This is a genomic window from Actinomadura sp. 9N215 (assembly GCF_044326345.1).
In the GTDB taxonomy this organism is placed as follows: Bacteria; Actinomycetota; Actinomycetes; order Streptosporangiales; family Streptosporangiaceae; genus Spirillospora.
This window is the reverse complement of the sequence record NZ_JBIRBA010000002.1, coordinates 287,230-342,867: the sequence shown is the minus strand read 5'-3', so window position 1 is coordinate 342,867 and position 55,638 is coordinate 287,230. Positions and strand designations below refer to the sequence as shown.

The following is a 55,638-nucleotide window of genomic DNA, read 5'->3' as shown; positions in this document are numbered from 1 at the left end:
GGGCTCGTGTCCAGGATGGGGACGAGCTCCCTGACGTCGCCGGGCTCCAGCCACTCGGCGTCGACGCCGTTCAACCGGTTGGCGTTGACGCGCCGGACGCCCTCACGCACGTCAGCGGGGCTGTGCGCCAGGTTCAGGACGCCGCGGCGGCTGAACTTCAGGTCGCGGCCGAGGTCGTCCTCCAGTCCCTCCCAGAGCCGCAGGGAGTGCTCGTAGACGGCCGCGCTCTCGTCCCAGAGGTAGTTGGAGCGGATGATCGTGGTGTTGCGGGCCAGGTTGCCGCCGGCGAGCCAGCCGCGTTCGAGGACGGCCACATCGGTGATCCCGTGGTTTCGGGCCAGGTAGTGGGCGGTGGCGAGGCCGTGCCCGCCCGCGCCGACGATGACGACGTCGTACGCGCTTCGGGGGTCGGGGTCGTCCCAGAGCTTCGCGTCAGGCATTCCGGATATTTCCCCGGGTCGCACCCGTCACAAGCCCGCCTCACACGCCCGGCGAGGCCCTTTCCCTCGACCCGGAATGGGCACCGCACAGCGGACCGGACCGGACCGGCGGCGTCCCTGCCCGCGGGGCTCTCCCCGCACGCCGCCGGGTCCGGCCGGTCCCGCGGTCGGAAGGAGCTCGCGCCGCGGATCCCCGGTTCCGCGGCGGCGAGGTGGATGCCGTGGCCGCCTTCCGGTTCGCCTTCCCGCCCGTCCGGGCGGCCTTCCTCCGACTGCGGGACGCGCCTTTCAGCGCCTCACCCCACAGCACGGACGGGCACACCCGGATGGTTCAGCGAATCCGGACGAATTTTCGCCGTGTCCCGAACCGGTCAGGAGAGGAGCTTGGCGAGGAACTGGCCGGTGTGGCTGGCGTCCACCGCGGCGACGTCCTCGGGGGTGCCGGTCGCGACGATGGTGCCGCCGCGCGAGCCGCCCTCGGGGCCCATGTCGACGATCCAGTCGGCGGTCTTGATGACGTCGAGGTTGTGCTCGATGACGATCACCGTGTTGCCCTTGTCGACGAGGCCGTTCAGGACGCCGAGGAGCCTGCGGATGTCCTCGAAGTGCAGGCCGGTGGTGGGCTCGTCCAGCACGTAGATCGTGCGCCCGGTGGAGCGTTTCTGCAGCTCGGACGCCAGCTTGACGCGCTGCGCCTCGCCGCCCGACAGCGTCGGCGCGGGCTGCCCGAGCCGGACGTACCCGAGCCCCACGTCGTTCAGCGTCTTCAGATGCCGGTGGATCGCCGTGACGGGCTCGAAGAACACGGTGGCCTGCTCGATCGGCATGTCGAGCACCTCGGAGATCGTCTTGCCCTTGTAGTGGACTTCGAGCGTCTCCCGGTTGTAGCGGGCGCCGTGGCACACCTCGCAGGGGACGTAGACGTCCGGCAGGAAGTTCATCTCGATCTTGATGGTGCCGTCGCCTGAGCAGTTCTCGCAGCGCCCGCCCTTGACGTTGAAGGAGAACCGGCCCGGCTGGTAGCCGCGCACCTTCGCCTCGGTCGTCTGCGCGAACAGCTTGCGGATGTGGTCGAACACGCCCGTGTACGTCGCCGGGTTGGAGCGGGGCGTCCGCCCGATCGGCGACTGGTCGACGTGCACGACCTTGTCGAGCTGGTCGACCCCGTTGACACGCTTGTGCTTGCCCGGGACGGTCTTCGCGCCGTTCAGCTTCTTGGCCAGCGCGTTGTAGAGGATGTCGTTGACCAGCGTCGACTTGCCGGAGCCCGACACGCCCGTCACGGCGGTGAGGACGCCGAGCGGGAACGACACGTCCACGTCGCGCAGGTTGTTCTGCTGGGCGCCCTTGACGGAGACCTCGCGCCCCCGCGTCCGCGGGCGGCGGATCTCCGGGACGGCGATCTCGCGGCGCCCGGCCAGGTACGCGCCGGTCAGCGAGCGCTCGGACCTCTTCAGGTCGTCGAGCGTGCCGGACACGACGATCTCGCCGCCGTGCTCCCCGGCGCGGGGGCCGATGTCGACGATCCAGTCGGCGGCCTCGATGGTGTCCTCGTCGTGCTCGACGACGATCAGCGTGTTGCCCATGTCGCGGAGCCGGAGCAGCGTCTCCAGCAGCCGGTGGTTGTCGCGCTGGTGCAGGCCGATGGACGGCTCGTCCAGCACGTACAGGACGCCGACCAGCCCGGACCCGATCTGCGTCGCCAGCCGGATCCGCTGCGCCTCGCCGCCCGCCAGCGTCGCGGACGCCCGGTCGAGGGTGAGGTAGTCGAGGCCGACGTCCAGCAGGAACCCGAGCCGCGCGTTGATCTCCTTGAGGACGCGTTCGGCGATGTGCGTCTCGCGCTCGTTCAGCTCCATCGCGAGCAGGAACTTCGCGGCCTCGCCGATCGGCATCGAGGCGACCTCGGCGATCGACATCCCGCCCATGGTGACGGCGAGCACGACCGGCTTGAGGCGGGCGCCCTCGCACGTCGGGCACGGGATCTCCCGCATGTAGCCTTCGAGCTTCTCGCGGCTGGAGTCGCTCTCGGACTCGGCGTGCCGCCGGTGGATGTACGGGATCACGCCCTCGTAGGCCGTGTAGTACGACCTCGTCCGGCCGTAGCGGTTCTTGTAGCGGACGTGGACCTGGGTCTCGTGCCCGTTCAGGATCGCCTTGCGCGCCTTGGCGGGCAGCCGGTCCCACGGCGTGTTGAGGTCGAAGCCCATCGCGTCGCCGAGCGCGGACAGCAGCCGCAGGAAGTAGTCGCTGACGTGCCCGTTCGACCACGGCTGGATCGCGCCCTCGCCGAGGGTGAGCTCCACGTCCGGGATGATGAGCTCGGGGTCGACCTCCATGCGCGTGCCGAGTCCGGTGCAGTCGGGGCAGGCGCCGTAGGGCGAGTTGAACGAGAACGACCGCGGCTCCAGCTCCTCGAACGACAGGTCGTCGTAGGGGCAGTAGAGGTGCTCGGAGTACATCCGGGTGCGGTGCTCATCGTCTTCGGGCAGGTCGACGAAGTCGAGGACGATCGTGCCGCCCGCGAGGCCCAGCGCGGTCTCCACCGAGTCGGCGAGCCGCTGCCGGGCGGAGTCCTTCACGGAGAGCCGGTCGACCACGACGGAGATGTCGTGTTTCTCTTGCTTCTTCAGCTTGGGGGGCTCGTCGAGCCGGGCCATCTGGCCGTCGACCAGGGCACGCGAGTAGCCCTTCGACTGCAGCTCCCGGAACAGCTCCAGGTATTCGCCCTTGCGCCCGCGGATCACGGGCGCGAGCACCTGGAACCGCGTCCCGGGCTCAAGTTCCAGCACCCGGTCGACGATCTGCTGCGGCGCCTGCCTGCTGATCGGACGGCCGCAGTCGGGACAGTGCGGGTGCCCGATCCGCGCGTAGAGCAGCCGCAGGTAGTCGTACACCTCGGTGATCGTGCCGACCGTCGACCGCGGGTTCTTGCTGGTCGACTTCTGGTCGATCGACACCGCCGGGGACAGGCCCTCGATGAAGTCGACGTCGGGCTTGTCCATCTGCCCGAGGAACTGGCGGGCGTAGGCCGACAGCGACTCCACGTACCGGCGCTGGCCCTCCGCGAAGATCGTGTCGAACGCCAGGCTCGACTTCCCGGAACCCGACAGACCGGTGAACACGATCAGGGAGTCCCGCGGGAGGTCGAGCGAGACGTCCTTCAGGTTGTGCTCGCGTGCTCCACGCACGATGAGTCGGTCATGCACGGCGTTCTTCCGGTTCCTGTTCTGGGGCGCGGCGATGGGGAGAGACACGTCGGTCTCAAGGCTAGCCAGGGGGTACGACAGAATCCCCCGAGGCCATAACAGCAGCGGCCGCCGCGGCATTTCACGGTGCTCCCCGCACGTCCGGGCGGCACTACCGCACCGTACACGTGTTCGAACACCCCCCGCCACCAGAACCCCGGGTGTGAGCTATTCGTCGTCGAGGGCGTAGGCGAGGTAGCGGTCGGCGGAGCGGCGGACGGCCTCCTTCCCGTCGGTGTAGACGATCTTCTTCCACCAGGCGCCGTAGACGCGGTCGAAGTCGTAGGGCTCCAGCAGGCGCAGGGCCCGGCGGACGGTGCGGGGCCGCTCCGGGATGTAGTTCGGATACGAGTACATGAAGCTCACCCAGTCGCGGTCGTTGACGACCTGGAGGATGTCGCCGGAGAACACCGCGCGGGCGTCGCGCCAGTGCAGGACCTGGCCGCCGTCGAAGTGCACGCCCGCGTTGACGAGGGTGAGGCCGTCGGCCAGTTCGTGGGTGTCGCCCGACCAGTGGACGACGGCGTCGTCGGGGCGGGCGACCCAGCGGCGGTCGGCCTCGTGGATGTAGACGGGCGCGTCGAACGCGTGCGCCCACTCGATCATGCTGCCGTAGAAGTGCGGGTGGCTGACCGCGATGGCCGAGACGCCGCCCAGCTCGTTGACCTGGCGGATCAGGTCGTCGTCGATATAGGTGATCGAGTCCCAGAGGACGTTGCCGGACGGCGCGCGCACCAGCAGGGCCCGCTGGCCGATGGCGGTGGACGGCTCGCAGCCGATCCCGACGACGCCCTGGCCTTCTTCGGCGACCTTGCCGCGGTGGTCGGTGCGCAGCTCGTCCAGGGTCGTCCAGCGCTGGCCGTCCCAGCCGACGTACTGGCGCTCGTCCTCGCAGATCGGGCAGTCGGGGCGGGGCCCGGAATACTGGACGCCGCAGGTCAGGCAGATCGGAAGCTCCATGATCGCCATTGTGTGGCACGGGGGCAGGCGCGTGCGACAGGATGGAGGCCCCTTTTCTGGGTTAGGGAGGGTTCATGGCTTGGCGCGAGGTCATCGACGAGCTGGGTCCGGGCGTGGAGCGGATCATCGGGACGCTGTCGAAGCTCGGCGACCAGGATCTGCGCGGCCCGTCGGCGCTGCCCGGGTGGAGCCGCGGCCATGTCGCCACCCACATCGCCCGCAACGCCGACTCGCTGTGGAACCTCCTGGAATCGGCGCGGACGGGCGTGGAGATCCCGCAGTACCCGAGCATGGACGCCCGCAACGCCGACCTGGACGCGGGCGCCGGACGGGGCCGCGACGAGCTCATCGAGGACGTCCGCGCGACGGCGGAGCGGTTCGCCGCGCAGGCGGCGACGATGCCCGACGACGCGTGGAACGTGCCGGTGAAGGCGATGATGGGCTGGCCCCATCCGGCCTGGTACGCGCTGTACCGGCGCTGGCACGAGGTGGAGGCGCACCACGTGGACCTCGCCGCCGGGTACGGGCCCGCCGACTGGCCGGAGCCCTACGTCCGGTGGGCGCTCGGCAGCACGCTGACCGACATCGCCGCGCTGCCGGACAAGCGGCGCGGCGAGCTCGCCGGGCACCGGATCACCGCGACGGACTCCGGCGAGTCCGCCGACCTCGGCTGGGCGCCGGGCGGGCCTGAGGCGTCCGGGTCGGGGCGGGCGCTGCTCGGCTGGCTGAGCGGCCGCTCCGACGGCGCGGGCGTGAGCCTCCGTCCGGACGGCCCGCTGCCTGCGCCGCCGCCGTGGCCGCACGAGCCGTCCGGTTTCTGACCCTCAGCCGGTATCGGTGGCCCGCTAGGCGCTCAGCCGGTATCGGTGGCCCGCCGGGCGCTCAGTCGGTGTCGTGGCCCGCCAGGCGGTGCAGGGCGTCCACGGAGCGGACGACGATCGAGCTCCGGGCCACGGTGAGCCCGCCGCGGACCGGCTCCGCGGCCAGGATCTGCGCGACCTTCCGGCGGCCCATGCCCGCCCAGCGGCCGAGGTCCTGCTGCGAGACGGGGACACGGACCTGGACGCCGCCCTCGTCCACGACGGCGTCGGGCGCGTCGGCGGGCCCGTCCGGGCGTTCCTCCTTGTCCAGGCGTTCCTCCTTGTCCAGGCGTTCCTCCTTGACCGGGGAGCCGAAGCGCGACACCAGGCGCAGCAGCCGGGTCGCGAGGCGCCGTTCGGGGTCGTCGGGGAAGTGCGCGACGCGCATGTCGTTGGAGTCGCGCAGCCGCTCGGACAGCACGGCGGCGACCGCCCACACCGAGCCGGGGTGCGCGTCGAGGACGCCCCGGAACCGCGCGGCGGGCAGCACGAGCGCGTCCACCCGCGTCATCGCCTCGACGTTGGCGTGCCGGACGCCGCCGTCCACGGCCTCCATCTCCCCGGCCAGGTCGCCGGGGCCGAGGACGTCGAGGATGGCCATGTCACCGTCGCGGTCCACCCACACCTTCACGGCGCCGGCGCGCAGCACGAAGACCTGGGACGCGCGGGTGTGCTCGCGCATCAGGAACGCGCCCGGCCTGATCACCACCGGGGCGCCCGCCCGCAGCAGCGCCTCGCGGGCGCGGGCGGGCAGCGCGTCCCAGAACCGGGTGGTCTCCATCTCGCCTCCTCCGCCGAACCCGGGCCGGTCTCCTGTGGGGGCGCCCCACACCCCCCGGCGAGGGCGGTCCGGCACGGTCCCGCGGGTCCGTCACGGTCCAGTGAACGCGGCGCTGCGCCGATGGACTAGGTCTTATGTCACATGTCGAGTGATCGATCCGATTCGAGCCAGCTGTCGAGGGCGCGGACGCGGCGGACGCAGTCGGCCGCCGCGGCCTGGTCGCCGAGCGCGAGGTGGGAGTCGCGGAGCAGTTCCAGCGCCCGCCGCAGGCCGCGCTGGTCGTCCATGTCGCGGCGGATGACGATCTCGGCGTTGACGTGCTCGACGGCGCGGGCGTGCTTGCCGAGCAGCTGCGACGCGCGGGCCATGGTGTGCAGCGCGTACGCCTGCTCGCGGGTGTCGCCGAGCTCGGCGGCCAGGTCGAGGGCGCGCCGCCCGGTCTCCAGGGCCTCGTCGGCGTGGCCGAGGTCGAGGTGGATGACGGCGAGGTGGACCAGCGCGGTCCCCTCGGAGTGCCGGTCGCCGACCTCGCTGAGGTACTGCACCGCCTCCAGCTCCCGCTCCAGGGCCTCCTCGGGACGGCCCGCGCGGCGCAGCACGGCGGCGAGGGTGTCCATGCCGACGCCCAGGCCGTACCAGTCGCCGCCGTCCTCGCGGATCTTCAGCGCCTGCCGCGCGGCGCGCTCGGCGTCCGCGGGCAGGCCGAGGTGGGAGTAGGTGCGGGCGAGGCTGCCGAGCGTCCCGGCGAGCCCGCCCCGCGCGCCGAGCTGGTGCCACAGGTCCAAGGCCTCCAACCCCAGGACGAATGCCTCCTGGTGGCGGCTCAGCCGACGCATCACGACCGACAGGTGCTCCAGGTCATGGGCCTCGCCGTGCTGGTCGCCGATCTCGCGGCGGATCTCCACGGCGCGCAGCAGGTGCTCGCGCGCCTCCCGGTACCGGCCCAGCCGCCAGTGCACGATCCCGATCTGCGCGAGCGCCTCCGCCTCGCCGTGCCGGTCGCTGGTGTCGCGGTGCAGGCGCAGCGCCTGCCCGCAGTAGGTGAACGCCTCGGCGAACCTGGTGGCGTCGCACATCAGCATGCCGAGGGTGGTCAGCGTGCGGGCCTCGCCGTGCCGCGCGCCCAGCGCCCGGTAGGTGCGCAGGGCCTGCTCGGCGTCCTGCTGCGCCATGTCGCGCAGGCCGAGTGCGGCGTTCATCCGCGCCAGCTCCGTCAGCGCCTGCGCGGCGCCGTGCATGTCGGCGAGTTCCTGCCGGATGTAGAGGGCCTCCAGCGCGTGCGACACCGCCTCGTGGACGTTCCCCTGCCGCCGGTGGACCTGCGCCACGGTCAGCAGCGTCTCCGCCACGCCCGGCTGGTCGTCGACCCGGCGCCGCACGCGCAACGCCTTGCCCGCGTGGTCGAGGGCCTTCTCGTAGTCGCCGAGGCCCAGGTGGGCGCGGGCGAGCGTGTCGTGGCCCTTGGCGACTCCGCCGTCCCCCGGGTCTCCCGCCTCGTCGCGCAGCTTCTCGTGGATGGTCAGGGAGCGGCGCGCGTGCTCGATCGCCGTCAGGTAGCGGCCCAGCGCGACGTGCACGTCGGCGAGGGTCGCGAGGGTGACGGCCTCCCCGTACCGGTCGGGCGGGTCGACGGCCCGGAACCCGCGGCGCGCGTCCTCCCCGTACCCGATGGCCTGGACGGACCCGCCCAGCTCGAAGTGCGCCATCGCCAGGTTGTGCAGCATGACGGCCGCGGCCGCCCAGTCCTCCTCCGTACGCGCCGCGTGCAGCCCCGCCTGGTGGACGGTGACGTTGTCCTCGCTGTAGCGCCGGAACTCCTGAAAGTCGAACAGGGCGTCGGCCAGCTCCCAGCACGTCCGGTGCAGGCCGAGCCGGGCGGCCTGGTGGACGGCCGCGACCAGGTTGCGCCGCTCGGACTCGAACCAGGCGAGCCCGGCGGCCCGTTCGGCGGCGGTCGCCGGACGGCTCCGCGCCTCCCCCCGATGCACGGCCGGACGGGGCCGCAGCGCCAGCGCCGCCCCCGCCCCGCGCGCCTCGGCGAGGTACCCGGCCAGCAGCCGCCGCTGCGCCGCCATCAGTTCGCCGTCGGAGTCCTCCCGCAGGCCGCGGTCGCGGGCGAACTCGCGCAGCAGGTCGTGCATCCGGTAGCGGCCCGGCCCGACGTCGTGCACGAGATACGCCTGCCGCAGCCCCTCCAGACACTCGCGGGCCTCCTCGACCGTCCGGTCCTGCAGGGCGGCGAGCGCGGCGGGGGTGAAGTCGGGGCCGGTGATGAGGCCGAGCCTGCGGAACGCCTCCCGCTGGTCGCCGCGCAGGCTGCGGTAGGCGACGTCGAACGTCGGGCTGAGCACGGCCTGCAATCCGGGCCCCGACGCGCCGTGCGACGCGCCCTCGCTCAGCCCGGCCCCCGCCAGGCCCGGCCCGTACGGCGGCGCGTCCTGCGCGTCCCGTTCCGCCAGCTGCCGGACGGTCGCCGCGATGGACTCGCCGGGGTTCTCGGCCAGCCGCCCCGCCATGACGCCGAGCGCCAGCGGCAGGTACCCGCATTCGCGCGCGAGCCGCTCGACCGCCCTGTGCTCGTCCCGGACGCGGGCGTCGCCCGGCCCGAGGGCGTTGGAGATCAGGTCGACGGCCTCCTGCGTGGCCATCTCGCGCAGCTCCAGCGTCCGGATGTCGGCGCCTTCGAGCAGGTCGGGCAGCCGCCGCCGGCTCGTCACGACCACCAGCCCGGACGTCGCCGCCGCCAGCAGCGGCCTGACCTGCTCGGGCCGCGACGCGTTGTCCAGGATCAGCAGCATCCGCCGGTCGGCCAGCAGCGAGCGGCACTGCGCCGCCAGCTCCGCCTCCGTCCGCGGGAGCTGATCGCCCGGCACGCCCGCCGCGCGCAGCACCTGCCCCATCGCCTCCGCCGGGGTGACGGGGTTGCGCCGCGTCCCGCGCAGGTCGGCGAACAGGACACCGTCCGGGAACCGGTCGACGACACGGTGCGCCCAGTGCAGCGCCAGCGTCGTCTTGCCGACCCCGGCCATCCCCTGCACGAGCACGGCGCGCGGCCACTCCGACTGGGCGACCAGCAGGTCGAGCTTCCCGAGGCTGACCGCGCGGCCCGCGAAGAACGGGTTGTCGGCGGGCAGGAGCACCTGCGGCGCCCCGCCGCCCTCCAGGCGCACGGGCTCGCGCGCCGCGATCCCGGCGGCCTCGGCCCCGGGCTCCCGCGCCGGCTCGCGCTCCGCGGCGGGCCACTCGTCGCCCCACGGGCTCGCGGCCCGGCGCAGCCGCTCGGTGTCGAGGACGGTCAGCGGCCGCGGCCTGCGGTCGAGGATCCCCTTGGCCCGCCAGAGCCGGAACCACCGCACCAGCGTCTCGCGCGAGATGCCCGCCCAGTTCGCCAGCTCCGCCTGGCTGAGCTTCAGCGGGATCCGCGTGCCCTGCCCTGGGGCGGGCTCGCCGAACCGGTGGGCCAGCTCCAGCAGGTGGTAGGCGAGCCGCTGCGGATGGTCGGCCGCCCGCACGGCGTGCCGGCGGCCCCCGTAGGTGACGCTCTCGGACACCGCGTGCATCATCGCCTCGGCGACCTGCGGGCTGGCCGCGAGGAGGCTGCGGAACTTGCGGCGGTCCACGCGCAGGGCCGCGACCTGGTCGAGCGCGGCGACCGTGCCGCGCTGCGGATGCCCCCACGGGCCGAGGACGCCGACCAGGTCCCCGGACCCGAACAGATCGATGATCGACTCGTCGCCGTCGCTGGAGTCGACGAACTCCTTGGCCACCGCGTTGCTCGCGGCGCGCGGGGACGCCTTGAACACCACGTACACGGCGGGCGCGACCGACCCCTGGTGGCACAGCATCCCGCCGGGCGGGATGTCGGTGCGGCGGCCCATGGCGCGCAGGGCCTGCCGGTCGGTCGGGGCCAGCCGCTCCCAGAAGCTGCCCGGCCGTACGTCCAGGCTGAAACGCGGGGCCGCGGGCCTCGTCTCCCCGGAGAGGGCGTCGGTCCGCGGGGCCGCCCCGCCGACGGGAACGTCGTCGATCACGCGGTCACCCTCCCGCCATCGCCGCCGCCAGCGTCCAGAACAGGAACAGCACCGAGGTCGTCACCGCCCACACGACGGCCTGCCAGGACAGCTCGCCGCAGCGGTGCGCCGCCGACAGCAGCCGCCGCAGCTGCTCGTCGCGGACGCCGTCGTCGAGCGCGACCGCCGACCCGAACGGCGTCCACGGCACGCGCGGCTCCACCGGCGCGCCGGTGCGGACCCGGATCTCGGCGAGCGCCGACACCATCGTCAGCCGCGACCGGACCGCGTACGAGGCCGAGACCGCGAACGCCACGGCCAGCACCGGCAGCAGCGCGAGCGCCACGGGCCCCGGCAGCCCGGCCGCCAGCCGGGACAGGGCGCCGGCCAGCACCAGGGCGAGGAACACCGCCGCGATGACGGAGTCCCGGGCGCAGAGCCGGACCAGAGTGCAGGCATGGCCGAGGAGGTCCTCCGGCGTCTCCTGGCCGTCCGGTCCGGGACGGAATTCGGTAACCAACCTTCACCGTCCTCACCAGTGGACACGATCTTCCACTGACCATCATGCGGCCGCAAGACGGAAACTTCCGTCCGTGAGCGCACGGTTCGGCTGAGTCTGGCGACTCAATCACACCTCGGCCGGGTTCGGGGAGATCGCGGCGGCCGATGATGGAAGATGGTCACCGCACCCACCCACGGGAGGACCCCATGACCTACTCCGGGAACGTCGACGTCGGCGGCCGTCCCGACGTGCGCGAGCTGCCCGGGCTGACGGTCACGAAGGTGGCGGTCGGCCCGTACGACAACAACGCCTACATCCTGCGCTGCACCGCCACCGGCGAGCAGCTGCTCATCGACGCGGCGAACGAGGCGTCCCGGCTGCTGGAGCTGATCGGCGACGGCCCCCTCGCGCGGATCGTCACCACGCACCGCCACCAGGACCACTGGATGGCGCTGAGCGAGGTGGTGCGCGCCACGAGCGCCCCCGTCGTCGCCCACCCCCGCGACGCCGAGCCGCTGCCCGAGCCCGTCGCCGAGCCCGTCGAGCAGGGCGACACCGTCCGCGTGGGACGCGCGTCGCTCGACGTCATCCACCTGCGCGGCCACACGCCCGGCTCGATCGCGCTGCTGTACGACGCGGGCGGCGAGCTGGCCGAGCGCCCGCACCTGTTCACCGGCGACAGCCTGTTCCCCGGCGGCGTCGGCAACACCTGGGGCGACCCGACGCGGTTCAAGCAGCTGCTGTCCGACGTCGAGGAGCGCGTCTTCGACCGCCTCCCTGACGCCACCTGGTTCTACCCCGGCCACGGCAAGGACTCGACGCTCGGCCGGGAACGTCCATCGCTGTCCGAATGGCGCTCCCGCGGCTGGTGATCCCCGCGCCCACGGCCCCGGACGCGTGATCTCCGGGGCCGGTGATCCCCGTGTACCGCGCGGAACAAGCGGTCACGGGAGTTCGTTGCTCCAACCACACTTCGGGCGACCCCAGGAGACGACCATCCACGAACTCCCAGCGGTGGACCCGGGACCCGTGCTGTGCTATCCGGCGGGCTCCCTGGTGCTCGTCGCCGGCCTTCCGGGAGCCGGCAAGACGACCCTGCTCGACCGCCTGTACGGCCTGCGGGGAGACGAGACGGCCCCCGTCCCCGCCGGCGACGTCCGCGTGATCGACTCCCGCCAGGCCCGCAACTGGTGGGCCCGGTTCCTGCGGCCCCTGCCCGCCCGGCTGCGGACCCCGCTCGTCCAGGCCACCCACGTGTGGCGGATCGGCCGCGCGATCCTCGCGGGCCACGGCGTCGTCGCGCACACGCGCGGCACCTGGCCGCACATCCTGCACCTCTTCGCGTGGCTGGCCCGCAGGCGCGGCCACCGGCTGCATCTCATCCTGCTCGACGTCGACCCCGACACGGCCCGCGCCGGGCAGGTCGCCCGCGGCCGCGTCGTCACCGCCGCCACGTTCGCCCGGCACTGCCGCCGCTGGTACCCCCTCGTCGACCGCGCCCGAGGCGGCGGCCCGCTGCCGCCCGCGACGGGCGTGACCGTCCTCGACCGGGGCACCGCGGACAGGCTCAAGACCATCCACTTCACCTGACGCGCCTCAGGCGACCTCGATGGCCCCGTCCTCCCACTCGATCACCTGAGCGGGCGCTCTATCCTCCGGTCCCGACATCGTCACCCCGGGGAGGTGCTGGTCACGCCGCCGCGCCAGATTGACCGGTCGGTCAGTCAGGGAACGAACAGGGCGAGAGAGAACCACTGACCCGACCCCGCGGAGGTGGCCGAATGCAGAAGTTCGCGTGGCAGGACGGGGTGGCCTTCCTGGCCGGCCTCGTCGCGCTCCTGGCCCCGGAGCTGTGGGGCGACAACGCAGGTCAGCAGCCGCTCATGGTGCTCGGCGCGCTGCTGGCCATGGCCGGTCTCTACGCGCTGCTCGGCAGCGCGGGCCCCACGGCCTGGACGGCGACCGCGTTCGCACTGCTGATCTTCGTCTCGCCCTGGGCGTTCGGCTTCGACGGCGCGGACGCCGCCGCCTGGACGGCGTGGATCGCGGGCGGTGTCGCTACTATCGTCGGCGTGTGGGGAGCCACCCAGGCGCGCGGCGGCGAGGCCGCGGCCTGATCGAGACTCCGGGACGGTCCCGGGCGCGGACGCGCCCGGGACCGCTCGGGCGTGCGGGGGGACGGTGCCGATGAGCGAGCGGGCGGCCGACTCCCGGACCCGCATCCTGGACGCGGCCGAGGCGCTGTTCGCCGACCGCGGCTACGAGGCCAGCTCCACCGCGCGGATCGCCGGGCGCGCGAACGTCCCGAAGGGCCTGGTGTTCCACTACTTCCCGCAGAAGATCGACGTCCTGGTGGCGCTGGTCGACGAGCGGACGTTCGTCGAGGAGCTGCCGGACGGTCCCGACGCCCCGGGCGCGCTGGTCGAGGCCGTCCCCGGCGACCCGGCGGGCACGCTGTCGCGGCTGGCCCGCCGTCTGCCCCTGCACGCCTCCCCCGCGATGCGGCGGATCCTGTTCCGCGAGGCGGACACGCACAAGTCGGTGCGGGAGCGGCTCGGGCGGCTCAACTCCGAGGTGTTCCTGCGGGCCCGCCGCGCGCTGGAGCTGGCGCATCCCGGCGCCCGCGGCGACCAGGCGCGGCTGGAGGCGGCCGCCGCGACGTTCACCGCCGTCCTGATCTACCAGGAGAACCTCGCGGGCCTCACCGGCCAGCACATCGATCCGGACGCCGTCGCCGACCTGATCGCCCGCGCGCTCGGCGCCTAGCCCCGGCCGCGTCCGACGGATCCGGACGCTAGGTGCGGATCGGGTCGAGGAGGCGGTGCGGCGAGCGCAGGATCACGCTGACCGGGTCGGTGCGGCGGCGCACTCCGGGGCCCGCGTGGATCTCCAGGTCTTCGGGCGGGACGTAGCGCTCGCAGGTGGCGCACGTCCCGTCGGGGCCGATGCGGTCGCCGCACGCGACGTGGACGAAGTGGCGGGTCGGCTCGGACGACAGATGGTTCTCGGCCCAGCGGGCGAGCGTGTGGACGACGGGCCACAGGTCCTTGCCCATGTCCGTCAGGACGTAGTCGTGGCCGTCCTTGGCGAGCAGGCCGGTGTCGACGAGCGACTGGAGCCGCGCGGACAGCACGGCGCGCGGGATGTCCAGGTGGACCTGGAAGTCGCTGAAGCGGCGCACGCCGTAGAAGGCGTCGCGGACGATCAGGAGCGTCCAGCGCTCGCCGACGACCTCAAGGGCGCGGGCGAGCGAGCAGTCCTGCGCCGCGTAGTCCTTGCCGAGTGCCATGGGCACCAGACTACCGCTCCCCCGGTTCAATGACCGAACCAAAGCGTGCTACCGTCGCCCCGACTGGTTCATTCACTGAACTGTAGGGGATCGGATGACGACTCTGGCGACCCAGCGGACCGCGCGCCGCGCGCCCGGCTCCACCGCCGCGCTGGCCGTGCCCGCCGCCGCCACACTGCTGGCGCTGATGAACTACACGGCGCCGATGGCCGTGCTGGCGGACACGGCGCGCGGGCTCCACGCGGGCGCGACGGCCCAGATCTGGCTGATCAGCTCGATCAGCCTCGGCCTCGCCGCGGCGCTGCTGGCCGTGGGCAGCCTCGCCGACGACCACGGCCGCAAGCGGGTGTTCCTGATCGGCGCCGGGCTGCTCGCAGCGTCCAGCGTCGCCTGCGCGGTGGCGCCGAACGCGGCCGTCTTCGTCGCCGGACGGATCGTGCAGGGCGCGGCCAGCGCCGCACTGCTGGCGACCGGGCTCGGCATCGTCGCCGCGTCGTTCGCCCCAGGCCCGCGACGTGCGCACGCCACCGGAGTCTGGGGCGCGATGCTCGGCCTCGGCATCGCGCTCGGCCCGATCGCCGCCGCCGGGCTCGCCGAGGCGGCTGACTGGCGGCTGTGGTACTGGGCGTCGGCGGTGGCGTCGGCCCTGCTCGGCGCGGCCGCGCTCGCCCTGGACGAGTCCCGCGCCGCCGAGGCGCGCGGCCTGGACCTGCCCGGCCTCGCCACCATGAGCCTGGGCGTGGGCGCGCTCGTCGCGGCGATCACGTGGGGACGGACGGGCTGGACGCGCCCGGCCGTCCTGGCCCTGTTCGCGGCGGCGGCCGTGCTGCTCGCGGCGTTCACCGCGATCGAGGCGCGGCGGCGTGAGCCGATGCTCGACCTCGGGCTGTTCCGGCGTCCCGCGTTCCTGCTGTCGATCAGCGGGGCGCTCGTCACCGGGCTCGCCGTGATCGGGATCATGAGCTATCTGGCGGCGGTCATGGCGGTGGTGCTGGGGCTGTCGCCGGTCGCGGCGGCGCTGGTGCTGGCGGTGTGGTCGGGGCTGTCTTTCGTCGCCGCGCTGCAGGCCCGCAGGCTCCCCGCCCGGCTGTCCGCCGGACGCCTGCTCGGCGCCGGGCTCGCGTTCAGCGCGGCCGGGGAGCTCGCGATGCTGGGGCTGGCCCCGGACGGCCACTGGTGGCGGCTCGTCCCCGGCCTGGCCGTGGCCGGGATCGGCAGCGGCCTCGCCAACGCGATGCTCGCCCGCCTCGCCGTGGAGAGCGTCCCCGCCGACCGCGCGAGCATGGGCACGGGCGCCAACAACACGGCCCGCTACATCGGCGCGTCGGTGGGCGTGGCGATCGTCGGCGCCATCGCCACCGGGTCGGGTTCCGGCGCGTCCGGCCTGGCCCACGGCACGAACGTCGCGATGCTCGTCTCCGCCGTCGTCGCGCTCGCGGGCGCCGCCCTCGCCATGGCGATCGGGCCTAGGCGAGTTCCTCGATGAAGGCGGCGAGCTGGGTCAGGTTGCGGCACTCGTACATGGGGACGATCTCGCCGTAGCGGGACGCGGCGGAGTCGCCGGTGTCCCAGTGGGCGCGCGGCTCGGGATTGAGCCAGTAGGCGTGCCGGGCGCGGCCGGCCATGGAGCGCAGGACCGGCAGCGCCAGGTCGCCGTAGTTCGAGCGGGCGTCGCCGAGGATCAGCAGGGACGTCCTGGGCGTGATCGCGTCGCGGTACCTCTCGTCGAACACCGTGATCGCGTGGCCGTAGTTGGAGCGGCCGGTGATCCAGACGAGGTCGGCCTCGGCGGCGAGGCGGGTCATCGCGTCCGCGACGTCGGCGCCGGGCGCGAAGAACCGGGTGATCTCGTCGGTGGCGTCGATGAACGCGAACGCGCGGACCTTGCTGAACTGCTCCCGCAGCGCGAACGTCAGCAGCAGCGTGAAGTGCGCGAACGCCGACACCGAGTCGCTCGCGTCGCACAGCACCACCAGCTCGGGACGGTGCGGGCGGCGCGGCCGGTGGTGCGTGGTGAGCGGCACTCCCCCGCTGGCCAGGGACGCGCGGACCGTCCGGCGGAAGTCCAGCCGCCCGCGCCTGCCGTGCCGCTGCCGCTGGACGAGCCGCGACGCCAGCCTGCGCGCCAGCGGATACACCTCGCGGCGCAGCGCGGCCAGCTCGTCCCGCCGGGCGGCGGCGAAGTCGAGCCGCTCCAGCGGCGGCCGGACGGCGAGGCGCGCGGTGCGCTCCGCGCCGGTGTCCTCGGCGATGCGGCGCCGCGCCTCGCCCGCGACGAGGTCCTCGAACCGGGCGATGCGGTCGCGGAACGTCCGGCGGGCGACGCGCTCGGCCATGCCGCCCCGCTCCCGCCCCGCGAGGACGGCGTCGAGCAGGCGCGCCATGAGCGTCTCCGGCGACAGGGCGCGCAGCACGCCGGACGAGAACCACGACTCCTGCCCCGGGGTCCGCCCGTACTCGGCGACGGCCTGGCGCGCGAACCGCCGCAGCCCGGCGTCGTCGCCGGACAGGAGGAGGTCCGCCAGCTCGTCGCGGCGGGCCTGCACCCGGGGGTCGAGGGGCGGCGGAACGGGGCGTCCTTTGTGGTCGAGCGTCCGGGCCGGGCGGTCCGGGTCCGGCGCTCCCCCGGCGCCGTCGCCGACCGCCGCCGGGAACCATAGGTCGAAGAGGGCGTCGAACGTCGCACGGTGCTGCGGCCGCTTGACGACCGTCGCGGCGTACGCGGCGCGCAGCGACTCCCGGTCGAGCAGGTCGACGGCCCGCATGGCGCGGACGGCGTCCAGCCCCTCGGCGACCGACACCGGCAGCCCCGCCCGCCGCAGCTCCGCGACGAACCCGGCGTGCCGGTCGATCAGGGAGGCCATCAGGTCAGGCCGAGTTCCTTGACGGCGCGCTCCTGGTCGGAGACGTGCTTCAGGACGACGCCGAGCGTGCGGGCGACGGCGGCCTCGTCCAGGTCGTCCAGGCCGAGCGCGAGGAGGGTGCGCGCCCAGTCGACCGTCTCGGCGATCGACGGGGCCTTCTTGATCTCCAGGTCGCGCAGCGTCCCGACGGTGCGGACGAGCCGTTCGGCCAGCTCCGCCTCGATCCCCGGCACCCGCGCGAGGACGATGTCGCGCTCCCGCTCCGGCGGCGGATAGTCCAGGTGCAGGTAGAGGCAGCGGCGCTTGAGCGCCTCCGACAGCTCCCGCGCCGCGTTCGAGGTGATCACCACGAACGGGCGGCGGACGGCGCCGACCGTGCCGAGCTCGGGGATCGTGATCTGGAACTCCGACAGGACCTCCAGCAGCAGGCCCTCCACCTCGATGTCGGCCTTGTCCGCCTCGTCGATCAGGAGGACGGTCGGGCCGGTGCGCCGGATCGCCGCCAGCAGCGGCCGCTCCAGCAGGAACTCCTCGGAGAAGATGTCGTCGTGGGTCTCCTGCCAGGCCCGGTCGGCCGGCGCGGCCTGGATCGCCAGGAGCTGCTTCTTGTAGTTGAACTCGTAGAGGGCGCGGGCCTCGTCCAGGCCCTCGTAGCACTGCAGCCGGATCAGCTCGGCGCCCGTCGCCGCCGCGACGGCCTTGCCCAGCTCGGTCTTGCCGACCCCGGCGGGCCCCTCGACGAGCAGCGGCTTGCCGAGCTCCTGCGCGAGGTACACGGTCGTGGCGATCGCGTCGTCCGCGAGGTAGCGGACCCCGGCCAGCCTGCGGCCCGCGTCGGCGGGCGAGGCGAACGTTCCGTCGGTCATTCCCAGCCCTCCAGCGGGTGCTTGCTACCTGCGGGGTACGCGATGTTTCGGTCCGGGGGGTGAGGCAGCGGGGGCCCGCCCTTGCCTATAACCGAATCATGACGATCCCACGACTGCCCCGCGACGACCTGAAGGCGGCGATGGCGGCCCGGCGGGAGCTCGGCCCCGACTACGACGACGCCTTCATCGAGACGGTCGTGGACCGCATCGAGCAGGCCCTCGACGCCCGCCCGCTCGCCGCCGCCGAACCGCGGCCCCGGCCCGGGTTCCGCCCGGCGGCCGACCGGCCGCGCGGCGACCGCGATCACAGCCTGGCCATGGCGGTGCTGTCGCTGCTGGCCGCGATCCCGCTGAGCGCCATAGCCGCCATCAACGCCGGCCTCCCCGGCCTGCTCTTCGCCCTGACCGCGATCGTCCTGATCAACGTCACCTACACCTTCCGGCCGCGTTAGCCCAGGGGGGCGACCCCCTGGAACCCCCGTCGCGAGCCGGTCGATCCTCACGCCACGGTGCAGGTCGCCGTGACCGTGCGGGTTTGTGACGTGGCGCTGCGGTCGCCCGGCTCGTCGGGCCGTGCGACCTCCGGCGCGGGGCGCCTCCGGCCGCACGACCCGTGACTGCGCCGGCCCAGGGGGGCCACCCCCTGGAACCCCCGTCAGCGGGCGGTGAGCCGTTTCCCGAGCCGCTGGCGCGTCTCGTGAAACGGCCCTCCGCCCGGCGGGTCGTGCGACCTCCGGCGCGGGGCGCCTCCGGCCGCACGACCCGTGACTGCGCCGGCCCAGGGGGGCGACCCCCTGAGCCCCGGGCGGCCTTCGGGCGCACGAACCGTGTTTCCGGTTGAGGGGCATGGGCGGCGGGGCTAGTTGCCCGGCTCGGGGTCGCGGGGGAGGCCGAGGAGGCGTTCGCCGATGATGTTGAGCTGGACCTCGGTGGTGCCGCCGTAGATCGTCATCGCGCGGCTGAACAGCATCGCGCGGGCCATGATGCCGCTCTCGGCGAGGGGCGTCTCGGTGGCCGCGGCGGCGCCCTGCGCGGCCCAGCAGTGGTCGGCGACGTCCTGGTTGAACTGGACGCCGAGGAGCTTGCGGACGCTGGCCTCCGCGCCCGGCTCCACGCCGTTCAGCTGCTTGAGGGTGCTGCGCAGGCCCAGCAGGTCGATCGACTGGCCCTGCGCGACGAGCGCGCCGACCTCCGGCGCGGCGACCGCGTCGAGGTCGCGTCCGCGGAAGAAGTCCAGCAGCTCGGGGACGCCCATGCCGAGGCCGCCGCCCGTCGACAGGGAGACGCGCTCGTTGGACAGGGTGTTCCGCGCGACCTGCCAGCCCCGGTTCACCTCGCCGACGACGCGGTCGTCGGGGACGAACACGCCGTCGAGGAACACCTCGCTGAACAGGGCCTCGCCGGTCAGTTCGCGCAGCGGCCGGACGTCCACGCCGTCGGACTTCATGTCCACGAGGAAGTACGTGATGCCGTCGTGCTTGGGCGCGGCGGGGTCGGTGCGGGCGATGCAGAAGCCCCATTCGGCGTGCTGGGCGAGCGACGTCCAGATCTTCTGGCCGGTGAGCCGCCAGCCGCCCTCGACGCGCTCGGCCCGCATCGACAGCGACGCCAGGTCGGAGCCGGCGCCGGGCTCGGAGAACAGCTGGCACCACACGATCCGGCCGTGCAGCGTCGGGCGGAGGAAGCGCTCCTTCTGCTCGTCCGTCCCGTACCGGACGATGGACGGCACCAGCCACGCGCCGATCCCGATGTTCGGGCCCCTGACCTTGGCGGCCCTCAGCTCCTGCTGGATGAGAATCTGCTCGGCGGGCCCGGCCTCGCGGCCCCAGGGCTTCGGGAGGTGCGGAGCGGTCCACCCCTCGTCGCCCAGCCTCGCGTGCAGCTCGGCCTTGTCCGTGACGGCGGCGAGCCCGGCGATCTCTTCGCGGATCCGCTCGCGCAGCGGCTGGGCGTCCGCGTCCAGTTCGAGGACGACCTCGCGGCGGCCGCCGTCCAGCGCGAGCGCCGCGACCTTGGCGGCCCACGTCCTGGACGGCCCGAGCAGCGCCCGCAGGGTCGAGGCGCGGCGCAGGTAGACGTGCGCGTCGTGCTCCCAGGTGAAGCCGATGCCGCCGAGGATCTGGACGGCGTCGCGGGCCGTCCGCACGCCCGCGTCGGCGGCGATGACGGCGGCGACCGCGGCGGCGAACCCGGCGCCGGGGGCGTCCTCGTCCAGGGCGCGGGCGGCGTCCCAGGCGGCGGCGCGGGCCTGTTCCAGCGCGATCAGGGCGCGGGCGGCCTTGTGCTTGACGCCCTGGAACTGGCCGATCGGGCGGCCGAACTGCTCGCGGACCTTCGCGTACTCGGCGGCGGTGGACACCAGCCACCCGGCGAGGCCCGCGGCCTCGGCGCCGAACAGGGCCGCGGCAAGGTCCCTGACGCGGTCGGCGGTGACGCCGTCGAGCACGCGGTCGGCGGCGACGGCGAGGGCGGTGACCTCGACGTCGGCGACGCGGCGGGTCCTGTCGAGGCTGGCGGCGGGCGTGACCGTGACGTCGGCGGCGTCGACGGCGATCCACCGCTCGCCGCCGTCCACCGGGAGGACGAGCACGTCCGCGAGCGCGGCGCCCAGGACCGTCCGGGACGTCCCGGACACGGCGAGCGAATCGCCGTCGCGGCGGCCGGTCAGGGCGCCGTCCAGCGCGACGGCGCCGGTCTTCGACCCGTCGGCGAGGGCGGGCAGCAGCTCGGCGCGCACCTTGGCGTTCCCGGACGCGTCGATCGCGGCGCTCGCGAGGACGGTCGGCAGGAACGGTCCGGGCGCGGCGGCGCGGCCCAGCTCCTCCAGCACGACCGCCAGTTCCAGCAGGCCGTAGCCCTGGCCGCCGTGCTCCTCGCCGAGATGCAGGCCGAGCAGGCCCTGCTCGGCCAGGGGCCGCCAGAACCCGGGCCTGGTCTCGTCGCCGGCGTCCAGCGCGGCCCGGACCGCCGCCGCCGGGATGTTGCGCTCGGCGAAGCCGCGCACCGAATCGGCGAGCGCCTCGTGCTCCTCGGTCAGCCCGATCGCCATGCGACGAACCCTCTCTCCCGCCACTGTTGACTATGATTCTAGAACAGGGTTCGGTCGAGTGGGGTGTCCGCTATGCGTCGCGTGTCGCGGAGGCGTCGGCCTCCCCGGCGGCCAGGGGCCCGCCCGCCTCCTTGCCGGACGTCCCGCGCCCCACGGCGAGGCTGGCGACGGTCGTGGCGGCGAGCGTCCCGGCGATCACCGCGAGGGACAGCCAGATCGGGATCTCCGGCGCCCACGACACGCCGTACTCGTGCATCGCGTGGAAGATCAGCTTCACGCCGATGAAGCCGAGGATGAACGCCAGCCCGTGCCCGAGGTAGACGAGCCGGTCGGTCAGCCCGCCGAGCAGGAAGTACAGCTGGACGAGCCCCATCAGCGCGAACGCGTTGGCGGTGAACACCAGGTACGGCTCGGTCGTCAGCCCGAAGATCGCGGGGATGGAGTCCAGCGCGAACAGCACGTCGGTGGAGCCGATCGCGATCATGACGACGGCCATCGGGGTCAGGTACCGGCGGCCGCCGTGCCGGGTGACGAACCGGGACCCGTCGTACTCGTCGGACGTCGGGATGACCCGCTTCGCCCACCGCAGCAACCTGTTCTCCTCGAACTCGTCGTCGTCCCCGCGGACGAGCCCGATCGCCGTCCAGATGAGGAACGCGCCGAAGATGAAGAACACCCAGGTGAACGTGGAGATCGCCGCGGCGCCGACGGCGATGAAGACGCCCCGCAGCACCAGCGCGATCACGATGCCCGCCATCAGCACGGTGTGCTGGGCGTGCTTCGGCACGGCGAACCGGGTGAGGATCACCATGAACACGAACAGGTTGTCGACGCTGAGGCTCTTCTCGGTGACGAACCCGCCGTAGTACTCGGCCGCGTACCGCCCGCCGGAGAACAGCCAGACGCCGAGGCCGAACAGCACGGCGAGGCCGATGTAGACCACCGACCAGAACGCGGCGCGCCGGGTGGTGAACTCGCGGGTGTCGTTGCGGTGGATCAGGAAGAGGTCGGCGGCGATGACGGCGAGGATCCCCGCGATGGTGAGTCCCCACACCAGGGGTGAGACGGACAAAGGTGAAGCACCTCCAGCGGACACGAACGAGCGCCGGAGGTCTCTCCCGCCCAGGAACAACCGGGTTCTCGGGGCCGCGGAACCCGGGCCGATATGGACCGACCGTATTGACGGGAACCGTGCGCGGGGATACTCCCCTCCACGTCCCCCTACAACGCGACCTCGCGCGCCGGAGTTCCCTCTCTCGTCACATTTGTCTACTTGCGGGCACCCGCAAGTTCCAGATAGAGGGCGGCGAGCTGGTCGACGGCGTCGTCCTCGCCGGGCAGCTTGGCCGAGCGCTGCGCGGCGGCCGAGGCGAGCCGGGCGGCGAGCGCCGGGTCGTCCAGGACGCGGCTCACCGCGCGTTCCAGGGCGTCCGCGTCGCCCGGCGGGACGAGCAGCGCCGCCTCGCTCTCCGGGCCGTGCAGCAGCGGGCCGGCGCCGTCCGCGGGACGCTCACCCGCGCCGACCATGCCGGGGATGCCGCCGACCCGGGTCGCGACGAGCGGCCGTCCCGCCCGCAGGATCTCCTGGACGACCAGCGGCTGCCCCTCCCACACGCTCGGGACGACCGTCACGTCGGACGCGGCGAGCAGGCCCGCGACGTCCGGGCGGCGGCCGAGCAGCCGGACGGGCAGGTCCTCGGCGTCGATCCTGGCGCGCAGCTCGTCCTCCAGCGGGCCGTCCCCGACGATCGCGACGAACGGCGGCGGGGTGCGGCCGGCCCAGGCGCGCGCCGCGTCCAGCAGCGTCGGCAGGCCCTTCTGCTCGGCGAGCCGGGCCACCGTGACGATCAGCGGCCGCTCCCCCACGTCCAGCTCGGCCCGCAGGTCGGCGCGGACCGCCGGGCCCGGCGGCGCCTGCGGCGCGGGCGCGGGGACGATCGCGTGCCCGACCGACCGGGCGCCCAGCGACCGCATCCGCTCCTCCAGGTCGGGCGACACCCCGAGGACGCACGTCGCGCCGCGCGCCACGATCCGCTCCAGCGTCCCGTAGACGGCGGCCGTCCGCCCGCCCGCGATGACGGCGTTGTGGAGCGTGACGACCAGCGGCGGCCCGCCCCGCGAGACGCGCAGCGGGCCCGGCGCGAGCCGCGCGCACGCGCCCACCGCGAGCGCGCCGGCGCGCAGCCCGTGCGCGTGGACGACGTCCGCGCCGCGCAGCAGCGACCGCAGCCGCCGCACGGCCCTGGCGTCGCTCAGCGGGCGCGGCCGGTCCGCGACGTCGATCTCGGCGAAGCGGACGCCGCCGCCCGCGAACCCGAACAGCTCCTCGGTCGACGCGGGCCCGCACACCAGCACGCGCGCGCCGCGCCCCGCCAGGCGCCGGGCGACGGACCGGACGTGCTTCCCGACGCCGCCCGCGGCGGTCCCGAGGACGACGGCGACGCGCAGCCCGTCCAGCTCCCTCGTGTCAGACATGACGGGTGATCCTCCGGCTCAGGACGGCCCGCAGGTCACGGCCGTCGATCACGAATGCGACGATCAGGAAGGCGGCGGCGGCCACGAGCGCGGCGAGCATACCGGTCCCGACGTTGCGGAGTTCGCCGCCCGGGCCGGTTCCGCCCGTCCCGAGCAGCGCGGCGGTCGCGTAACCGGCCGCGCCCCCCGCGGCGGCGCCCGCCAGCCCGGCCGCCAGCGCGCGCGGTATCCCGGCCACGGACGCGGCGCCCCTGGCGCGCAGGAGCGTTCCCAGCAGCAGCGCGCCCGCGACGGTCATCCCGGCCGCGTTGCCCGCGCCGAGCGCCGCCACCACCCACTGCCGGTCGGCCGACAGGACGAGCGCGACGTCCGCGACCATCACCACCAGCCAGCCCGAGACGACCGCCGCCGCGCCCATCCGTCCCCGGTGGCACGCGAACAGGACGCGCCCGAGATGCGCGACGAGCCCGTAGCCGAGAAGGCCCGGCGCGAACGCCAGCACCGCGCGGGACAGCACGTCCTGCTGGTCGGGGTGGCCGGGGTTGAACACCGCGCCGATCGGGACTGCGACGGCCGCCAGCGCCGCCGCCCCCGCGCACGACACCAGGATCACCGCGCGGGTCGTGGACGCGGTGACCTGGTCGAACCGCTCCTGCTCGCCCGCGCTCATCCGCGCCGACAGCATCGGGAACGCGCTCGTCGCGATCGGCACGGCCAGGATCGCCCACGGCAGCAGGTAGATCGCCCACGCGTACTGGTAGTTGGCGAGCGCGCCGCCCGTCCCCTCGTAGCTGAGCCGGACGACGAGCAGCGCCGACAGCTGCTGCGCCGCGACGGTCGCGAGCCCGGCGAGCGCGAGCCGCCGCACGCGCCGCGCGACGCCGTCCGGGAACCGCAGCGTCGGGCGCAGCCCGAGTCGCAGCCGCCACGCCGCGATCCCGGCGGTGACGGCCATCGCGACGCCGCCGAGCGCGGTCCCGATCGACAAGGTCAGCTCCGCGTCCAGCGGGAGACCCGCCAGGTCGTTCTCGTAGCCGCGGCCGAGCGGCGCGTACGCCACGTACGCGGCGATCACCACGAGGCTCGACATCAGCGGCGCCAGCGCGGGCGCGACGAACCGGCGGTGCGACTGCAACAGCCCGTACAGGACGACCGCCATCCCGTACATCACCATCTGCGCCGACATGATCGCGAGCATGGTGGAGCCGACGTCCACGATCTCGCCGCGCGAGCAGCCCTTCAGGTCGTCGCCGACCAGCAGCTCCATGATCGGACCGGAGCCGAGCGCCAGCAGCGCCGACAGCGGCACCATCAGCACGACGATCCAGGTCAGCAGCGCCGACCCGATCCGGCGGACCTGCTCGCGGTCGCCGCGTTCCGCGGGCCCCGCGAGGACCGGCACGACCATGCTGGCCAGCGCGCCGCCCGCGACGATCTCGTAGACGATGCTGGGGAACTGCGTCGAGGTGAAGTACGCCTGGCTGAGGCACGACGTGGTGACCGTCTGCGAGAACGCGTAGGTGCGCCCGAACCCGGCCAGCCGCGACAGGACGGTGATGACGGCGATCACCACGGCCGCGCCGGCGAGCCCGCCGGTCAGGCGGCGCAGCACAGGGGACACGGTCGTCGGAGGCTCACTCGTCGATGTCGGGGGGCGGCGCGGCTAGGCGGGGTCGGCGGTGACGCCGTTCCCGGCCGGCCCGGGCTGGGGCGGGACGGACGCGCGGAACGCGTCGTCCATGTCTGGCTTCTCCGCCTCGCCGGAGGGGGCCGGGGACGGCACGGCGGCGGGCCTGCGGCCGAGCAGGTCGATGCGGTTCAGCACCGGGTTCCCCGCGATGACCTTGGTGAAGCTGACGAACTCGCTGGCCGCGTTCAGCCCGGCGAGCCCGGCCAGGACGGCGAGCCGCGGCCCGCGCCCGAGCCGCGTGGCGGACAGGCCGAGCAGCGCGCCGAGCGCGTTCGCGCCGGTGTCGCCGAGCATCGCGCGCTCGCCGAGGTCCTCGGGCAGGAGCGCGGCGGCGGCGCCGAGCGGCGCGGCCACGACCGCCGACCCGGACTTGGTCAGCGCCAGCGGCGCGCCGGCGATCAGGCCGACCTTGACGGCCCGCCCGGGGCGCAGGTCGAACAGGTTCATCAGGTTCGCGGCCCCGGCGATGATCGCGCCGTTGAGGAGGGCGTCGAAGGCGCGTCCCGTCCGGGACGGGGCGGGCGACCCGGCGATCGCGGCGGCGGCGAGGCCGGTCGCCCCGATGCCGAGGATCTTGACCGCGCCGCTGGTGACCTCGCCGCGGGCGAGCGCGGCCAGATGGCCCTTGAAGCCGCGGGACGACGCGGACCCCGCGAGGTCGTCGTAGCCGCCGAGCAGCGCCGACCCGGTCCCCGCGAGGAGCGCGGCGGCGCGCATCCGGCCGGGGGTGCCGGGCGCGAGGAGCCCGGCCGCGGCGGCGCCCGCGACGAAGGCGGGCCCCTCCAGCAGCGTCACCGGCTCGCCGCGATGGTTCGTGCGGCCCCATACCTCCTCGCCCGGCAGGCCGTTCAGCCCGGGCGGGCGCCGCGTCAGCGCGCCGTAGGCGGCACGCGCGGCGACCGCGCCGAGGCCCGCCCCGGCCAGCAGCCTGGCCGCCCTCGCCGTCCCCGAGGCCCGGCCGGTCGCCCGGCCGCCGGCAATGCGTCGCTTCATCAGGTCACCCGTTCTTCCCCGGCGTGGGCGCGGGCGACGGCGCGTAGCCGCTCGCGCCGGGGCCCGTGCCGTACTGCCCGGACTTGCCGCTCATCTCGTCCTGCAGCGCCAGGATCGTCACGACCTGCCCGGACGCGGTGTCCACCACGTCGACGGCGGAGACCGAGTCCTCGGCGTCGGAGTCACGCAGCGCCGCGATCAGCCCGCCCTCCTGCGCGGAGGTCGGCGGGCCACCGACGACGGTACCGCGCCCGGCGCCGTCGAGTGCGGACGCCAGCGAGATCAGCGCCTTGTTGTGGTCACCGCCGCCGTCGTAGGCGTACGGGGTGGCGGGCCCGACCATGACGGCCATCGTCGCGTGCTGCCCCGGCTTGCCGCTCTCGGTGATGTATCCGGCCTGCTTGAAGGCGTTCATGACGGCGCCGCCCGCGGCGTCCTCCCGGCCCGACTTCGCGGGGTCCTTGGTGACGAGGGCGCTCGCGAGGACGGTGCCCGCCTTCTCGTACGCGGACGCGTTGTCGGGGAACTCGACGCCGTCGGGCTTCAACTGCGTGGCGAGCTCGTCGACCGTGGTGCGCTGGTCGTCGTCCAGGAACTTCTTCTGGACGGTGACGCGCCCGGTGACGGCGGCGCCCGCGCTCTTGGCGAGCTCGCCGATCCGCTCAAGGCCGTCGTCGCCGGCGCCCGGCGCCTCGATGAACACCACGGACTGGCCCCTGAGCCGGTTGACGACGATCTGCGACGACAGCAGCTGGGCGAACTGCTCCTGCCCGTTCACCTGGTGCTGCAGCTGCCGCTGCTGCAGGCGGGCCTGCTGGGCGGTCTTGGCCGCCGAGTTCGCCCGCTGGCGCAGCGTGTCGCTCACCGAGTCCGACAGCGTGGTGGAGCCGAGCACGATGCCGAGCGCCAGCGCGAGGAAGATCGCGACGATGGAGACGAGGTGGTAGCGGAAATCGATCACGTGAAGAGTCCGGTCAGCCAGAAGACGAAGGCGTGCCAGCGGTCGGCGAGCAGGGGGCTGATGACGCCCCCCGCCGGGGACATGGCGACGGCGGTGACGATGGCGACGACCGCGCCGAGGACGAGGAACAGCAGCGACCAGGTGGAGATCCGGCTGCGGTAGAGCCGGCTGACGCCCTTGGCGTCCACCAGCTTGCTGCCGACCCGCAGCCGGGTGAGGAACGTGCTGGCCATGCCGGCGCGGCCCTTGTCGAGGAACTCGACCATGTTGGCGTGCGTGCCGACCGCGACGATGAGCGTGGCGCCCTTGTCGTCGGCGAGCAGCATCGCGATGTCCTCGCTGGTGGCGGTGGCGGGGAACGTCACCGCCTCCTGGCCCAGCTCGTGGACGCGCTTCAGGCCCGGCGCGCGGCCGTCCCGGTAGGCGTGCACGACGATCTCGGCGCCGCAGGTCAGCGCGTCGTCGGAGACCGAGTCCATGTCGCCGACGATCATGTCGGGGCGGTACCCGGCCTCCAGCAGCGCGTCGGCGCCGCCGTCCACCCCGATGAGGACGGGACGGTACTCGCGGATGTACGGCCGCAGGGTCGCGATGTCCTCGCGGTAGTGGTAGCCGCGGACGACGATCAGCGCGTGCCGCCCCGCGAGCTTCGTGCTGACCTCCGGGACGCCGACGCCGTCGATGAGCAGGTCGCGCTCGCGCTTGACGTACTCCATCGTGTTGGCGACGAACGCCTCCAGCTGCGTCGCGAGGCCCGCCTTCGCCTCGACCAGCGCCGTCAGGACGCTCTCGGGCGTCTGCTCGGTGCCCTTGGCGACGACGTCCTCGCCCTTCTGGCCGACACGGTGGACGGCGCAGCCCGCGACGCGGACCTGGTCGCCCTCGTGCAGCTTGCTGAAGATCTCGGGGCCTACGTCGTCCACCAGCGGGATGTCGGCGTCCAGCAGGATCTGCGGGCCGAGGTTCGGGTAGCGTCCCGAGATGCTCGGCGCGACGTTCACGACCGCGCCGGCCCCGCACGCCACCAGCGCCTCGGCGCTGACGCGGTCGAGATCGACGTGGTCGATCACCGCGACCTCGCCGGGCTGCAGGCGCTTGGTCAGGTCCTTGGTGCGGCGGTCGAGCCGCACCGTGGCGCTGACGCCGGGCAGGCCGTCGTCGCGGGCCAGGCCGAGCGTCAGCACGCGCCGCGGCAGCATCTGCGCCAGCCGGACGCGCCGCTCTGTGGTGGGTGACGGCTCGTTCATCAATTGCCATCCTGCCAGAGCACGGAACCGAACACGGGAAACGGCGAGTGTCCAGGCGTGTCCATTCGCGCACCGTCTGTAGTTTTTCGGGAGGGGTGGGCGGTCGTCCCCCTCAATGACGCGCGGTTTTCGGGGAGTTGTTGCCGGATACCGGTTACCGTTCGGCGGACGCCATTTCGAGGAGTTCCTCGGCGTGGGCGCGGCCGAGTTCGGAGTCCTCAAGCCCGGCGAGCATCCGCGACAGTTCCCGCACGCGGCCCTCCTGGTCCAGGGCGGTGACGCCGCTGCTGGTGACCGTGCCGTCGTCGGACTTCTCCACCAGCAGGTGCCGGTCGGCGAACGCCGCGACCTGCGGCAGGTGCGTGACGACGATCACCTGCGCGTTGCGGGCCAGCCGCGCCAGCCGCCGCCCGATCTCCACCGCCGCCTTGCCGCCGACGCCCGCGTCGACCTCGTCGAACACGAACGTCGGCACCGGGTCGGCGCCGGCGAACACGACCTCGATGGCCAGCATCACGCGCGACAGCTCGCCGCCGGACGCGCCCTTGTGCAGCGGCAGCGGCTTCGACCCGGGATGCGGCGCGAGCCGCACCTCGACCTCGTCGACGCCGTGCGGGCCGTACTCCCCGGTCGGGGCGACGGTGACGCTGACGCGGGCGTGCGGCATCGCCAGCGCGGTCAGCTCCCCGGTGACCGCGTCGGAGAACCGCTCGGCGGCGCGGGTGCGGACCTCGGTCAGCTCGCCCGCCTCCGCCGCGAGCCGCTCGGTCAGCTCGGCGTGCTCGGCCCGGAGCTCCTCGATGCGGTCGTCGTCGCCCTCCAGCTCGGTGAGCCGCGCCGCCGACCGCCGCGCCCACTCCAGGACCTCCGTCGTGGTCGCCTCTGCGCCGCCGTACTTGCGGATCAGCGCGGTCACGTCGGCGCGCCTCTCCTGGACGACCGCGAGCCGCGCCGGGTCGGCGTCCACCGACTCGGCGTAGGCGGCGAGGTCGGTGCCGACGTCGTTGACGAGGTACCCGGCCTCGGCGAGCCGGTCGGCGAGCCCGGCCAGCTCGGCATCGTGGTCGCGGACGGCGTCCAGCGCGTTGCGGGCCTGGCCGAGCAGGCTCGTCACGTTCGCGGCCTCGATCGCGGCGGACGGGTCGCCGAGCAGCGCCTCATGGGCCGTGTCCGCGGCGCCGCGCAGCGCGTCGGCGTGCCCGAGCCGCTCCTCCTCGGCGGCGAGGTCGGCGTCCTCGCCGTCCTTCGGGTCGACCTTCTCGATCTCCTCCAGGCCGAAGCGGAGCATCTCCGCCTCCTGGGCGCGCTCTCGGGCGCGGGTGGTCAGCTCGTCCAGCAGCGCGGTGACCTGCCGGTGCCGCTGGTACGCCGCCGTGTAGGCGCGCATCGGCTTGGTCAGCGCGGCGCCCGCGTACCGGTCGAGCGCGCCGCGCTGCCGGGACGCCTGCAACAGCCGCTGCTGGTCGGACTGCCCGTGCACGGCGACGAGATCGTCCGCCAAATTGATCAGCACGTTCACCGGGACGGACCGGCCGCCGAGGAACGCGCGGGAGCGGCCCTCCGCCGACACCGACCGGGTCACGATCAGCGCGCCGTCGTCCAGCTCGCCGCCGGCCTCCTCCACGCGCTCGACGACGCGTCCGCCGGGGTCGACGACGATCCGGCCCTCGACGGTGGCGCGGTCGGCGCCGGGCCTGACCCGCTGCGGGTCCGCGCGCCCGCCGAACATCAGCCCGAGGCTGGTGACGACCATCGTCTTGCCCGCCCCGGTCTCACCGGTCACGACGTTGAAACCCGGGGACAGGTCGAGCACGGCCTCATCGATCACTCCGAGGCCCTCGATCCGCACCTCATCGACCATCGGGCGCACCAGCGTCACAACCCTCCGCGAACAGATCCGGGATCAGCGCCTGTCGGAGATTATCCCCTCTGATCGCGTGGCGCGTCCCCGCCGATCCCCGGGGCGTCCGCGACCTGCGAGTCCTCCAGCGGAGGTGACGGATGGGACGGCTGCCTGACCCGCCCGCGCCACCCCGTCACGGGCAGCCCGAACTTCGTGACGAGCCGGTCGGTGAACGGGGTCAGGTGCAGCCGCGCCAGCCGCACCGGCTCCGCGCCCCGCCGGACCTCCACCCGCACGCCGGGCGGCAGGTCGAGCGTGCGGCGCCCGTCGCACCACAGGACGGCGCGCGGCGTGCCCGGCAGCACCTCCACCGCGACCAGCGAGCGCGGCGACACCACCAGCGGCCGCGCGAACAGCGAGTGCGCGCTGATCGGCACGACCAGCATCGCCTCGACCTCCGGCCACACCACCGGGCCGCCGGCGGAGAACGCGTACGCGGTCGAGCCGGTCGGCGTCGCGCACACCACCCCGTCGCAGCCCCAGTTCGACAGCGGGCGGCCGTCGATCTCGGCGACGACCTCCAGCATCCGCTCCCGCTCGGCCTTCTCGATGCTCGCCTCGTTCAGCGCCCACGTCGTGCCCATGACCGAGCCGTTGAGGCGGGCGGTGACGTCGACGGTCATCCGCTCCTCGACGTCGTAGCGGCGGGTCACCACCCGGTCGACGGTGGCGGCGAGGTCGTCGCGCTCCGCCTCGGCGAGGAACCCGACGTGGCCGAGGTTGACGCCGAGGATCGGCGTCCCCGCGCTGCGGGTCAGGTCGGCGGCGCGCAGGAGCGTCCCGTCCCCACCGAGGACCATGACGACCTCGGCGTCCTCGGCGGCCGCGGCGCTGCTCGGCATGACGTCGACGCCCGCGGCGCCGATCGCCGCGGCCTCGCCGTCCAGGACCCGCACGCTGATCCCGGCCTCGCTGAGCCGCTCGATGACCAGCTGTGCGCTGCGGACCGCCTCCGGCCGCCCGGTGTGCGTCACGACCAGCACCGACCTCTTGCTCATGCTCTCGCCCCACTCCCCGGCGCGCTCGCGCGCGCTTCCCTGTGGGGAGCGGCCCCCCACGCCCCCCGCCTCGCTTCGCTCGCTCTTTCGGACGTCTGGACGAACGTCCCCCGAAGGGTCGTTCCCGGTTCGGACGCCTTCTGTACGCGCCGCGGGCCGAAGCCGATCACTGAATCGCCCTCCTCCGACGTTTCCGCAGAGTGCGGCGCCGTCCGGCCGGGCCGGTGAAGGAGGTGGCTCATTGCGGGCCGTCCGCAATGGCCTTGGCGAGGCCGGCCTCGTCGAGCGGCGGGGCCTCCGCGCGCAGCCACAGGAAGTACTCGACGTTCCCCGACGGGCCGGGCAGCGGGCTCGCCGCCACCCCGAGCACGCCGAGGCCGAGCGTCGCCGCGTGCTCGGCCACGCCCCGCACCGCGGCGGCGCGCAGCTCCGGGTCGCGGACGACGCCGCCCGCGCCGACCCGGTCCTTGCCGACCTCGAACTGCGGCTTCACCATCATCGCGAAGTCGGCGCCGGGCGCCGTGCACGCGCGCACCGGCCCGAGGACGAGCCGCAGCGAGATGAACGACAGGTCGCCGACGACGAGATCCGGCGGCGTGCCGCCGAGCATGTCGGGGCGGAGGTCGCGGACGTTCGTCCGCTCCAGGACGGTGACGCGGTCGTCGGTGCGCAGCGACCAGGCGATCTGGCCGTAGCCGACGTCCACCGCGTACACCTGCGCGGCGCCCGCCCGCAGGAGGACGTCGGTGAACCCGCCGGTGGACGCGCCCGCGTCCAGGCACACGCGGCCTTTCACGTCCAGGCCCTCGAAGGCCTGGAGGGCGCCGGCGAGCTTGTGCCCGCCGCGCGAGACGTAGTCGGGACCCGCGCCCGCGTCGGCCACGACGATCGCGGCGGCGGCCTCCACCTGCGTCGCGGCCTTCTCCGCCGTCCGCCCGCCGACCCGGACCAGCCCGTCGCCGATCAGCCGGGCCGCGTGCTCGCGCGACCGCGCCAGGCCGCGCCGGACCAGCTCCGCGTCCAGCCGGCGCCTAGTGCTCATCGGCCCGGTTCATGGACGCGGCCGGAGCGCGTCGGGAAAGGCGGGACGGGACGCCCCCGCCTGCTGGCCGGGCTGCGCGGGCTCGGCCGGACGCGGCACGCGCGGAGGCTCCGGCACCTGCGGAGCGTGCGGCGCCTGCGGAGCGTGCGGCACGTGCGGGGGCTGCGGGTCGTCCTGGTCGGCGGCGGCGAGGAGCTCCTGCAGCCGCTGGTGGACGTCCTCGAAGATCTCCACATGCTCGGGGACGGGCCGCGCGCCGAGCTCGCCGAGGCGGGCGACGGCGGCGTCCACGCGCGGATCGCCGGTCGGGTCGGGCGGCGGGACGGCCGGGAACTCCGGCTCCGCCGGGGCCTCGCCGGCCTCGGGGACCTGGACCTCCCGTCCTTCCGCGGCCTCGTCGGACATCACGTTTACCTCCCAGTAGACCCTCCGCGCCCGCGGCCGAGTCGCTTCCGGCTCATCCCGAACGCTACCGTCCCTGAACGACATCGCTGCCGAGGGAACGGGGAACGGCCTGACCATGGCGAACGAGGAGGAGTGCCGCGCGGCGCTGGGCCGCGTCGCGGCACGGCTGGCGGAGGTGGACGCCGACCGGCTCGCCGAGCACGTCGTCGAGCGGACGATCAGCTGCCACGTCCCGGACCTCGGGCTGGTCTACCGCACCCGGCTCCACCCCGGCGGTCTCGACCCGTTCGAGCTCGACGGCGACCCGGGGGACGCGCAGGTCCGCCTCACGGTGAACAGCGACGACCTCGTCGCCATGGCCGCCGACGAGCTGAGCCCCACCAGGGCGTGGGCCGAGGGCAGGCTCAAGATCGAGGCGAGCATCTTCGACCTCCTCCGCCTCAGGAAGATGCTCTGATCTAGAGCCCGAGGACCTTCAGCGCCGCCGCGACCGCCTGTGCAGGAGGGGGCGTGGGCGTTTGCCAGGCGGCGGAGGCGAGGGCGCGGAGGCCGTCGTAGGGGGCGCCTGAGCCGTCGATCGTGAACGCGCCGCCGTCGCGGCGGGCCGTCCAGCCGCCGCAGCGGTGGCCGTCGCCCTCCCGGACGGTCTCCGGGTGCGGGACGAGGAGCCCGCCCAAGTCGGCGGCCAGGTACGTGGGCCGCTGGTGCGGCGGGGCGGTGAGGGCGTGCGCCGGGTCGGTGACGCCGGTGAACACGAGGAGGCTGTCGGCGTCCCCGTTGCGGGCGCCCTCGATGTCGGTGTCGAGTCGGTCGCCGACCACGAGCGGCCGCCGGGCGCCGGTGCGCCGGACCGACTCCTGGTGCAGCGGCCGCTCCGGCTTGCCCGCGACGATCGGCTCGACGCCGGTCGCGGAGCTGATCACGCGGAGCAGGGAGCCGTTGCCCGGGTTCGGGGGGCCGTCGCCGCCGGGGATGGTCAGGTCGCCGTTGGAGCCGACGAACAGCGCGCCCTCGCTGACGGCCCGCGCGCCTTCGGACAGCAGCCCGTACCCGACGTCCGGGTGGAAGCCCTGGACGACGGCGGCGGGCCGTCCGGCCGCGGTGGACACGGGCCGCAGCCCCTGCGCGTAGAGGGCGTGCCGCAGGCCCATGCCGCCGACCACGAGCACCTCGGACCCGGCGGGGAGCCGCTCGGCGAGCAGGCGGGCGGCGGCCTGCGCGGAGGTCACCACGTCGTCCGCGTCCGCCGGGACGCCGACGTCGGTGAGCAGCGCCGCGACCGCGGACGGCGTCCGGGAGGCGTTGTTGGTCACGAACGCGAGCCGCTGCCCCGCCGCGCGGGCCTTGGCGAGCGACTCGGCCGCCGCCGGGACGGGCCTGCGGCCGACGTAGACGACCCCGTCGAGGTCGAGCAGCGCGACGTCGTACGCCTCGCACAGTGGACGGTCGCTGCCTCGCATGAAGCTCCTCATCAGCGGCGGTACTTCAGGGTGGCCCTGGCGTGCTGGAGCGCCTTCGCGTAGTCGCCGTTCTCGGGGCGCATGGCCGCGGCGAGCGCCAGATGCTCCACCGCGCCCTCGAAGTCGCCCATCCGGCTGAGCGCGAGCCCGAGGCCGAAGCGGGCGTAGTCCTCGGCGGGCTCCTCCTCGACGATCCACCGGAAGCTCTCCGCCGCCGCGCCGAACTGCCGCGCCCCGAACTGGGCGCGGGCGAGCGCCTCCCGGATGCTGTGCGACCTGGGCTCGGCGTCGGCGGCCCTCGCCAGCAGCTGCAGCGCCGCCCCGGCGCTGCCCGACCTGAGCAGCTCCAGCCCCCGCGTGTACCACTCGTACACGCCGCCGCCGGGGGAGGCGGCATGCTCGCCTTTATCGCCCCCTGGGGAATCCTCAGGCCTCCCAGATCCTTGACGCTCCATGTGGACCTCCCCTCGGAATTCGACCGTACCCGCCGGGCCTCCGGACGCCCTCCGGCCATTAGCATGCCCAGGATGGACGACGATCTCCCCTCCGGCCTCGACGATCTCGACGGTCTCGGCCCGGAGGAGTTCAGCGCCCGCGTCTTCGGGACGTCCGGTCCGCGGACGGGCGGCGGCCTGGAGCTGACGCCGTTCCGCGGTGTCCGCTTCGTCCCCGAGGTGGCCGGTGACCTGGCGTCGGTGACCATGCCGCCGTACGACCTGATCGACGACGCGGCGGCGATGCGGCTGCTGGCGGGCGGCGGTCACAACATCGTCCGGCTGAACCTGCCGCGCGCGGCCGGGGAGAGCTACGACGCGGCGGGACGGCGGCTGCGCCGGTGGCTGGACGAGGGCGCCCTCACCATCGACGCCGACCCGGCCCTGTACGTCTACGAGGCGGCCCGCGGCGGGACGGTCCGGCAGCGCGGCCTCATCGGCGCCCTGGGGCTGCGCGCGGAGTCGGACGGCGTGGTGCTGCCGCACGAGAACGTCTTCCCGGGACCCGTCCGCGACCGGCTGGCGCTGATGACCGCCGCGAACGCCAACCTGGAGCCGATCTTCCTGGTGTACGAGGGCGGCGGCGACGCGGCGCGGATCGTCGACGGCGCGGCCGCGGAGGCGCCGCTGGTGGAGTTCGACGCCGACGACGGGCTCACGCACCGGCTCTGGCGCATCGACGACCCCGCCGTGCACGCGCGCGTCGCCGCGGACCTGCGCGGCAGGCAGGCGCTCATCGCCGACGGCCACCACAGGTACGCGACCTACCGCGCGCTCCAGGCGCGCCGGCACGGCGCGGGCGACGGCCCCGGCCCATGGGACGCGGGCCTGGCCATGCTCGTCGACTCCACGCGCTACCCGCCGGACCTGGACGCGATCCACCGCGTTTTGCCCGGCCTTCGTCCCGGTGACGCGGTGGAACGTGCTCGCAAGGTGTTCCGCGTCACCGACTTCCAGGACGAGACAGCCGCGCTCGAAGCGCTCGCCGGCGCGCCCCGTCCCGCCTTCCTCCTCGGGGGCGGCGATACCCTGCACCTGCTCACCGACCCCGATCCGGACGCGCTGAGCCGCTCCATGCCGTCCGAGCACTCCGCGCGCTGGCGCGAGCTCGACACGGCCGTCCTCGACCACCTGCTCATGGGGAACGTGTGGGACGTCCCGGAGAACGAGAACGCCATCGACATCGTGCACCACGACGCGTCGGCCGCCATCGCCCGCGCGCGGCGGACCGGCGGCACGGCCGTCGTCCTGAACCCGCTCAGGGTCGAGGACGTCCTGGCCGTCGCGGGCGAGGGCGAGCGCGTGCCGCGCAAGTCCACCTCGTTCGGGCCGAAGCCCCGCACCGGCCTCGTCCTGCGCCTCCTCGACCCGTGAGGGGCGGGGTGGCCCGCGCGACCCGCCCGAGGCGATGATCGGACGATGGACACCACGACCACGATCAAGCCGCTCGGCGGGGACGTCTACGAGATCGACACGCGGATGGCCGGCTACACCGGGATCACCGCCGGATACCTGATCCTCTCCGACCGGCCGTGCCTGGTGGAGCCCGGAACGTCCGGGTCCGCCCCCGTCGTGCGGCGCGCGCTGGAGGAGATGGGCGTCGGTCCCGACGATCTCGCGAGCGTGGTCGTGACGCACATCCACCTCGACCACGCGGGCGGCGTCGGGGACATCGCCCGCATGTACCCGCGCGCGGAGGTCGTCGTCCACGAGAAGGGCGCCCGGCACCTGGTGGACCCGGAGCGGCTCATGCGCAGCGCCCGCATGGTGTACGGCGACAGCCTCGACACGCTGTTCGGCGAGCTGAAGCCGACGGACGCGGCACGGATCCGGGCCGTCGAGGACACCGGCGCCGTCGACCTCGGCGGCGGGCGCCGCCTGGAGTCGCACTACTCCCCCGGCCACGCCAAGCACCACGTCGGCCTGATGGACTCACAGACCGGCGACCTGTACGTCGGCGACGCCGCCGGCATCTACATCCCCGAGACCGCGGACGTGCGGCCCGCGACACCGCCGCCGGACTTCGACCTCGACACCGCGCTGAAGTCGCTCGGCAGGTTCCAGGCGCTCGGCCCGCAGCGGCTGCTGTTCGCGCACTACGGGCCCGTGACGGAGGTCGGCGAGACGCTGGAGCGGTCCGCGGAGGAGCTGCGGATCTGGGTGGACGCCGTCAAGGACGCCCGCGACCAGGGCCTCGACCTAGACCATGCGGTCGCGATGGTCGTCGACCGCACCAAGGACCGCTACGCCGTCACGGGCGACGGCGTCGACCCGGAGCTGGCCGCCAAGTACGAGGTGCTGAGCAGCGCCGAGAGCAACGTCGCCGGCATCATGCACGCCCTGAACAGGCACGCCTGACACCGGCGCCGCGCACGGCGCGTCACTCCCCCGGCGAAGGCCGCTCCGCGCCGCCCAGCTTCGGCTCCAGGAACAGCGCCGGGGCCTCCGGCGCCTCCTCGTCCGGCGTCTCCACCACCTCGGGCTCGGGCGGCCTGAACGCGATGTCGACCGGCGACGCGTCCCCTCCCGCTTCGCCTTCCCCGTCGCCGCCCTGATCGTCGACCTCGTCGACCTCGTCGACCTCGGCCTCGTCGGCCTCGTCGGCCTCGTCGGATTCGGCGTCTTCGGCGTCTGTTTCCCCGGCCTCGTCGGCTGCCCTGGCCTCGGCGTCTCCGGCACCGGTCTCTTCGATGTCGGCTTCCTCGCCGACTTCCTCGGTCTCGGCGTCTTCGGTGTCGACGATGTGGAGGCCTTCGAGCTCGGCGTACCGTTCCGCGGCGTCGGTGTCGCCGTCCCGGTCGGCCGCCGCGGCCCGCGCGAACCAGTCGGTCGCCTCGTCGTCGCGTCCGGCCTCCGCCAGCGCGTCCGCGTAGGCGTAGAACAGCCGCATCGACCAGGGCCGGAGCCGCCGGTCGCGGAGCTCGGGGATCTGCAGCGTCACGACGGCCGCGTCATGCTGCCCGAGGTCGCGGCGCACGCCCGACTCCACGATGCGGAGCTCGACGCGTCCCATGGGGTCGAGCTTCGCGGCCTCCGGCGACTTGATCAGGTCAAGGGCGCGCTCGGGACGGCCGAGCCCGCGCTCGCAGTCGGCCATCACCGGAAGGTACGAGGCGTCGCCCGCGCTCAGCCGCCGCGCCGCGCGCAGCTCCGCGAGCGCCTCCGCCCATTCGCCCGCGTGGTAGGCCGCGATCCCCGCCGCCTCCCGGACGACCCCGACCCGCGACGCGAGCCGCCGTGCCGCCCGCGCGTGCTTGTAGGCCCGCTCCGGTTCCTCGTCGGCGAGGCGGCCCGCCATCACGAGGTGGCGGGCGACCTTCGCGGCGAGTTCCTTCGGCAGCGTGCGCAGCTCGATGCGCGCGTCGACGTCCAGTTCCTCGCCGGTGACGTCGTCCGGCAGAAGCGGGTCGTCGTGTTTCGGCGCCGGACGCTCGCGGTCGTCGGAGCGCGCCCGCCGGTCGTCGCGGTCGCGCGGCGGCCCGTAGGGGCGTCCGCCGCCGCCACGCCGGTCCCGGTCTCCCGGACGTCCGTCGCGCTTGCCGTCGAACCGCCGTGGGCCTGGGCGCCGCTCGCCGCGTTCGCCGCGCTCGTCACGGTCCTGGTAGCGGCGGCCCTGCGGCCGTCCTCCCTCGAAGCGCCGCTCCCCTTGGCCGCCCGCCGGCCGCCACCCGCCGCCGCCCGGACGCGACCCCGGCCCCTGGCGCGGGCCCTGCCCTTGACGCGGGCCCTGACCCTGACGCGGGCCTTGCCCTTGGCGCGGGCCCTGGCCGAAGCGTGGGCCCTGGCCCTGACGCGGGCCCTGGCCTTGGCGCGGGCCCTGGCCGAAGCGTGGGCCCTGGCCCTGACGCGGGCCCTGGCCTTGGCGCGGCCCCTGGCCCTGACGCGGCCCCTGGCCCTGACGCGGGCCTTGGCCTTGGCGTGGGCCCTGGCCTTGGCGTGGGCCCTGGCCTTGGCGGGGGCCTTGGCTCTGGCGTGGGCCTTGGCGGGGGTTCTGGGCTTGGCGGGGGTTCTGGGTGGTGTTTCGTCGGTCGTCGCGCGGGGCGCCGGGGCGGGTCTCGCGGCGGTCGTCGGAGCGTCCGTCGCGGCGGTCGTCGGAGCGCTTGAACGGGCGTGCCGGCTTGCGGTCGTCCCGGTTGCCGCGGGTCTCCCGGTCCTTCCAGCCGCCGCCGGCCGGACGACCGCGACCGCCCTTCGGTCCGCCGGAGCGGGGCGCGCCGGAGCGGGGGCCGCCGCCCTTGCGGGGGCCGCCGGGCCCGCCACGGGCGTCGCCCCCACGGCGGGCGGGCGGTTTCCGCCCTCCGTTGTCGCCCCGCCGCTCACGGTCCTCGCCGCCGCGGGCGTCGTCTTCCGCGCTCATCACGTCCGTCACTGTTCTCGAAGGTGTTCCGTGGACCCTTGCAGCCTACTTTGCGACCTCGCAGCATGCGTCGAGGGCCGTCCGATAATCCGGGCGGCCGTTTCGTTGCGGCGATGTGCGGAAAAGGGCTGAAGAAATCAGCTCGCCGACGACTTCCGCTCAACTGCTTTCAGCGGAAATCTTGGCGGAATGCAGCCGACAGACCATTTCATCAGGTCCGGCCCGATTGTCAAAACCGGGGCCTTCCGGACCGTCGCGCCACGCCGGACGCGGCGGTACCGCGTCGGCTGGTCAGGCGGTGGGCTCCCCGGTCGATCGGCCGCCGTGCGGGCGTCCTGCATCCGTGCCGCGGACGACGAGCGGCTAACCTACGTGCTCTGCACAGCCGCGTCAAACCGCTCCCGCGGCACGGCTCCCGGCGGGCGGATTCATCCGGGTCGCCGGGAACCTGGCGTGCTCGCCGACCATCTACCTAGTTGGATTATCCAGCCCATGCACGGAGGTACCGCGAAATGTCCTACCCGCCCGCGCCCCCGCCGCCGAGCTCCGACTATGGTCCGAGCACCCCGGGCGGCCCGCCCCCGAACTACCTGCCGTGGGCGATCGCGTCGACGATCCTGTGCTGTCTTCCCGCCGGGATCGTGTCGATCGTCTTCGCCGCGCAGGTCAACTCCAAGTGGATGGCCGGTGACCACGCCGGCTCGTACAAGGCGTCCAGCAACGCGAAGACGTGGGCGATCGTGTCGGCGGTCGCGGGTGTGGTCGTCGGTATCGCGTTGGCGTTCGTGCAGGTCTGAGTGATGATGCCCGACCGCCGGTCCGGCCCGCGCCGGCCTGGCGGGCGGGCGTCCGGGCGGAGGGGGGAGCCTCGCGACCGTCCCGCGGTCGCGGGGGCGCTCCGCCTGCTGGCGCCGGTCGGCGTCCTGGCCGCCGCGACCGCGGCCGTCTGCTATGTCGCCGCGGTCGATCCGAATCAGGAAGGGCATTACCCGACCTGCCCGTTCCTCTCGGTGACCGGGTGGCAGTGCCCGGGCTGCGGCTCAATGCGGACCGTCCACGCGCTCGCCCACGGCCGGATCGAGGACGCCCTGGGGCTGAACATTCTGGCCATGGCGGCGGTTCCGGTCCTGGCGTTCTTCTGGTTCCGGTGGGCGCGAGCGCGGGCGCGGGGCCGTCCGGTCCGCGTGAAGGCGGCCCGGCCCGCGCTGATCTGGGCGCTCTTCGCGACGGTCCTGATCTTCGGGCTGGTGCGCAACCTGCCGTTCGGATCGTTCCTCGCCGCCTGACCCGGTTCTTCCGCCGTCGCACCGCTGACGCGACCGGCTGGGCGCCCGTCTTCGCGTGGCCCCGTCAGGTGACGGGGACGATCGTCGCGGCGGTGAGGCGGCCGGCGTGGACGTCGAGGAGGCCGATGGTGCCGTGGGGCTGGCGGCGCCGGTCGGTGGGCGATCCGGGGTTGAAGACGCGGACGCCGTCGCCGGTCTCGTCCAGCGGGATGTGCGAGTGGCCGAAGACGACGAGGTCGGCGGCGGGGAACCAGCGGCGCATCCGGGCCGTGCGGCCGCGGGCCTGGCCGCTGTCGTGGACCATCGCGACCGCGAGTCCGTCCAGGTCGAGTTCGAGGCGCTCGGGCGCGCCCCACGCGGCGACGTCCGGCCCGTCGTTGTTGCCGAGGACGGCGTGGACGGGCGCGTACCCGGCCAGCTCGTCCAGGACGGACGCCGTGCACACGTCGCCGGCGTGCAGGATCACGTCGGCGCCGCGCAGGTGCTCGGCCACCCGCGGCGGGCACGACTTCCAGCGCCTGGGCGCGTGGGTGTCGGAGACGACCACCGCTCTCATGTGCTCCATTGTGGCCGCCGCGCGGGGCGGCGCGGTCACGGGGGCGGTGATTCCCGGGACGGGTGAATTTGCCACGGCGCGCCCTATACACCAGTGGGAAACAACTGTAAGCGCCCTGTCATTATGTCGCGCCGACGGCCGGAGTTAGGCTCGAATTCCTCGCGTTCGTCTCAGGAGGATTCCGGCCGTACGCCCCCGGTCGTTCCGACACGGCGACCCAGCACCGCGAGGACAGTGGACGGCCGGGTCCCGAGGTGGATGACCACTCCCTTGCACCGGCCTCGGGACCCGGCCGTTCCCGCGCTCCCACCCGGGAGCCGCCGCTCAGGGACCGGCGCGGTGGACGAGCGGTTCGCCGCGCAGGTGGCGGCCGACGTCCCGGGCGATGATGCGGGCGGCGTTGGCGGCGGTCTGCCTGCTGGCCCCGGCCAGATGCGGGGTGACGACGATGTTCGGGACGGTCAGCAGCCGCGACGCGGCCGGGACGGGCTCCTCGGGGAACACGTCGAACGCGGCGGCGAACAGGTGCCCGGACTCGGCGGCGTCGCAGACCGCGTCGTAGTCCAGCAGCGATCCGCGGGCGCAGTTGACGATGATCGACCCGGGCGGCATCGCGGCGAGCTGCGCGGCGCCGATCATCCCGGCCGTCTCCGGTGTGGCGCGGGCGTGCAGCGTGACGATCCGCGCCTGCGCGAGCAGCTCGTCCAGTGGCACGGGCTCGGCGAGGCCGGTCAGGTCGCCGAGGTCGTCCAGGTACGGGTCGTGGACGAGGACGCGGGCGCCGAGCGCGGCGAGCATCCGGGCGACGCGGCGGCCGACCGCGCCGCAGCCGACGACGCCCGCCGTGGCGCCGTCCAGTTCGACGCCGACGTCGTCGTAGCGGTAGTGGTCGCCGCGCCAGTGCCCGGCGCGCAGGTCGGCGTGGGTCTGCGGGATGCGCCGGACGGCCGCGAGGATCAGCCCGAGGGTGTGCTCGGCGGTCGCGCCCGCGTTGCGTCCGGGGGCGTGGCAGACGGCGACGCCGTGGTCGGCGGCGGCGTCCAGGTTGGCGTTGACGGGGCCGCCGCGGGCGACGCCGAACAGCCGCAGGCCGGGTGAGGCGTCCAGGATCCGCCTGGTCAGCGGGGCCATCTGGGTGACGCAGATCTCGGCGCCGCGCAGCGCCTCGATGAGCTCGTCCTCGGTGCCGGACGCCTCGTCCACCTCGGCGACGCGCCCGAACGGCTCCACCGGCCACGGCAGCGTGATCTCCGCGAACTCCAGGCCGCCGTCCGGCGCCTCGGCGCGCAGGGCGTCGATGAACAGGTCGTTGCGGACGAAATGGTCGCCGGCCACGAGGACGCGGGTCGTCATCCAGGGCTCCCCAGCGGGGTGTTGAACGTCAGCAGGGCGGCGTCGCCGTCGCGGAGCCGGATCTCGGTCAGCGCGCAGTTGCCCATCACCGGGAACCGGCACCGGTAGTCCTTGAGCGGCATCCCCAGCAGCCTGCACAGGACGAGCCGGATCGCGGTCGAGTGCGCGACGACGAGGACGCGGCCATCGGGATGCCGTGCGGCGATCTCGTTCAGGCAGTCGAGGTGGCGGCGGGCGGCGGCGACGGGGTCTTCGCCTCCGGGGAGGTGCGCGGCGACGGGGTCGGCCAGGAAGGCGCGCAGTTTCTCGGGGAATCTCTGTTCCATTTCGGCGCGCGTGAGCCCTTCGCCTTGGCCGAAGTCGAGTTCGCGGAGCCGTGCGTCGACGTGGAGTCCGGCGCCGAGCGCGGCGGCGGACGGCGCGGCGGTGTCGCGGGAGCGGGCCAGGTCGGAGCACCAGACGGCGTCCGGACGGACGGTCCGCGCCCAGGCGGCGAGCGCGCGGGCCTGGTCCAGCCCGCGCGGGGTCAGCGCGATGTCGCTGCTCCCGGCGTACCGGTTCTCGGCGTGCCATTCGGTCTCCCCGTGCCGGGCGAGGACGAGACGCGTCATCGGGGCGTCCTTTCGCGCGCGTGCGCGGCGGTCCGGGCGGGCAGCCAGCCGCGCCGTTCCAGCTCGCCGACCAGGCGCAGGTAGGGGGCGTCGAACAGGCCGGCCTTCTCCGGACGCGGGTCGAGCACCGTGCCGGCGGGGGCCATCCGGGCGGCGACCTCGGCGACGTCCCGTCCGGGCGAGGCGGCGAGGACGGCGGCGCCGAGCGCGGGCCCGGCCTCCCGTCCTCCAGCCCCCACCCACCGCCAATCAAACGACGAGCTCCGCTCGGCCTGTCTCAGCCGCACGACGGGGCGGCCGAGGATGTCGGCGCGCAGCTGGCACCAGTACTCGCTGCGCGCCGCCCCGCCGGTGAGCGTCAGGTCTCCGCCGGTGGGGGCGCCGAGCAGGTCGAGGTGGTCGAAGCAGAGCCGTTCCAGGTAGCCGACGCCTTGCAGGACGGACGCGAAGTCGTCGGCCTCGTCGCCGGTTCCGTCCAGCCGGAACCCGCGGGCCTGGGGGGCCAGGAACGGGAACCGCTCCCCCGCCGCCACCAGCGGGTAGGCGAGCGCCGTGGACGGTTCGCGGGTGGCGGCGCGGCGGTCGAGGTCGGCGAGGTCGCGGCCCGGGAAGTCGCGTGCGATGGCGCCCGCGCCCGTGCTGGACGCGCCGCCCGGGAGCCAGCGCCCGTCCGGTGCCTTGTGCGAGTAGACGGCGCCGGACGGGTCGTGGACGAGCTCGTCGCTGACCCCCTTGAGGACGAGCGTCGTCCCCAGCACGGAGTTCCAGGAACCGGCGGTGAGCCGTCCCGTGCCGAGCTGGGCGGCGCATCCGTCGGTCGATCCGGCGATGACCGGGGTTCCTTCCGGTATGCCGGTCGACTCGGCGGCGCGCGCGCAGACCGTCCCCAGCCTCGTGCCAGAGCGTTGCAGTGGAGGAAGCAGCCCGGCTGGGATGTCCAGCGCGTCGAGGACGTCCTCGGGCCATGCCTCCGCGATGAGGTCGGCGCCGGTCTTCAGCGCGTTGCTGAGGTCGGTCGCGACCGGACGGCCGGTGAGCCGCCGGTTCACGAAATCGGCCTGATGGGCGAGGCGGGCGCCGCCACCGGCGTGCCGCCGCAGGAGCCACAGCAGTTTCGGCAGGGCCCAGGCCGGCTGCATGCGCTGGTAGCCGAGCCGCCGCCACAGTTCGCCGCCGGCCTCGTTCACCCGGTCGACGTGCTCGGCCGCGCGCGTGTCGTCGTACATGAGCGCCGGAGTCAGGGGCCGTCCGTGGTCGTCGGTGAGCAGGACGGTCCCTGACGTCGCGTCGACGGCGACGGCCTGGACCGCCTGGGCCGGGACGTCCGCCAGCGCTTGACGGCATGCGGCGGACAGCGCCGTCCACCAGTCCTCGGGGTCCTGCTCGTGGCGGGGGCCGTCGCGCCGCCCGGTGAGCTTCCGGCTGCCGGACCCGGCCACGCCGCCGGATGCGGTCACGGCCAGGGCGCGCACGCCCTGCGTCCCGAGATCGATGCCGACCCACACCTCCTCCGCGCCGGGCACGGCGCTCACGGACCCGCTTCCCCGGCCGCGCGGGCGCGGAGTTCCGCGAGCGTCGGCCAGGCGGACGCCGTGGCGGCGCGGATGGCGAGGAAGTCGCGGTAGGCCTGCTCGTAGTGGGCGGCGCGGCCGGGGTCGGGATCGAAGGTCTCGGCCGGGCGGACGAAGGCGTCGGCGGCCTCGCGGGCGTCGCCGGCGCGCCCGGTGGACAGCAGGCCGACGATGAACGCGCCGCGCGCCCCGGCCTCGGCGTCCGCCGTCCGGACGACGGGCACGCCGACGACGTCCGCCAGCATGCCCAGCCACTCCCGGCTCGCCGCGCCGCCGCCGCTCACGCGCAGCTCGGCCGGACGGGTCTCCGCCGCGGCCAGGCAGTCGCGGACGACCAGGCTGAGCCCTTCGAGGACGGCGCGGGCGACGTGCTCGCGCTCATGGTCCACGGTCAGGCCGTGGAACGCGCCGCGCGCGAGCGGGTCGAGGAACGGCGCCCGTTCACCCGCGGGCGACAGGTAGGGCAGGAACACCAGGCCGCCCGCGCCCGCCGGGGCCCGCGCCGCGAGTTCGGCGAGGTCGGCGGGGATGAAGAGGCCGAGCAGGCGGCACGCCCAGTCGACGACCTGGCTTCCGGCGAGCGTCGGGAACGCCCGCAGGTAGCGGCCCGGCAGGCCCATCGCGACCGTCAGGCCGGACGGTTCGCCGGTGAGGCGCGGGGCGTCCACGACCGTCTCCGTGCACAGCGTCGTGCCGAGGATCGTGCAGGCCTGCCCGGCGCCGACGGCCCCGACGCCGATCGCGGTGGACGCGATGTCGTACGGCGCGAGGACGACGGGGATCCCGGGCGGCAGGCCCAGCTCGTCCGCGGCGGCCCCGGTCAGCGGGGCGGCGCGCCGGTCGTCGCCGCGCTGCTCGGGCAGGAGCCGCCGCGCCCATTCCATGCCGTAGAGGCGGAGGAGGTCGTCGCTGTAGCGGCGCCGGGCGATGTCGGTGAAGGGGGCGGACGCGTCCGAGCCGTCCGCGGCGATCTCCCCGGTGAGGCGGGAGAAGATCCAGCCGCCGCAGGTCAGGGACGCGGCCGTCCGGTCGAGGCGGTCCGGGTCGTGCTCGCGGAGCCAGGTCAGGATCGCGTTCGGCAGGCCCGCGAACGTCAGCGTCCCGTTGACGCGGAACGCCTCGTCCAGCACGCCCGACGCCGCCCAGCCCGCCACGACCGGGGCGGCGCGGCCGTCGTTCCACAGGATCGCCGGGCCGGTGGGGGCGCCGCCGGCGTCCACCAGCCAGGCCCCGTCGCCCTGCGCGGTCAGCGCCACCAGGTCGACGCCGTCGCCGATCTTCGCGAGCACCTCGCGGACCGCGTCCGCCACGGCGCGCCAGACCGCCGCCATGTCCTGCTCGGCGCGGCCCGGCGCGGGCCGGTCCACCCTGGCGGTGCGGCGGGCGGCGGCCAGCTCGGTCCCGTCCCCGGCGTACCCGACCGCCTTGATCATCGTGGTGCCGGCGTCGACGCAGACGACGGCCATCAGGTCCCGCGTCCCGCAGGGTCGCCGCCGGTCGCCGGGAGGCCCGCGGCGCGCCACGCCCGGAACCCGCCGACGACGTCGGTGGCGCGGGTCAGCCCGACGTCGTGGAGGGACGCGGCGGCCAGGCTGGAGGTGTAGCCCTCCGAGCACAGCACGATGACGCGCAGGTCGTGGCCGGTCGCCTGCGGCAGCCGCGCGCCGGACGCGGGGTCGAACCGCCATTCGAGGACGTTGCGCTCCACGATCAGCGCGCCTGGCACCTCGCCCTCGTCCGCCCGCTGCGCGGCCGGGCGGATGTCGACCAGCACCGCGCCGCCGAGCGACTCCGCGTGGGCGCGGTGCGGGTCGAGGCGTTCCAGCCGGTCACGCGCGTCGGCGAGGACCTCATCGATAGTGCGAGCCATGCGTCCAAGCATGGCATCCGGCCGGGGCTCAGCCGGGGACCCGCGGTCCGGCCAGGTCGCGGAAGAAGGCGCGGACGTCGCCGACGAGGAGGCCGGGCTGCTCCAGGGCGGCGAAGTGCCCGCCGCGCTCGAACTCCGTCCAGCGGACGATCTTGTCGGCGTGCTCGGCCAGCGCCCGGACCGGCAGCGCGGCCTCGAACGGGAACACGGCGACGCCCGTCGGGACGGGCGACGGCTCGTCCTCCCCCCACGACCGCGCGAACTCGTAGTAGAGCTGCGCCGACGAGCCCGCCGTGTTGGTCAGCCAGTAGAGCGTGACATTGGTGAGGAGCGTGTCGCGGGCGCCGTCATGGTCGCTCCGCTCAAAGAAGCCGTTTTCGCTCCACTCGCTGAACTTCTCGGCGATCCAGGCGAGCTGCCCCGCCGGGGAGTCGGCCAGCCCGTACGCGAGGGTCTGCGGACGGGTCGACTGGACGGCCATGTATCCGCCCATCTCGGTCGTGAACCGCTCCATCATGGCGAGGCGCTCGCGGGCGGCGTCGTCCAGGCCCTCGGGCGAGCCGAACGTGAGCAGGAAGTTGACGTGCACGCCGATCACCCGGTCCGGCGCGATCCTGCCGAGCTCGCGGGACACGCCCGAGCCCCAGTCGCCGCCCTGCGCGCCGTACCGGTCGTAGCCGAGCCTGGCCATCAGCTCGGCCCAGGCCCCGGCGATGCGCCGCAGGTTCCAGCCGGGGCCGGAGAGCGGGGCGGAGAACCCGTACCCGGGCAGCGACGGGATGACGAGGTGGAACGCGTCGGCGGGGTCGCCGCCGTGGGCGCGCGGGTCGCTCAGCGGGCCGATCACGTCCAGGAACTCCACGACCGACCCGGGCCAGCCGTGCGTGAGGACCAGCGGGGTCGCGTCCGGCTCGGGCGAGCGGACGTGCAGGAAGTGGATCCGCTGGCCGTCGATCTCCGTGACGAACTGCGGGTGCGCGTTGAGCCGCGCCTCGTGGACGCGCCAGTCGTAGTCGCCGGCCCAGTGGCCGACCAGGTCGCGCACCCGGTCCTCGGGGACGCCGCGCTCGGCGCCGGTGCCGGGGACCTGGCCGGGCAGCCGGGTCCGGGCGAGCCGCTCACGGAGGTCGTCCAGGTCGGCCTGCGGGATCTCGATGCGGAAGGGGCGGATGTCGTCGCTCATGGAAGGAGCATCTCGGCCCATGCGGCAAGGTTCTTGCCGCGATCGGGAGGAGAATGCGGACATGCTGGAAACGTCGGCCCGCCTGCTCCGCCTGCTGTCGCTGCTGCAGAGCCGCCCGGACTGGACGGGCCCCGAGCTGGCCGAGCGCCTGCGCGTCAGCCCCCGGACGGTCCGCTACGACATCGGCAAGCTGCGCGACCTCGGCTATCCGGTGCACGCCGTCCCCGGAGCGGCGGGCGGCTACCGGCTCGGGGCGGGCGCCGCGCTGCCGCCGCTGCTGCTCGACGACGAGGAGGCCGTCGCGGTCGCCGTCAGCCTCAGGACCGCCGCCGGCGGCTCGGTGACCGGGATCGAGGAGACCTGCCTGCGCGCGCTGGTGAAGCTGGAGCAGGTCCTGCCGTCGCGGCTCCGGGGCCGCGTCAGCGCGCTGCACGGGTATACGACCCCGCTCTCCGGGGACGGCCCGACCGTCGCGGCCGACACGCTCGCGACCATCGCCGCTGCGTGCCGCGACAGGCGCCGGCTCCGGTTCGGGTACCGCCGTCACGACGGCGATGAGACCGTCCGCGACGTCGAGCCGTACCGGCTCGTCCACACCGGGCGCCGCTGGTACCTGATCGGCTGGGACGTGCCCCGCGACGGCTGGCGCACCTTCCGCGTCGACCGGCTGGAGCCCCGCGTGCCCGAGGGCCCGCGTTTCACGCCGCGTCCGTCGCCGCCGGCCGAGCTCGTGCCCCGCGGGGTGGACGCGGCGCTCACGCGGCACCGGGCGCGCGTCACCGTCCACGCGCCCGCGGCGGAGATCGTGGGACGGGTGCCCGCGTCCGTCGCCGTCGAGCCGGTGGACGACGCGACGTGCGTCGTCCACGCGAGCGGCGACACCCCGCGCCGGCTCGCCCTGAACATCCTGATGCTCGACACCGCCTTCGACGTCGAAGGCCCGCCCGAGCTCCTGGACGCCCTGAGCGAGATCGCCCGCCGGTGCGCGGACGGCGTCGCCTGACCCCGGGTCAGCCGAGCTGGACGCCGAAGAACAGCGCGGCGAGCGCCCCCACCGCGCCGAGCGCGCCCCAGACCGCGAGGCCCGCCTTGGACGCGGCCCGGGCGTGCAGGAACGCGGCCACCCCGGACAGCAGCACGAACACCAGCTTCGCCTGGAGGGTCCGCTGCGCGGCGTCGCCGAGGTCGTTCTCCGCGAGGTTCCAGACGCCGGTCAGGACGAGGACGCCGAACGCAGGCCAGGCGATCACGGCGAAGCGGCGGGCGGCGACCTTGGTGACGCCCTCGTAGCCGCGCAGCGCCGGGACGAGCGCGCCGAGCGTGATCTGCCCGCCGACCCAGATCGTCGCGGCGAGCACGTGAAGGAAGATCCGCACGTCGGCGGCGGTGACGGCGAGCACGAGTGGCCTCCGGGGCAACGGAACGGGCTACAGGACCGGTGATCGGGACCGGTCGACGGGACGCTATCGCCCGCGCCGCCGCTGTCCCGCACCACCCCGGTGCGTCAGGTGATCCGGCGGACGTCGCCCGCGCGGATGGTGGCGAGCGGCGCCAGCCGACGGTGGGCGGTCCGGGTCGCGCCCACCGCGTCGCCGTAGGTGAAATCGCCGTCCTCCCAGGCCAGCACCGCCAGGTCGGCCTCGGCGCCGGGGCGCAGCCGGCCCAGGCCGGGGTGGCCGAGGGCGGCGGCGGGGGTGGCGGTGGCCGCTTTCAGCACGTCCGTGAGCGGCATTCCGAGGGCGAGCCATTTGTTCATGACGGTGAGAAGGCCAGGCGCGAGGTCGGGAAAGGAGCGGCGGCTGAGGTCGCTGCTGATCGTGTCGGGCGGGAAATCCTGGGCGAGGAGCGCCTCGGCGACGGCGAAGCTGAAATGGCTCATTCCGTGCCCGCAGTCGAACAGGACGCCGCGTTCCCGTGCCTCTCTCACGGCGGGCAGGAGGATTCCGTTCTCGTCCAGGAGGCCGTGGGGGCGCGGGGTCTGGTAGTGCGTGACCGTGTCGCCGGGCGACAGGAGCGGGAGGAGCTCGGGCAGGGGCTCGGCGGTGCCGCCGATGTGGAGGTGCAGCGGTTTGCCGGTCTCGGCGGACACCCGCGCGCCCAGCTCCAGCATCGGACGGCACGGCCCGCCGGTGACGTCCTGGGAGAGGCGGAGTTTGATCCCGGCGACGGTGCCGGGATGTGCGCCGATCAGGTCGGCGACACCGTCCGGGTCGACCAGGTCCGGGCGGAGCTCGGGGAGGAGGCCGGTCAGGCCGATGCGCGCGAGGTTGAGGTGGCACAGGACGCGGGTGCGCGAGCCGCCGACGATCCAGCGGTGGAAGCCCGCGAACGTGTCGGTTCCGCTGCTGCCGCCGTCCGCGACGGTCGTGACGCCGCCGCCGGCGCACACGTCGTCCGGCCAGGCGCCGATGGACGTCGCGCCCCAGTAGACGTGCGCATGCGCGTCGACCAGGCCGGGGCAGACGAGCGCGCCCGTCGCGTCGAGCACGCTCGCCGCTCCGGCCGGATCGAGGTCCGGCTCCACGGCGGCCACCGTGCCGTCCCGGACGGCGACGTCGCGGCGGGCGTCCAGGCCGTCGCCCGGGGAGAGCACAAGGCCGCCCTTGATCAGCAGGTCGTACGCCGTCACCTGGACGACTCGAAGAATCTCTCCGTGCCCAGCCGGATCACGCTGAAGAGGATCTTGTTCTGCAGGACGCCGAGCAGCATCAGCACGGCCAGCACGGAGAACTCCGCGGCCACGTTGATCGCCTCGCTGTAGGTGAGCAGGAGCTGCCCGAGCCCGCCGGACGAGGGCGCGACGAACTCGCCGACGATCGCGCCGATCAGCGCGAACGCCATGCTGATCTCCAGCCCGGACACGATGCCCGGCACCGCCGACGGCAGCGAGATCCGGAAGAACCGCTGCCGGCGGCTCGCGCTGAACGCCGTCGCCATCTCCAGCCGCGTCTCCGCCACCGTGGACAGCGCGGCCAGCGTCGCGATCACGGCGGGGAAGAACGCCAGCATCCCGGCGAAGCTGAACTTCATCGTCAGCCCGAAGCCCAGCCACAGCGCGCACACCGGGGCGAGCGCGATCTTCGGCAGCGACTGGAACGCGACGACGTACGGGTACAGCACGAACCGGACGATCCGCGACTCGGCCATCAGCATGCCGAGCAGCACCCCCGACCCGGCGCCGAGCACGAACCCGATCAGCGTGGCCTTCCACGTCTCCCAGGTGCTCTGCCCGACCTGCTCCAGGAAGATGTCCGAGCGCATCACCTCGAACACGTCGGTCGGCGCGGGGATCACGACCCCGCTGATCTCGAACCGGGAGATCACGAGCTGGATCAGCAGGACTCCGGCCAGCCCGACCGCCAGCGGCGGCAGCAGCAGGAACGCGGCCTTGGCCGGGAGCCCGGCGCGGTACGCGCGCCGGGGCGCGGGGGGATCGGCCCGCTGGACGCGCTCGTCCGGCGCCTCGGTCACCTTATTCATTGGGCATGCGCTCCAGTACGAAGTGCCGGGCGAGGCGCACCAGCAGGGCGAGCGCCAGCCCGACCACGACCAGGATCATCAGGACGGCGAACTCCTCGGCGAGCAGGAAGTCGCGCTGGTAGACCTGGAGGATCACGCCGACGCCGGCGTTGGCGCTGATCAGCTCGCCGGCGATGGCGGCGAGGAACGACAGCACGACCGAGATCTCCAGCCCGGAGAAGATCGGCACCACCAGACCCGGAAAGATGATCTTGAGTCGGATCTGGGCCTTGGACGCGCCGAACGCGGTGGCCATCTCGATCCGGTTCCGGTCGGTCTCCGCGACGCCCGCCATCGTGCTCACCAGGATCGGGAACAGCGTGGCCGCGGCCACCAGGCCGATCTTGGACGTCATGCCGAGCCCGAACCAGATCACGAAGATCGGGGCCAGCGCGATCGGCGGCAGCGCCTGGAGGGCGAGCGCGTACGGGTAGAAGCCCTGCCGCAGGAGCCGCGACTCGCCGAGCAGGACGCCGAGGACCACGCCGGCCGCGAACCCGATCAGCAGCCCGAAGAACGCCTCGCCGAGCGTCGTGCGCAGCGCCTTCAGGTACTCGCCCCATTCACCGGACGGGCCGAGCGCCTTGAGGACGTCGTCCAGCTTCGGCACGGAGCTGCCGTCGCCCTGCACGCCGGACGGCAGGATCTGCCAGGCGGCGAGGAGGACGGCGGTGACCACCGCGAGCGCGCCCCACCGCGCCGCCGCGGACACGGTCCCGGACGGCGCCGTCCCGGACGGCGCGGCGCCGCGGGCACCGCCGCCCGCCGCCCGCTGGGCGGTCATCCGCCGACCCCCACCTCGGACGCGAACAGCCGGTCGCGGACCTGCCCGCACACCTCGGCGAACTCGGGCGTGGCCATCAGGTCCTTGGTCCGCTCCCTGGGGAACGGCGGGGTGACGACCTCGACGACGGTGCCCGGACGCTCCGACAGGATCACCACGCGGGTGGACAGCAGCACCGCCTCGTCGATCCCGTGGGTGATGAGCAGGGCGGTCTTCTCCGTCTCCCGCCAGATGCGGTTGAGGTCGATGTTCATCTGCTCCCTGGTCAGCGCGTCGAGGGAGCCGAACGGCTCGTCGAGCAGGAGCAGCCGGGGATCGTCGGCGAGCGCCCGGCAGATCGCGACGCGCTGCCGCATCCCGCCGGACAGCTCCTTGGGACGCCGCGACTCGAACCCCGCGAGGCCCGCCCGCTCCAGCAGTCCGGACACGCGCTCGCGGGCGGCGGCGTCGACCTTGCCGTGCAGCTCGACGGGGAACAGGCAGTTGGACATGACGTCCCGCCAGGGCAGCAGCGTGGCGTCCTGCAGCGCGATGCCGATGTCGCGGCGCGGCCCGGCGACCGGCTCCCCCCACACCCGCACGGCGCCCTCGGTGGGGCGCAGCAGCCCCGCGATCATCTTCAGGATGGTGCTCTTGCCGCAGCCGCTGGGCCCGACGATGCTCACGAACTCGCCCGGCTCGACGGTGAGGTCGACGTCCTTGACGGCCTCGACGTCCCGCACGGCCCGCCGGCCGCGACCCCGGCCGGCGAACACGTGGCGCAGGCCGGCCAGTTCGACCGCGTGCTCCGTCGCCGCCATGCCGGCCTCCCTCGCCGTGTCGGCATCTGTCGCCATGTCAGCCCTCGAATTTGTAGTTCTTGGCGGCGTTCATGATCTGCTGGGCGTCGAACTGGTTGAACGCCGTCACGTACTCGTTGGTCACGAACTGCTCGGCCTTGAACGCGGTGGGCGTCAGCTTGGTGGAGACGGAGAAGTCGCTCCACGCCTTCACGCCCGACTCGGGGAACGAGCCCCAGTTCTTCTGGCCGGCCGGGTCGCCGCTCGTGATGTGCGTGGTGCGCAGCGCGAGAATGCGCTTGTTGTCCTCCATCTTCTTGTCCTCCGCGACGCCGGGGATGTTCGTCTTCGGATAGATCTCGTACATCATCTTGATGGCGGCCTCGGGATTGGCGGTGGCGAAGACGTTCGCCTTCGCCATCGCCCGCCCGAACCCCTCGATCACCTTCGGGTTGGCCTTCATGTACGACTGCTTCGCGGAGAACCCGGTCGAGAAGAGCTGCTGGCCGAGCGCCGACTTGAAATAGCGGAGCTTGGCGCCGAGGTTCTCCATCGCCGCGTACTGCGAGTCGAAGAGCATCAGCGCGTCGACCCGCTTGGCCTTCAGCGCGTGGTACGCGCCGGCCTCAAGCCCCACCGACACGAACTGGACGTCGGTGTCCGGGTTCAGGCCCTGCTCCCGCAGCAGCGCCTTGGCCAGCGGGATCGTCCCGCTGCCGAGGCTCTGCGCGCCGATCTTCTTGCCCTTGAAGTCGGCCCAGCCCTTGATGGGGCTGCCGTCCTCGACGGCGAAGCTGGCCACCTGCGACCGCGCCCAGTTGAAGAACATCCGCTGGTCGGAATTGTTCTTCACGGCGTCGGGGATGAGCGACTGCGGCACCGGTGCGGCCATCTCCATCTGCCCGGCGGCGACCGCCTGGATCGCCTGCGTCGAGCCGGGGGTGAACGTCGTCTCGACCTTGAGGCCCTCCTCCTTGAAGTAGCCGAGATAGCGGGCCACCGGAATGGCGGCGAAACTGGAGTTCATCGCCTTGATGGCCAGGGCGACCTTGACGGTGCGCAGGTTCTCGCCGCTCTCCTTGGAATTGCCGCCGTCGTCGCCGCATCCGGCCGCCGCCAGCGCGACGGCGAGGGACGACACCACGATGCGGAACGCCAGCGAGCCCGGTCTACGAAGTCCCATCTTCGTTTCCTCCCACAATTCAGCCGGCGGTGTCGGGGACGAGGAGAATCCGTCCGGTCGCCGAGCCGCTCTCCAAAATCTCGTGTGCTCGCGGCGCCTCCGACATCGGCAGCGTGTCGGTCACCACCGGGGTCACCACGCCCCGTTCCATGAGCGTCAGCACGTCCTCGAGCTGCCGCCGGGTGGTGCTGGCCGCCGACCTGATGGAGAGGTCGCGGCCGCGCCAGCCGACCAGGTCCGCCTCCACCGTGGGCGGTGTCTTCTGCACCTCGCCGACCAGCACGAGCCGTCCGTGCAGCGCGACGGTCTTGATGCTGGACAGGAACGACGCCGCGCCGACGTTCTCCAGGACGATGTCGCAGCCGCGGCCATCGGTGACGTCCATGACGTCCTTGCTGTAGTCGGCGCCGCGCTCGACGAGGAGGATCTCGTCCGCGCCCGCCTCCCGGACGGCCTCGACCTTGTTCGGCGACGTGGTCTGCGCGACGACCCGCGCCCCGGACGCCTTCGCGAGCTGGATGGCGTGCAGCCCGATGCCGCCGCCCGCCCCGGTGACCAGGACCGTCTCGCCGATCTCCAGGCGCGCGACGTCGCGCAGCGCGTTGAGCACCGTGCCGATGGCGCAGGACGCGACGGCGACGTCCGGGGACGTGATGCCCGCCGGCACCTTCACCAGGCTGCCGTCCGACACCGCGACGAGCTCGGCGTAGCCGCCGTTCAGCCCGATGTCGCCGAGGAACACCTTGCGCGGGCAGCGCGTCTCGCGGCCCGTCCGGCACTCCCGGCACTTGCCGCAGACCCGCTGCCGCTGGTTGGAGACGACCCGGTCGCCGACCGCGAAGTCGACGACGCCGGCGCCGGTCTCGACGACCTCGCCGACGACCTCGTGCCCGGGGATGATCGGGAACCCGGTGCCCTGCGCCCGGTCGCCCCGCCGGACGAGCACCTCGTGCATGCACGCCCCGCACGCCTCGACCCGCACCACGCACTCGTCGGGCGCGGGCTTCGGCGGCTCCGCGTCCGTCCACTTCATCACGCTGGGCGGACCGGTCTCCTGGGCGACGACGGCCTTCATCAACTCTCCGTTCTCTCGGTCATGGACTCGTCCCATGCGGCGTCGACGAAGCGTCCGCCGTCGGCGGGGAAGTTCGCGGCCCAGTCGCGCACCGCGAACAGGGACTCGCCCTCGCGCACGCGCGGGGTGAGCGTCGTGGTCTCGCGCAGGTCCCTGGCGGCCGCGGCGTCGGCGACGCGGGCGGCGTCCTCCAGCGGGACGACCGCGACGCCGTCGCCGTCCGCGACGATGAGGTCGCCGGGCCGCACGTACGCGCCGCAGCACACGACGGGGACGTTGCCCCACCCGGCGCGCGTCTTGCCGGTGGCGGCCGGGGTCACGCCCAGCGCCCACAGCGGGAACCCGACCCGCTCGACGTCGGCGATGTCGCGGGCATGGCCCTCGATCACCGCGCCCGCGAGCCCGCGCGCGGCGGCCGACTCGCTGACGTTGGCGCCCCACACCGCCGAGTCGGCGGGGCCGTGCTGGGACGTCCACACCAGGACGTCCCCGGGCCCGGCGACCTCCAGCATCGCGTGCAGCGTCAGGTTGCTCCCGGACAGGTCGAGCGCCGTGACCGCCCGTCCGACCGCGCGGGTCCCGGGCGCCAGCGGACGGACGCCCCGCAGCAGGTTCCGCTGCCCCATCGCCTCGTGGACGGACGCCACCGCCAGCCCGTCGTAGGCGCGCAGCACCTCGTCCGGCGGCCGTGGCGCGCGGGTGAAGACCGTGCCGCGCGGATGCAGTCGCGTGGGCGGGTCCGGGGTCATCGCGGCTCCGGCGGGAAGTCGGCCAGCCCGGCGGGGTTGGCGACGAGGATGCGGTGCCGGTCGCGCTCGTCCGGGACGATCCGTTCGATCAGGTCGACGAGAACGCCGTCGTCGGGCATCTCGCGCACGTTCGGGTGCGGGAAATCGGTGCCCCACAGGCAGCGTTCGGGCGCCTGCGCCGCGAGCACCCGCGCGAGCTCGACCGCGTCCGCGTACGGGGGCCCC

The 55,638-nt window shown here is 74.1% G+C and carries 52 protein-coding genes (2 of these 52 cut by a window edge); 13 read left to right on the top strand and 39 right to left on the bottom strand.

Going from position 1 to position 55,638, the window contains the following annotated elements; genetic code table 11:
• The 3 genes from ACH34T_RS04290 to ACH34T_RS04280 all read right to left on the bottom strand — a co-directional run.
• Nucleotides 1-440, bottom strand: the 5' end (the start) of a protein-coding gene (locus tag ACH34T_RS04290) for a sarcosine oxidase subunit beta family protein (RefSeq protein ID WP_395990611.1). Its footprint begins 763 nt before the window's first position; only the first 440 of its 1,203 coding nucleotides appear in the window; its start codon is at nt 438-440; the stop codon falls past the left edge of the window.
• Between the two features lie 371 nt (nt 441-811).
• Entirely contained in the window at nt 812-3,649 is a 2,838-nt protein-coding gene (gene uvrA / locus ACH34T_RS04285; protein WP_395990610.1) for an excinuclease ABC subunit UvrA, read from the bottom strand.
• A gap of 207 nt (nt 3,650-3,856) precedes the next feature.
• The gene (locus tag ACH34T_RS04280) at nt 3,857-4,648 is read right to left on the bottom strand and encodes an MBL fold metallo-hydrolase (RefSeq protein WP_395990609.1); all 792 of its coding nucleotides are present in this window, start codon (nt 4,646-4,648) and stop codon (nt 3,857-3,859) included.
• A gap of 74 nt (nt 4,649-4,722) precedes the next feature.
• Between ACH34T_RS04280 and ACH34T_RS04275 the strand changes: the two genes are divergently transcribed.
• On the top strand, nt 4,723-5,469 hold the full coding sequence (locus tag ACH34T_RS04275) for a maleylpyruvate isomerase family mycothiol-dependent enzyme (RefSeq protein WP_395990608.1): 747 nt from the start codon (nt 4,723-4,725) through the stop codon (nt 5,467-5,469).
• A gap of 61 nt (nt 5,470-5,530) precedes the next feature.
• Here the strand turns inward: ACH34T_RS04275 and ACH34T_RS04270 are convergent, their stop codons facing one another.
• From ACH34T_RS04270 to ACH34T_RS04260, 3 genes are all read right to left on the bottom strand, one after another.
• On the bottom strand, nt 5,531-6,289 hold the full coding sequence (locus tag ACH34T_RS04270) for a Crp/Fnr family transcriptional regulator (protein ID WP_395990607.1): 759 nt from the start codon (nt 6,287-6,289) through the stop codon (nt 5,531-5,533).
• Nucleotides 6,290-6,426: 137 nt separating this feature from the next.
• The gene (locus tag ACH34T_RS04265) at nt 6,427-10,320 is read right to left on the bottom strand and encodes a tetratricopeptide repeat protein (RefSeq protein WP_395990606.1); all 3,894 of its coding nucleotides are present in this window, start codon (nt 10,318-10,320) and stop codon (nt 6,427-6,429) included.
• A gap of 4 nt (nt 10,321-10,324) precedes the next feature.
• Nucleotides 10,325-10,819 (bottom strand): hypothetical protein, encoded by a 495-nt coding sequence (locus tag ACH34T_RS04260; RefSeq protein WP_395990605.1) that lies wholly within the window; start codon nt 10,817-10,819, stop codon nt 10,325-10,327.
• A gap of 188 nt (nt 10,820-11,007) precedes the next feature.
• Here ACH34T_RS04260 and ACH34T_RS04255 point away from each other — a divergent pair, with 188 nt between their 5' ends.
• The 4 genes from ACH34T_RS04255 to ACH34T_RS04240 all read left to right on the top strand — a co-directional run bounded on the left by ACH34T_RS04255 (nt 11,008) and on the right by ACH34T_RS04240 (nt 13,567).
• A complete protein-coding gene (locus ACH34T_RS04255) occupies nt 11,008-11,673 on the top strand; it encodes an MBL fold metallo-hydrolase (RefSeq protein WP_395990604.1) in 666 nt (221 codons plus the stop codon).
• A gap of 142 nt (nt 11,674-11,815) precedes the next feature.
• Nucleotides 11,816-12,391, top strand: coding sequence for an AAA family ATPase (locus ACH34T_RS04250; protein ID WP_395990603.1), 576 nt, complete (start codon nt 11,816-11,818; stop codon nt 12,389-12,391).
• 191 nt (nt 12,392-12,582) lie between these two features.
• On the top strand, nt 12,583-12,918 hold the full coding sequence (locus ACH34T_RS04245; RefSeq protein ID WP_395990602.1) for an SPW repeat protein: 336 nt from the start codon (nt 12,583-12,585) through the stop codon (nt 12,916-12,918).
• A gap of 70 nt (nt 12,919-12,988) precedes the next feature.
• Complete coding sequence (locus ACH34T_RS04240; protein WP_395990601.1) at nt 12,989-13,567, top strand: TetR/AcrR family transcriptional regulator; 579 nt, start codon at nt 12,989-12,991, stop codon at nt 13,565-13,567.
• A gap of 28 nt (nt 13,568-13,595) precedes the next feature.
• Here the strand turns inward: ACH34T_RS04240 and ACH34T_RS04235 are convergent, their stop codons facing one another.
• The gene (locus ACH34T_RS04235) at nt 13,596-14,090 is read right to left on the bottom strand and encodes a winged helix-turn-helix transcriptional regulator (RefSeq protein ID WP_395990600.1); all 495 of its coding nucleotides are present in this window, start codon (nt 14,088-14,090) and stop codon (nt 13,596-13,598) included.
• Nucleotides 14,091-14,184: 94 nt separating this feature from the next.
• Here ACH34T_RS04235 and ACH34T_RS04230 point away from each other — a divergent pair, with 94 nt between their 5' ends.
• Complete coding sequence (locus tag ACH34T_RS04230) at nt 14,185-15,576, top strand: MFS transporter (protein ID WP_395990599.1); 1,392 nt, start codon at nt 14,185-14,187, stop codon at nt 15,574-15,576.
• On the opposite strand, the gene ACH34T_RS04225 is transcribed toward ACH34T_RS04230, so the two are convergent.
• Nucleotides 15,557-16,954 carry a VWA domain-containing protein gene (locus tag ACH34T_RS04225; protein ID WP_395990598.1) on the bottom strand — a complete coding sequence of 466 codons (1,398 nt, stop codon included), beginning with the start codon at nt 16,952-16,954 and terminating at the stop codon, nt 15,557-15,559. The two genes, ACH34T_RS04230 and ACH34T_RS04225, sit on opposite strands and share 20 nt — an antisense overlap.
• A complete protein-coding gene (locus ACH34T_RS04220) occupies nt 16,954-17,820 on the bottom strand; it encodes an AAA family ATPase (protein WP_395990597.1) in 867 nt (288 codons plus the stop codon). The genes ACH34T_RS04225 and ACH34T_RS04220 overlap by 1 nt, the downstream gene beginning before the upstream one ends.
• A 98-nt stretch (nt 17,821-17,918) precedes the next feature.
• Here ACH34T_RS04220 and ACH34T_RS04215 point away from each other — a divergent pair, with 98 nt between their 5' ends.
• Nucleotides 17,919-18,272, top strand: coding sequence for a hypothetical protein (locus ACH34T_RS04215; protein WP_395990596.1), 354 nt, complete (start codon nt 17,919-17,921; stop codon nt 18,270-18,272).
• Between the two features lie 407 nt (nt 18,273-18,679).
• Here the strand turns inward: ACH34T_RS04215 and ACH34T_RS04210 are convergent, their stop codons facing one another.
• The 11 genes from ACH34T_RS04210 to ACH34T_RS04160 all read right to left on the bottom strand — a co-directional run bounded on the left by ACH34T_RS04210 (nt 18,680) and on the right by ACH34T_RS04160 (nt 32,583).
• Complete coding sequence (locus ACH34T_RS04210) at nt 18,680-20,869, bottom strand: acyl-CoA dehydrogenase (protein WP_395990595.1); 2,190 nt, start codon at nt 20,867-20,869, stop codon at nt 18,680-18,682.
• Between the two features lie 70 nt (nt 20,870-20,939).
• Nucleotides 20,940-21,941: a TerC family protein gene (locus tag ACH34T_RS04205; RefSeq protein ID WP_395990594.1), complete on the bottom strand. Its 1,002-nt coding sequence runs from the start codon at nt 21,939-21,941 to the stop codon at nt 20,940-20,942.
• A 197-nt stretch (nt 21,942-22,138) separates the two neighbouring features.
• Nucleotides 22,139-23,344, bottom strand: a complete 1,206-nt coding sequence (locus tag ACH34T_RS04200) for a glycosyltransferase (RefSeq protein ID WP_395990593.1) — start codon at nt 23,342-23,344, stop codon at nt 22,139-22,141.
• On the bottom strand, nt 23,337-24,965 hold the full coding sequence (gene murJ / locus ACH34T_RS04195) for a murein biosynthesis integral membrane protein MurJ (RefSeq protein ID WP_395990592.1): 1,629 nt from the start codon (nt 24,963-24,965) through the stop codon (nt 23,337-23,339). Before murJ ends, ACH34T_RS04200 begins: the two co-directional genes overlap by 8 nt.
• 42 nt (nt 24,966-25,007) lie before the next feature.
• A complete protein-coding gene (locus ACH34T_RS04190) occupies nt 25,008-26,027 on the bottom strand; it encodes a hypothetical protein (RefSeq protein WP_395990591.1) in 1,020 nt (339 codons plus the stop codon).
• Between the two features lie 4 nt (nt 26,028-26,031).
• Complete coding sequence (locus tag ACH34T_RS04185) at nt 26,032-26,988, bottom strand: copper transporter (protein ID WP_395990590.1); 957 nt, start codon at nt 26,986-26,988, stop codon at nt 26,032-26,034.
• A complete protein-coding gene (gene steA, locus ACH34T_RS04180; RefSeq protein ID WP_395990858.1) occupies nt 26,985-28,187 on the bottom strand; it encodes a putative cytokinetic ring protein SteA in 1,203 nt (400 codons plus the stop codon). The genes ACH34T_RS04185 and steA overlap by 4 nt, the downstream gene beginning before the upstream one ends.
• A 202-nt stretch (nt 28,188-28,389) precedes the next feature.
• On the bottom strand, nt 28,390-30,096 hold the full coding sequence (gene recN, locus ACH34T_RS04175) for a DNA repair protein RecN (RefSeq protein WP_395990589.1): 1,707 nt from the start codon (nt 30,094-30,096) through the stop codon (nt 28,390-28,392).
• A gap of 59 nt (nt 30,097-30,155) precedes the next feature.
• A complete protein-coding gene (locus ACH34T_RS04170; RefSeq protein ID WP_395990588.1) occupies nt 30,156-31,136 on the bottom strand; it encodes an NAD kinase in 981 nt (326 codons plus the stop codon).
• 238 nt (nt 31,137-31,374) lie between these two features.
• Nucleotides 31,375-32,178 carry a TlyA family RNA methyltransferase gene (locus ACH34T_RS04165; protein WP_395990587.1) on the bottom strand — a complete coding sequence of 268 codons (804 nt, stop codon included), beginning with the start codon at nt 32,176-32,178 and terminating at the stop codon, nt 31,375-31,377.
• Nucleotides 32,179-32,187: 9 nt separating this feature from the next.
• Nucleotides 32,188-32,583: a hypothetical protein gene (locus ACH34T_RS04160; protein ID WP_395990586.1), complete on the bottom strand. Its 396-nt coding sequence runs from the start codon at nt 32,581-32,583 to the stop codon at nt 32,188-32,190.
• 115 nt (nt 32,584-32,698) lie between these two features.
• Here ACH34T_RS04160 and ACH34T_RS04155 point away from each other — a divergent pair, with 115 nt between their 5' ends.
• Nucleotides 32,699-33,040, top strand: a complete 342-nt coding sequence (locus ACH34T_RS04155) for an SCP2 sterol-binding domain-containing protein (protein ID WP_395990585.1) — start codon at nt 32,699-32,701, stop codon at nt 33,038-33,040.
• Nucleotide 33,041: 1 nt separating this feature from the next.
• Here the strand turns inward: ACH34T_RS04155 and ACH34T_RS04150 are convergent, their stop codons facing one another.
• Nucleotides 33,042-34,043, bottom strand: coding sequence for an HAD-IIA family hydrolase (locus ACH34T_RS04150; protein ID WP_395990584.1), 1,002 nt, complete (start codon nt 34,041-34,043; stop codon nt 33,042-33,044).
• An 11-nt stretch (nt 34,044-34,054) separates the two neighbouring features.
• Nucleotides 34,055-34,417 carry a tetratricopeptide repeat protein gene (locus ACH34T_RS04145; RefSeq protein WP_395990583.1) on the bottom strand — a complete coding sequence of 121 codons (363 nt, stop codon included), beginning with the start codon at nt 34,415-34,417 and terminating at the stop codon, nt 34,055-34,057.
• Between the two features lie 144 nt (nt 34,418-34,561).
• On the opposite strand from ACH34T_RS04145, the gene ACH34T_RS04140 reads away from it, so the two are divergent.
• Both ACH34T_RS04140 and ACH34T_RS04135 read left to right on the top strand, forming a co-directional pair.
• Nucleotides 34,562-35,911, top strand: coding sequence for a DUF1015 family protein (locus ACH34T_RS04140; RefSeq protein WP_395990582.1), 1,350 nt, complete (start codon nt 34,562-34,564; stop codon nt 35,909-35,911).
• 45 nt (nt 35,912-35,956) lie between these two features.
• The gene (locus ACH34T_RS04135) at nt 35,957-36,895 is read left to right on the top strand and encodes an MBL fold metallo-hydrolase (protein WP_395990581.1); all 939 of its coding nucleotides are present in this window, start codon (nt 35,957-35,959) and stop codon (nt 36,893-36,895) included.
• 22 nt (nt 36,896-36,917) lie between these two features.
• On the opposite strand, the gene ACH34T_RS04130 is transcribed toward ACH34T_RS04135, so the two are convergent.
• Entirely contained in the window at nt 36,918-38,894 is a 1,977-nt protein-coding gene (locus tag ACH34T_RS04130) for a hypothetical protein (RefSeq protein WP_395990580.1), read from the bottom strand.
• Nucleotides 38,895-39,406: 512 nt separating this feature from the next.
• On the opposite strand from ACH34T_RS04130, the gene ACH34T_RS04125 reads away from it, so the two are divergent.
• Both ACH34T_RS04125 and ACH34T_RS04120 read left to right on the top strand, forming a co-directional pair.
• Nucleotides 39,407-39,691 (top strand): CD225/dispanin family protein, encoded by a 285-nt coding sequence (locus ACH34T_RS04125; RefSeq protein ID WP_395990579.1) that lies wholly within the window; start codon nt 39,407-39,409, stop codon nt 39,689-39,691.
• Between the two features lie 3 nt (nt 39,692-39,694).
• Nucleotides 39,695-40,180: a DUF2752 domain-containing protein gene (locus ACH34T_RS04120; RefSeq protein ID WP_395990578.1), complete on the top strand. Its 486-nt coding sequence runs from the start codon at nt 39,695-39,697 to the stop codon at nt 40,178-40,180.
• Between the two features lie 64 nt (nt 40,181-40,244).
• On the opposite strand, the gene ACH34T_RS04115 is transcribed toward ACH34T_RS04120, so the two are convergent.
• The 7 genes from ACH34T_RS04115 to ACH34T_RS04085 form a co-directional block, all read right to left on the bottom strand.
• Nucleotides 40,245-40,736, bottom strand: a complete 492-nt coding sequence (locus ACH34T_RS04115; RefSeq protein WP_395990577.1) for a metallophosphoesterase family protein — start codon at nt 40,734-40,736, stop codon at nt 40,245-40,247.
• A gap of 324 nt (nt 40,737-41,060) precedes the next feature.
• Nucleotides 41,061-42,089 (bottom strand): 2-hydroxyacid dehydrogenase, encoded by a 1,029-nt coding sequence (locus ACH34T_RS04110; protein ID WP_395990576.1) that lies wholly within the window; start codon nt 42,087-42,089, stop codon nt 41,061-41,063.
• A complete protein-coding gene (locus ACH34T_RS04105) occupies nt 42,086-42,700 on the bottom strand; it encodes a histidine phosphatase family protein (RefSeq protein WP_395990575.1) in 615 nt (204 codons plus the stop codon). The genes ACH34T_RS04110 and ACH34T_RS04105 overlap by 4 nt, the downstream gene beginning before the upstream one ends.
• The gene (locus ACH34T_RS04100; protein WP_395990574.1) at nt 42,697-44,232 is read right to left on the bottom strand and encodes an FGGY-family carbohydrate kinase; all 1,536 of its coding nucleotides are present in this window, start codon (nt 44,230-44,232) and stop codon (nt 42,697-42,699) included. Before ACH34T_RS04100 ends, ACH34T_RS04105 begins: the two co-directional genes overlap by 4 nt.
• On the bottom strand, nt 44,229-45,737 hold the full coding sequence (locus tag ACH34T_RS04095; RefSeq protein ID WP_395990573.1) for an FGGY family carbohydrate kinase: 1,509 nt from the start codon (nt 45,735-45,737) through the stop codon (nt 44,229-44,231). The genes ACH34T_RS04100 and ACH34T_RS04095 overlap by 4 nt, the downstream gene beginning before the upstream one ends.
• Nucleotides 45,737-46,141 carry a rhodanese-like domain-containing protein gene (locus ACH34T_RS04090; protein ID WP_395990572.1) on the bottom strand — a complete coding sequence of 135 codons (405 nt, stop codon included), beginning with the start codon at nt 46,139-46,141 and terminating at the stop codon, nt 45,737-45,739. Before ACH34T_RS04090 ends, ACH34T_RS04095 begins: the two co-directional genes overlap by 1 nt.
• Before the next feature lie 28 nt (nt 46,142-46,169).
• Nucleotides 46,170-47,324 carry an epoxide hydrolase family protein gene (locus ACH34T_RS04085; RefSeq protein WP_395990571.1) on the bottom strand — a complete coding sequence of 385 codons (1,155 nt, stop codon included), beginning with the start codon at nt 47,322-47,324 and terminating at the stop codon, nt 46,170-46,172.
• Between the two features lie 61 nt (nt 47,325-47,385).
• Between ACH34T_RS04085 and ACH34T_RS04080 the strand changes: the two genes are divergently transcribed.
• Nucleotides 47,386-48,327 (top strand): helix-turn-helix transcriptional regulator, encoded by a 942-nt coding sequence (locus ACH34T_RS04080; protein WP_395990570.1) that lies wholly within the window; start codon nt 47,386-47,388, stop codon nt 48,325-48,327.
• Nucleotides 48,328-48,334: 7 nt separating this feature from the next.
• On the opposite strand, the gene ACH34T_RS04075 is transcribed toward ACH34T_RS04080, so the two are convergent.
• The 9 genes from ACH34T_RS04075 to ACH34T_RS04035 form a co-directional block, all read right to left on the bottom strand.
• A complete protein-coding gene (locus ACH34T_RS04075; RefSeq protein WP_395990569.1) occupies nt 48,335-48,724 on the bottom strand; it encodes a hypothetical protein in 390 nt (129 codons plus the stop codon).
• 104 nt (nt 48,725-48,828) lie between these two features.
• A complete protein-coding gene (locus ACH34T_RS04070) occupies nt 48,829-49,953 on the bottom strand; it encodes an amidohydrolase family protein (RefSeq protein ID WP_395990568.1) in 1,125 nt (374 codons plus the stop codon).
• Complete coding sequence (locus ACH34T_RS04065) at nt 49,950-50,804, bottom strand: ABC transporter permease (RefSeq protein ID WP_395990567.1); 855 nt, start codon at nt 50,802-50,804, stop codon at nt 49,950-49,952. Before ACH34T_RS04065 ends, ACH34T_RS04070 begins: the two co-directional genes overlap by 4 nt.
• The gene (locus tag ACH34T_RS04060) at nt 50,797-51,627 is read right to left on the bottom strand and encodes an ABC transporter permease (RefSeq protein WP_395990566.1); all 831 of its coding nucleotides are present in this window, start codon (nt 51,625-51,627) and stop codon (nt 50,797-50,799) included. The genes ACH34T_RS04065 and ACH34T_RS04060 overlap by 8 nt, the downstream gene beginning before the upstream one ends.
• On the bottom strand, nt 51,624-52,427 hold the full coding sequence (locus ACH34T_RS04055; RefSeq protein WP_395990565.1) for an ABC transporter ATP-binding protein: 804 nt from the start codon (nt 52,425-52,427) through the stop codon (nt 51,624-51,626). Before ACH34T_RS04055 ends, ACH34T_RS04060 begins: the two co-directional genes overlap by 4 nt.
• A gap of 37 nt (nt 52,428-52,464) precedes the next feature.
• Nucleotides 52,465-53,589 (bottom strand): ABC transporter substrate-binding protein, encoded by a 1,125-nt coding sequence (locus ACH34T_RS04050; RefSeq protein ID WP_395990564.1) that lies wholly within the window; start codon nt 53,587-53,589, stop codon nt 52,465-52,467.
• Nucleotides 53,590-53,608: 19 nt separating this feature from the next.
• Nucleotides 53,609-54,664, bottom strand: a complete 1,056-nt coding sequence (locus tag ACH34T_RS04045) for an alcohol dehydrogenase catalytic domain-containing protein (protein WP_395990563.1) — start codon at nt 54,662-54,664, stop codon at nt 53,609-53,611.
• Nucleotides 54,664-55,413, bottom strand: coding sequence for an RraA family protein (locus tag ACH34T_RS04040; protein WP_395990562.1), 750 nt, complete (start codon nt 55,411-55,413; stop codon nt 54,664-54,666). The genes ACH34T_RS04045 and ACH34T_RS04040 overlap by 1 nt, the downstream gene beginning before the upstream one ends.
• On the bottom strand, nt 55,410-55,638 hold the end of the coding sequence (locus ACH34T_RS04035; RefSeq protein WP_395990561.1) for an amidohydrolase family protein. Its footprint extends 677 nt past the window's final position; the window shows 229 of its 906 coding nt (coding positions 678-906); its start codon lies beyond the right edge, outside the window — the gene reads right to left on this strand; its stop codon occupies nt 55,410-55,412. The genes ACH34T_RS04040 and ACH34T_RS04035 overlap by 4 nt, the downstream gene beginning before the upstream one ends.

Bases quoted from the DNA above. Each gene is read 5' to 3' on its own strand.
- ACH34T_RS04200 (WP_395990593.1), bottom strand. From the start codon at position 23,344: ATGTCTGACACGAGGGAGCTGGACGGGCTGCGCGTCGCCGTCGTCCTC.
- ACH34T_RS04170 (WP_395990588.1), bottom strand. From the start codon at position 31,136: ATGAGCAAGAGGTCGGTGCTGGTCGTGACGCACACCGGGCGGCCGGAG.
- steA (WP_395990858.1), bottom strand. From the start codon at position 28,187: ATGCTGCCGCGGCGCGTGCTGACGCTCGGCCTGGCCCGCGACGACGGC.
- ACH34T_RS04190 (WP_395990591.1), bottom strand. From the start codon at position 26,027: ATGAAGCGACGCATTGCCGGCGGCCGGGCGACCGGCCGGGCCTCGGGG.
- ACH34T_RS04065 (WP_395990567.1), bottom strand. From the start codon at position 50,804: ATGAATAAGGTGACCGAGGCGCCGGACGAGCGCGTCCAGCGGGCCGAT.
- ACH34T_RS04225 (WP_395990598.1), bottom strand. From the start codon at position 16,954: ATGGCCTCCCTGATCGACCGGCACGCCGGGTTCGTCGCGGAGCTGCGG.
- ACH34T_RS04275 (WP_395990608.1), top strand. From the start codon at position 4,723: ATGGCTTGGCGCGAGGTCATCGACGAGCTGGGTCCGGGCGTGGAGCGG.
- ACH34T_RS04165 (WP_395990587.1), bottom strand. From the start codon at position 32,178: ATGAGCACTAGGCGCCGGCTGGACGCGGAGCTGGTCCGGCGCGGCCTG.
- ACH34T_RS04130 (WP_395990580.1), bottom strand. From the start codon at position 38,894: ATGAGCGCGGAAGACGACGCCCGCGGCGGCGAGGACCGTGAGCGGCGG.
- ACH34T_RS04240 (WP_395990601.1), top strand. From the start codon at position 12,989: ATGAGCGAGCGGGCGGCCGACTCCCGGACCCGCATCCTGGACGCGGCC.
- ACH34T_RS04140 (WP_395990582.1), top strand. From the start codon at position 34,562: ATGCCCAGGATGGACGACGATCTCCCCTCCGGCCTCGACGATCTCGAC.
- ACH34T_RS04115 (WP_395990577.1), bottom strand. From the start codon at position 40,736: ATGAGAGCGGTGGTCGTCTCCGACACCCACGCGCCCAGGCGCTGGAAG.
- ACH34T_RS04255 (WP_395990604.1), top strand. From the start codon at position 11,008: ATGACCTACTCCGGGAACGTCGACGTCGGCGGCCGTCCCGACGTGCGC.
- ACH34T_RS04230 (WP_395990599.1), top strand. From the start codon at position 14,185: ATGACGACTCTGGCGACCCAGCGGACCGCGCGCCGCGCGCCCGGCTCC.
- ACH34T_RS04105 (WP_395990575.1), bottom strand. From the start codon at position 42,700: ATGACGCGTCTCGTCCTCGCCCGGCACGGGGAGACCGAATGGCACGCC.
- recN (WP_395990589.1), bottom strand. From the start codon at position 30,096: ATGGTCGATGAGGTGCGGATCGAGGGCCTCGGAGTGATCGATGAGGCC.
- ACH34T_RS04215 (WP_395990596.1), top strand. From the start codon at position 17,919: ATGACGATCCCACGACTGCCCCGCGACGACCTGAAGGCGGCGATGGCG.
- ACH34T_RS04280 (WP_395990609.1), bottom strand. From the start codon at position 4,648: ATGGAGCTTCCGATCTGCCTGACCTGCGGCGTCCAGTATTCCGGGCCC.
- ACH34T_RS04120 (WP_395990578.1), top strand. From the start codon at position 39,695: ATGATGCCCGACCGCCGGTCCGGCCCGCGCCGGCCTGGCGGGCGGGCG.
- ACH34T_RS04125 (WP_395990579.1), top strand. From the start codon at position 39,407: ATGTCCTACCCGCCCGCGCCCCCGCCGCCGAGCTCCGACTATGGTCCG.
- ACH34T_RS04050 (WP_395990564.1), bottom strand. From the start codon at position 53,589: ATGGGACTTCGTAGACCGGGCTCGCTGGCGTTCCGCATCGTGGTGTCG.
- ACH34T_RS04085 (WP_395990571.1), bottom strand. From the start codon at position 47,324: ATGAGCGACGACATCCGCCCCTTCCGCATCGAGATCCCGCAGGCCGAC.
- ACH34T_RS04045 (WP_395990563.1), bottom strand. From the start codon at position 54,664: ATGAAGGCCGTCGTCGCCCAGGAGACCGGTCCGCCCAGCGTGATGAAG.
- ACH34T_RS04210 (WP_395990595.1), bottom strand. From the start codon at position 20,869: ATGGCGATCGGGCTGACCGAGGAGCACGAGGCGCTCGCCGATTCGGTG.
- ACH34T_RS04090 (WP_395990572.1), bottom strand. From the start codon at position 46,141: ATGGCTCGCACTATCGATGAGGTCCTCGCCGACGCGCGTGACCGGCTG.
- ACH34T_RS04245 (WP_395990602.1), top strand. From the start codon at position 12,583: ATGCAGAAGTTCGCGTGGCAGGACGGGGTGGCCTTCCTGGCCGGCCTC.
- ACH34T_RS04110 (WP_395990576.1), bottom strand. From the start codon at position 42,089: ATGACGACCCGCGTCCTCGTGGCCGGCGACCATTTCGTCCGCAACGAC.
- ACH34T_RS04135 (WP_395990581.1), top strand. From the start codon at position 35,957: ATGGACACCACGACCACGATCAAGCCGCTCGGCGGGGACGTCTACGAG.
- ACH34T_RS04160 (WP_395990586.1), bottom strand. From the start codon at position 32,583: ATGTCCGACGAGGCCGCGGAAGGACGGGAGGTCCAGGTCCCCGAGGCC.
- ACH34T_RS04220 (WP_395990597.1), bottom strand. From the start codon at position 17,820: ATGACCGACGGAACGTTCGCCTCGCCCGCCGACGCGGGCCGCAGGCTG.
- ACH34T_RS04150 (WP_395990584.1), bottom strand. From the start codon at position 34,043: ATGCGAGGCAGCGACCGTCCACTGTGCGAGGCGTACGACGTCGCGCTG.
- ACH34T_RS04055 (WP_395990565.1), bottom strand. From the start codon at position 52,427: ATGGCGGCGACGGAGCACGCGGTCGAACTGGCCGGCCTGCGCCACGTG.
- ACH34T_RS04095 (WP_395990573.1), bottom strand. From the start codon at position 45,737: ATGGCCGTCGTCTGCGTCGACGCCGGCACCACGATGATCAAGGCGGTC.
- ACH34T_RS04060 (WP_395990566.1), bottom strand. From the start codon at position 51,627: ATGACCGCCCAGCGGGCGGCGGGCGGCGGTGCCCGCGGCGCCGCGCCG.
- ACH34T_RS04040 (WP_395990562.1), bottom strand. From the start codon at position 55,413: ATGACCCCGGACCCGCCCACGCGACTGCATCCGCGCGGCACGGTCTTC.
- ACH34T_RS04235 (WP_395990600.1), bottom strand. From the start codon at position 14,090: ATGGCACTCGGCAAGGACTACGCGGCGCAGGACTGCTCGCTCGCCCGC.
- ACH34T_RS04270 (WP_395990607.1), bottom strand. From the start codon at position 6,289: ATGGAGACCACCCGGTTCTGGGACGCGCTGCCCGCCCGCGCCCGCGAG.
- ACH34T_RS04080 (WP_395990570.1), top strand. From the start codon at position 47,386: ATGCTGGAAACGTCGGCCCGCCTGCTCCGCCTGCTGTCGCTGCTGCAG.
- ACH34T_RS04155 (WP_395990585.1), top strand. From the start codon at position 32,699: ATGGCGAACGAGGAGGAGTGCCGCGCGGCGCTGGGCCGCGTCGCGGCA.